The following is a 57,671-nucleotide window of genomic DNA, read 5'->3' as shown; positions in this document are numbered from 1 at the left end:
CCACTCGACCACCACCACATCGGCCCAGTCGGCGAGTTCGCGGCTCTCGGCGGCGTCGTGCCGGGCCAGCGCGGACCAGGCGTCGACGCGGACGTCCAGGCCGGGCAGGGAGCGGAAGTGGTCGAGCAGCCGGGTGAGGAACTTCAGGTCGTGGCCCGCGACACCGACGCGCAGCGGCCGGGTGCGGCGGGCGACGGCGGCCGGTGCGGGCGGCAGCGCCCGGTCGAGCTGGGCCCGCCAGCGGGCGGCGGCCCGTTCCAGGGTGTAGTGCGCGGCGGCGGCGCGACAGCGGTCGGCGGCCAGCAGCCGGGCCCCGGGATCGCGTACGGCGCTCTCCACGGCGTCGGCGGCGTCGGCGAGCCGGGCGCGTCCGGGGACGTAGAGCGGGTAGTCGGTGCCGAGCAGGGCCTCGTGCGCGGGGGTGCGGTTGAGCACGACGGGCAGGCCCAGTGCGCCGAACTCCAGCACCTTGGTGGACAGTTCGAGGCTGGCGTCGAGTGCGGGGTCGCGCCAGCCGAGGCCGAGGTCGCAGTCGGCGGCCAGCCGCATGGCCTGCTCGCGGGGCTGTCCGCCGTGGTGCACGACGCCGGGGGTGGCGCCGTGCAGGGCCTGCGTCATGGCCGCCAGGAAGTCGGGGTGCGCGGGGTCGTCGTGGATCTTGTCGCCCACGGTGTGGAGTTCGGCGCGGATGCCGCGCTCGGCGAGCAGCGCGGGCAGCCGGGTCATCGGCAGGGTGTTCCAGCGGGGTGCGAACTTGCCGGTGTAGACGAGCCGGAAGGGATCGTGCGGCCGGTCCCGCTCGGGCGGCGGGGAGCCGGGCACGGGCACCGCGGGCGGGGCGAGCACGCAGCGGCCGCACGCCTCGGGCACCCAGGTCTCCAGGAACCCGCGCAACTCCTCCGTCTGGCACAGCAGTCGGCAGCTGGTCTGGGCGATGCGGGTCAGCTCCTCGCGGGCCTCCTCGGTCATCTCGGCGGCCGACTGGGGAACATCGGTGAGATAGGCCCAGATCCGTCCGTCGAAGCCGCCGTCGGCGGCGACCCGGGTGACGAGCCTGCGGCCGCGCAGCACGATCAGGTCGCACGGCTCGTCGGCGTCGAGGCGGGCGAGCAGTGCGGACGCCTGCACCGGCGAGAGCGGACGGTCGTGCTGCCCGGGGACCAGCCGCTCCTCGGCGGGGCGGACGATCCGCACGCCGGGCAGCCGGGTCAGCGGGTCGATCAACCGGCCGGTGCGCACCGGGGACTTGAGGACGAGGCGGACCTCGCAGCCGGCCGCGGACAGCGCCTGGACCGTGGACTGCGCCCAGACGGCGGAGCCGTCGATCAGGTTGAGGTCCACGTCACCGTAGACGAGGGCCCGGCGGGTGCGGCTCATGACGTCTCCTTGGCGCGTACGGCGAACAGGCGGTGGCCGCGGGTGGACCAGGCGTCCGGCGGCAGGCCGCCCAGGTGCAGTTCGCGGCGCACGAGCAGCGGGTCGAGGGCGGGCACGAAGACGTAGTCGTCGTCGGCCGTGGTGTGTCCGAGCGCGTCGGCGTCCGACCACTCCTGAGCGCACATCAGGTCCAGGAGCAGGGTCGGCGGCCGGTCCTCGGTGAGGTCGGTCCAGTCGGCGACCCAGGGCGCGGCGGGGGCGCCGGTGCGCACCTCGACCCCGGAGGCGACGAGTTCGTCAAGACCCCGGTCGTCGGGCACGACGACCTCGGCCGGACGATGGTGCTGAGCGAGGACCTGTTGGGTCAGCCGGGCGAGCGAGGTGCGGTCGCCGGGTGCGGCGACGACGGCGACCCGGCGGGCCTCCAGCGGGTCGGGGGCGCCGACGAGCCGGGCGAGGCCGGCGAGCCGTACCCGGGTGCCCTCCCGCAGGAACGCCTCCCGCAGCCGGTCCCGGGCGTCGTCGTCGCGGGGGTCGATCCGGTCGAGCCGTACGCCGGTGTCCGCGTCGATCACGGCGTCCCAGTGCAGGGCGGTGAGGCCGGGGGCGGCGCTCGCGGGCGCGTCCCGCCACAGCACGGTGGCGCGGCCCTGGGCACGTGCCTCGGCGAGCACCTCGGCGAGGGTGCGGTCCAGGTCGGGCGCGAAGTTGGTGCCGGTGAGCGACCAGGGGCCGGGCCCGGCGCAGGCGCTCAGCTGGACCACGACCGCGTCCGGGTCGGTGCGTTCGACGAGCAGCCGCCCGTCGTGCGGCAGCAGCCGGCCCACGACGGCGTCGACGGCGAAGTCGGCGGCGGCGGTGTCGGTGAGGACGCCCGCGACGACCAGGCGGTCGCGGGGACCCGCGGACAGGGCGCGGTAGGAGAGGTGGAGCCGGTCGTCGGCGGCGGTGGGCAGGCCCCGTTCGGGTGCGGCGGGCACGGCGCGGGGACCCGCGGCAGGGGTGCCGGGCCGGGACTTCGCGCGGCGGCCGCGCCACATGCCGTACAGCTCCCCGGGCAGCCGGGTGGCGCCCTTGCGGGGCGAGCGGGCCGCCGCCACCAGGGCGCGTCCCATGCGCAGCGAGGTCGAGCCCTCCAGCATGGCCACGCGGGCCTCCAGCACGCCGACCCGGTCCCGGGCGCCGCGCAGCGCGGACGCGAGCTGCTCCTTCTCCCGTACGGCGGCGGCCAGCCGGTCGGCGAGGGTGTCCTCCCGGGCCTCGGCGCGGGCGTGTTCGGCCTCCTCGGCGATGCGCTCCAGGTCCAGGACGCGGGCGCGCAGCGAGCGGGAGACGAAGTCGGCGAGGACGTACTCGTCGGCGGTCCGCAGCTCGGTGGGGAACCCCTCGGAGGCGACGGGGTGCCCGAACCAGTCGTAGGGCGGCAGGAGTTCGTCGGTGCGTGTGAACACCGCGCCGGCGTGCAGGTGGACGTAGTCGAGGACGTCCGCGCGCAGCACCTGGCAGCGCTGGGCGACGAGGTGGTCGAGGAGGCGGTGGTAGGGCAGTTCGGTTCCGCGGTGGCCGAAGAGGACCAGGCCGCGCCCGCCGGGCCGCAGCCGTTCCAGCACGGCCCGGCAGTCGTCGTCGGTGCCGTGCAGGGCGGGGTCGGGGCCGTAGGACATGATGACCAAGTGGCCCTCACCGACCGGGCGTTCGTCGCGCACCAGCCGCACGCCGTCGGGGAGGTGGAGATAGGGCTCCAGGCGCAGGGCGCCCGGGGTCGCGTCGACGACCGTCGTGACGCCGTCGAGGTGCGGGTGGAGCAGATCGGTCAGGCGCATCAGCGGGTCCTCGTGAAGACGTGGAAGCCGACCCGGTTCTCGCGGAAGCCGTACGGCCGGAAGAGGGTGTGCCGCAGGCCGAGGGGTTCGAGTGCGGCGCGGTAGGCGGCGAGCGGCCGGTGCACGATGTAGTCGCCCCGGGGCCTGCGCCGTTCGAGGTTCTCGTCGGTGACGATCAGCCGGCCGGTCAGCCGCACCAGGGAGGCGAGGTTGCGCAGGCCCGCCGCCCACTGCCCGTCGTCGAGGACGTGGAAGAGGACGTCGACGCAGAGCACGAGGTCGTACGGCCAGGGGCTGCGCCAGTTCGCGAGCGAGGCGAGGGCGTAGCGCGGGCCGCCGCCCTCGGCGCGGGCGTGGGCGAGGGCGGCGGGGCTCGCGTCGAAGGCGTCGACGCGGTGGCCGCAGCGGGCGAGGGCGCGCGCGAAGTGGCCCTTGCCGCACCCCGCGTCCAGCGCGAACAGCGGTGCGGCGGGGCTCGCGAGGTCGCCGACGAGGGAGAGCAGGGTGCCGAGCCGGAGTGCGTAGAAGAGTTCGTTCCCGGCGCGGTCGAGGCCGATGTGGCCGCCGGACGCGAGGTCGTCGTGGTCGCGGTGGCGGGCGTCCCAGTAGGCGGCGGTGCGGGTGAGCGGGCCGGCCGTGGCCGTCGCTTCGTCAGTCATGGTGCTCCAGCCACTGGGTGACGATGTCCGCGATGCGTGGGCCCGTGCGGCCGTCCCACAGCGGGGGGCCGTCCGCCGGGAGGGTGTTCGCGCCGTCCAGGACCTTGCGCAGCGCGGGGATCAACTCCCCGTGCGTGACCAGGCGGTTGGTGCCGTGGGTGACGGTGACCGGCCGCTCGGTGGTGGTCCGCAGGGTCAGGCAGGGCACGCCGAGCACGGTGGTCTCCTCCTGCACCCCGCCCGAGTCGGTGATCACCGCCGCGGCGCCCCGCACCAGGCTCATGAACTCGATGTATCCGAGGGGTTCGAGGAGATGCACCCCCGGCGCGTCCGCGAGTCCTGCGGCCGACAGCGCCGCCCGGCCGCGCGGATGCAGCGGTACGGCGAGGTCGAGGTGGCGGGCCGCCTCGGCGAGGACACCGGCGGCGGCGCGGGCCGCTTCGGGGTCGTCGACGTTGGCGGGCCGGTGCAGGGTGACGACGGCGTAGCGCTCGGGCAGGCCGTGCGCGGCGCGGGCGGCGGCCGGGTCGAACAGGCCGACGTGGCCGAGCAGGGTGTCGATCATCGGGTTGCCGACGAAGTGCACCCTGCCGATGTCCACGCCCTCGCGGGCGAGGTGGCCGACCGCCTCCGGGCTGGTGACGAAGAGCAGGTCGGCCAGCTGGTCGACCAGGCGCCGGTTGACCTCCTCCGGCATCGCCATGTCGAAGCTGCGCAGGCCCGCCTCGACATGCGCCACCGGCACGCCGAGCTTGGCGGCCACCAGGGCGGCGGCGAGGGTGGAGTTGACGTCGCCGTAGACCACGACGAGCCGGGGTGCGCGGGCGGTCAGCTCGGCCTCCAGGGCGACCAGCAGGTCGGCGGTCTGGCGGGCGTGGCTGCCGGAGCCGACACCGAGGTCGGCGTCGGGCCTCGGCAGTCCGAGCTGCCGGAAGAACACCTCCGACATGCGTTCGTCGTAGTGCTGACCGGTGTGGACGAGGGCCTGTGCGCAGCCCGCCGCCTCCAGCGCGGCGACCACGGGGGCCGCCTTGACGAAGTTGGGCCGGGTCCCGACCACGTGCAGGACTCGCGCGTTCATGTCGTCTGCCTCTCACCCCGGCCGCCTACCGTGGCGGCATGCCGTCGCGACGTACGTTCCGTGCTCTGATCCTTGCCGCGTCCGTGGCCGTGGGCGAGTTGCGCCACGACCCCACGCGGGCCGCGCTGCTGGGTGTGCGGCTGCTTCCCGGCCGCGCCCGCCGTCCGTTCCTGCCGGTCGAGCGGCGCCTCGCCGCTCGCGCTCGCGCGGTGGGGCCGGCCGCGGTGCCCTCCGCCGTCCGGGTGACGCTGCGGCGCGCCCGCGCGGTCCGGCCGGTGCCGGGGCGGGTGCTGCACGTGGTCACCAACTCGCTGCCGTTCAAGCACGCGGGCTACACCGTGCGCACCCAGAAGCTGGCCGAGGCGCAGCGCGCGGCGGGGCTCGATCCGCACGTGGTGACGCGGATCGGGTTCCCGGTCGCGCAGGGCGTGCTGGACGCGCGTCCGCTGCAGATCGTGGGCGGGGTGCCGCAGCACCGGCTGCTGCCGCCCTGGCTGCCGTACGGGCAGGGCGCGGTGCTGGCCCGCAACGCCGAGCTGGCCGGGCGGCTGGTGGAGCGGCTGCGGCCGGCCGTGCTGCACGCGGCGACCGACCACGCGAACGGCAGGGTGGCCCTCGCCCTGCGCGCGGCCCACGGGCTGCCGGTCGTCTACGAGGTGCGCGGCTTCCTGGAGGACACCTGGCTGACCCAGCGGCCGGGGCGCGGCCCGGAGGACCCCGCCTATCTGATGCGGCGGGCGCTGGAGACGGAGTGCATGCGCGAGGCCGATCTGGTGCTGACGCTGGGCGCGGCGATGAAGGCGGAGATCGTGGCCCGCGGGGTGCCCGAGGAGCGGGTGCTGCTGGTGCCGAACGCGGTGGACGAGGCGTTCCTCGCGGAGCCCCTGGACGGGGCACCGGTCCGGGAGCGGCTCGGCATCGCGCCGGACGAGCTCGTGGTGGGCACGGTCAGCAGCCTGACCCCGCTGGAGGGGATCGGTACGTTGCTCCATGCGGGTGCAGAGCTGAGACGGCGTGGAGTTCCGCTGCGGCTGCTGATCGTCGGCGACGGTCCGGAGCGCCCGGCGCTGCTCCGGCTGGCCGCGAAGCTCGGTCTCGACGACGGCACGGCGCTGTTCACCGGCCGCGTGCCGCACTCCCAAGTCCGGGAGTTCCACGCGGTGTTGGACGTGTTCGCGGTGCCGCGAACCGATGACCGGGTGTGTCATCTGGTGACCCCTCTCAAGCCGGTCGAAGCGATGGCAAGCGGTGTCCCCGTTGCTGCAAGTGATCTCACCGCGATGAGAGAACTGGTCGAACCGGAGGTTAACGGGCAGCTAATTCCTCCCGAATCCCCTCAAGCTTGGGCAGATGCCCTCGAAATCCTGCTTTACAGTCAAAAGCGACGGGCCCAGTGGGGCGCCGCCGCTCGCGCCCTGGTCGCGCGGGACCGAACCTGGGAGAGGGTCGCCGCAACGACCCGCCGGGCGTACCGCACCCTGGGGTGCGCCTGAGCGCGGCACGGCCCCCGACCCACCGAACTCTTTCCAGCGTCAGATCCGACGCAGTCCAGTCCAGCGTTTCCGATCCAGCCTTGAGGCCGGGTGAATCCCTATGCAGGTCGAACAGACCGAACCGCTCGGGGACATGAGCGAACAGCTCGGGGAATCAGAACGGGCCGACCACGTGGAACTCGCGGTGATCGGCCTCGGCTATGTAGGACTTCCACTGGCGCGCGAAGCCGCGTCCGTCGGCCTGAGAGTCGTAGGACTCGACCGCGACCCGAAGATCGTCGCGGCACTCAACGAAGGCCGCTCCCACGTCGACGACGTGTCCGACGCCGACGTGCGCCGGATGCGGGCGGCGGGCTTCACCGCGTACACCGACGACGCGTGCCTGGCACGCGCGCAGACCGTGGTGATCTGCGTGCCCACCCCGCTCGGCGAGGACGGCGGACCCGACCTGGGCGCCGTCACCTCCGCCACCCGCACCGTCGCGGGCCGGCTCCGCCCGGGGCAACTGGTCGTCCTGGAGTCGACCACCTACCCCGGCACCACCGAGGAGATCGTCCGGCCACTGCTGGAGGAGTCCGGGCTGAGAGTGGGCGAGCACTTCGCGCTCGCCTTCTCCCCCGAGCGCATCGACCCGGGCAACACCACGCACGGGCTGCGCGAGACCCCCAAGGTGGTCGGCGGCTGCACGCCGTCGTGCTCGGTCCAGGCGGTCGCCTTCTACGGCAAGATCGTGGAGACCGTCGTCCAGGCGAAGGGCACCCGCGAGGCCGAGATGGCCAAGCTGCTGGAGAACACCTACCGGCACGTCAACATCGCCCTCGTCAACGAACTCGCCATCATCAGCCGCGAGTTGCACGTCGACGTGTGGGACGCGATCCGCTGCGCGGGCACCAAGCCGTTCGGCTTCCAGGCCTTCCGGCCGAGCCCCGGCGTGGGCGGCCACTGCATCCCCATCGACCCGAACTACCTGTCGTACAAGGTGCGTTCGTCGCTCGGCTACGAGTTCCGGTTCGTGGAACTGGCGCAGGAGATCAACCGGCGGATGCCGGAGTACGTCGTGCGCCGCGCCCAGGACCTGCTCAACACCGCGGGCGCCCCGATGAACGGCTCCCGGGTGCTGCTGCTCGGCGTCACCTACAAGCCGGACATCGCCGACCAGCGCGAGTCGCCGGCGCTGCCGGTGGCCCGGCTGCTGCGGGAGCGCAGCGCCGAGGTGTTCTTCCACGACCCGCACGTCGCGGCCTGGTCGGTCGACGGCACGTCGGTGCCACGGGTCGAGGACGCCCTCGCGGCGGCCCGGGAGCACGACCTGACGATCCTGCTCCAGGACCACTCGGCCTACGACCTGCCCACCCTCGCGGACACCGCGCGTCTGCTCTTCGACACCCGGGGGCGGATCTTCCGGCCCGGTGTCGAGGTCCTGTAGCCGCACACCGGACGCCCGCGGCCCGCGCGGGGCGGCGCACCGCGCGGGCCCGGGGCGCCGCACCCGACCCCTTGCCCGTCCCGCGCGGGCCCGGGGCGCCGCGCGGGCCCGAGGCGCCGCCCCCGACCCCTTGCCCGTCCCGCGCGGGTCCGGGGGCGCATCCCGCCCCCTCGCCGATCCCGCGCGGGCCCGCCGATCCGTTCGTGTCCGCAGCGCGCGCAGCGCGCCGTGCGGGCCCGGACTCCATGCACTCACCCGCGGGGGACGTACGGAGTCGAAAGGCTGCTGTGTGATGCGGATACTTGTCGTGACCGTCGTGCATCACCCCGAGGACGCGCGCATCCTGCACCGCGAGATCGGGGCCCTGCGCGAGCGCGGCCACCATGTCGTCTACGCCGCCCCGTTCTCCGCCCACGGGGTGGTGCCCCGGCCGGGCCTGGAGGGGGTCGACCTGCCGCGCGCCGTCGGGCGCGACCGCCGGACGGCCCTGCGCGCGGTGCGCGCCCTGCTCGCCATGCGCGGCCCCGAGGTCGACGTGGTGCTGCTGCACGACCCGGAACTGCTGCTCGCGCTGCCCGGCACGGTACGGCGCTGGAGGCGCACCGGCCGGTCCCCGGTGGCGGTGTGGGACGTGCACGAGGACACCGCGGCGGCGCTCGTCATGAAGGGCTGGCTCCCCCGCCTCCTGCGCCCGCCGCTGCGGCTGGCCGTGCGGGGCGCGGAGCACCTCGCGGAACGGCACCTGCGGCTGCTGCTGGCCGAGGACGCCTACCAGGACCGCTTCCGCCGCACCCATCCCGTCGTGCTCAACCTCGCGGGCGCGCCGCCCGAGCCGCCGGAGCCGCCCGGCTGCGACCGCGTGGTCTACCTGGGCCAGCTGTCCCGGGCCCGCGGCGCGCTCGACCTCGTCGAGACGGCGCGGCTGCTGGCGCCGGAGATCCGGGTGGAGGCGATCGGCGCGGCGAACCCGGACGTACGCGACGCGCTGGCCGCTGCCGACCGGGACGGGGTGCTGCGCTGGCACGGCTTCGTGCCCAACGACCGGGCCCTCGCGCTGCTCTCCGGCGCACTCGCGGGTGTGTCCCTGCTGCACGACCAGCCCAACTACCGCCATTCGCGGCCCACCAAGGTCATCGAGTACATGGCGCACGGCGTGCCGGTCGTCACGACGCCGACCCCGCTCGCGGCCGAACTCGTGGACCGACACGGCTGCGGCATGACGGTGCCCTACGAGAACCCGGCGGCAGCGGCGGCCGCGATCCGGCGCCTGCGCGACGACCCGGGCCTGCGGCTGCACGCCGCCCGTTCGGGCTACGAGGCCGCCGTCGCCCGGCTCAACTGGTGCGACCGGTCGGCCGAGTTCGCCACGCTGCTGGAGGCGTGGGCGAAGGAGGCGGCGTCCGGGACTACGGCCTCGGGTGGCGCGGCTCGTACAGCCCCACCTCGCCGCCGCCAGGCAGCCGGAAGCCCGTGACCCGGCCCCACCGCGCGTCCTGCGGCGGGCCGGTGAACTCCGCTCCCTTGGTGGCGAGTTCGGCGCAGGTCGCGGCCAGGTCGTCGCACATGAGCAGCAGTTCGAAGCGGGGCTCGCCGTCCGTCGGATGGCAGGCCACCTCGGCGGGCGGCGCCTGGAAGATCAGCCAGCCGGCCCCGGCGTCGACGTGGGCCCAGCCCAGCACGTCCCGCAGGAAGCGGCGGTCGGCGTCGGCGTCGCGCGTGTGGATCACCACATGTGCCCCATTGATCACGCGCGCAGGCTAGTGGCGGGCGACGCCCGGGACAAGGACCCGGGCGCCGCGCCTCACACGTCCGTCCTGCCCACGTCGGTCCTGCCCACGTCGGTCCTGCCCGCGTCGCTCCCGGCCGCGTCGATCCCGGCCGCGTCGCTCCTGGCCGCGTCGAGCAGCGGCCCGAGCTCGCGCACGACGACGGTCAGGGCCCGTACGTCCTGTTCCGCGCGGGCGACGAGGATCGCCCCCTCCAGGGCGCTGATCATGAGCGTGGCCAGCGCCCCGGCGCGCTCGGCGGGCACGCCCATGCCGGTCAGGGCCTGCGCCACCGGCCCGGCCCAGGCGGCGAAGGCGGCGGCCGCGGCCTCCCGGGTGGAGGCTCCGGCCGCCGCGCGGTCCACCGTGGCCGCGGCGACCGGACAGCCGGCGGCGAAGCCCGTCGCGGTGTACTCGTCGATCCACTGTCCGGCCATGGCGGCGAACAGCGCGCCCGGCGTCGGCTCGGCGAGCCCCTCGACGAAGCGGGCGACGCGTCGGCCCGCGTACCGGCCGCCCCAGGTCACGGCCTCGTTGACCAGCTGTTCCTTACCGCCCGGGAAGTAGTGCTGAAGGGATCCGCGCGGCGCCTCGGCGTGCGCGGCGACCTCGCGCATCCCGGCCGCGGCGAGCCCGCCGCGCCGGATGAGCTGGGCCGCGCTGAAGACCATGCGCTCCCGCGGGCCGTACCGGACCCCCTTCGACTCCGCCATGCCCAGGTCCCGCCTTCCGTTCCCGGCCCTCGTCCTCGGCCTCGCGCACCCTCCCCCTCGCTCATTATGACCGGCGTCATAACGCCTTGCTACTATGACGCCTGTCATAACGCGGTGGGCCGGGGCGGGCCCCGGCGGCGGTCGAAGGGCGGTCCCATGGATGTCGACGGACGCATCGGCTTCATCGGCCTCGGCGTGATGGGCCTGCCCATGGCGCTCCGCCTCGCGCGGGAAGGCCGCCCCCTCGTGGTGTGGAACCGCACGGCCGCCCGCGCCGAGCCGCTGCGCGAGGCCGGGGCGGAGGTGGCGGCGGATCCGGCGGAGGTGTTCGAGCGGGCCGGGACGGTACTCCTGATGCTCGCAGACGACGTCGCGGTCGACGCCGTACTGGCGCGCGGCACATCGGAGTTCACGCGGCGGGTCGCCGGACATGTCGTCGTGCACATGGGTACGACGTCCCCCGGGTACTCGGCCGCGCTGGAGAGCGATGTCCGCGCGGCGGGCGGGAGTTATGCGGAGGCGCCGGTCTCCGGCTCGCGGGTCCCGGCCGAACAGGGGCGGCTGGTGGCCATGCTGGCGGGCGGGGACGAGGCCGTGGCCGCCGTACGGCCGCTGCTCGCGCCCCTGTGCCGCGAGACGTTCGTCTGCGGCGCGGCCCCGAACGCGCTGCTCATGAAGCTCTCGGTGAACCTGTTCCTGATCACGCAGGTGACCGGGTTCACCGAGGCGTTCCACTTCGCCGAGCGGCAGGGGCTGCCCGCGCGGCTGTTCCTCGACGTCCTGGACGCGGGCCCGATGGCCAGCGGGGTGTCCCGGATGAAGGCGCCCAAGCTGCACGCCCGCGACTTCGCGGTGCAGGCGGCCGCCCTGGACGTGCTCAAGAACAACCGCCTCATCGCCGAGGCCGCCCGCACGGCCGGCCTCGCCTCTCCCCTGCTCGACGTCTGCCACACCCTCTTCGCGGAGACGGTGGCGCTGGGGCACGGGGGCGAGGACATGGTGGCGGTCCTCAAGGCCCTGGAGAACCGCTCGGCCCGCCGCGACGGCACCTAGGGCCCCCTCGCCGCCGCCCGACCTCGGCCCCCGCCGCCGCCCGACCTCGGCCCCCTCGCCGAGTCGGTCCCTAGCCCCCGTCCCCCCGCCGTGGGATGCCGTACGCCCGCTCCACCCGCAGCCGTACGACCAGGCGGCCGTCGCGGACCATGGCGGCGCGGTAGTCGTCCCAGTCGGGGTGCTCGCCGAGGATGTCGCGGTAGAGCCGGATCAGCTCCTCGACGGTCTCGTCGTGCGGGTCGCGCGCGACCGGCGTGAGGTCCGCGGTGCCCTCGGCCACCGTGTACGCCCAGCGGTCGGACGTGGTCACGTGGTACGACGCCCGCGGGTCCCGCCGCAGGTTGCGGGTCTTGGCGCGGTCGTCGGTGACCGAGATCCGCAGCAGTCCCTCGTCGGGGTAGTAGTGATGGCTGACGTTGGACAGCTGGGGCCGGCCGTCGCCCTTGAGGGTGACCAGCACCCCGCCGCGGGCCTCGGAGAGCAGTGCGAGCAGTGCGTTCTGCGTGGCGTCCTGAGTCATATCGGTGACAACCGGCGGGTGCGGCCGCCGCATTCCGTACGGTCACCCGCACGGGCGAGTAGACAGTGTCTACGGCTCCTGGTAGACACTGTCTATGAGCGAGGTCGAGGACTGGGGCGGGAGCGGCGCGTCCGGCGGCGGGACCGGAGCGTACGGCGGCGGGACCGGGCGTCCGCTGCGGGACCGGCTGGTCGACGTGGGGGTGGAGCTCGTCGCGCGGGAGGGCGCCCAGGCGCTGACCCTGCGGGAGATCGCCCGCCGCGCCGGGGTCTCCCACGGCGCGCCCCGCCGCTACTTCCCCACCCACCGCGAACTGCTGTCCGCCATCGCCCGCCGCGGGTTCGACGGCCTCGGCGCGCGGGCCGCGGCCGCGATCGGCGACGGTACGGCGCCACCGCGCGAGCAACTCGCCGAACTGGCCCGGGTCTACCTCGCGTTCGCCCGCGACAACCGCGGCATGTACGAGCTGATGTTCCGTCACGACGTGCTGGAGAGCGGCCGTCCGGGACTGCGCGAGACCAGCCTGCCGCTGTTCGGCGTGCTGGCCGCCCTGGTGGCACGGGTGCGCCCGGACGCGGACGCCCGGCTGATCGCTGGCGCGCTGTGGGCGAACCTGCACGGCATCGCCCAGCTCTGGCTCTGGGGCAGCCTGCAACTCGCCACGGGCGCCGAGGACATCGCCCCGCTGCTGCGGTCCGCGCTGGACGCGCACCTCGGACCGGAGGCGGACCGGTGAAGGCCCGTCTGACGCTGGCGAGCAGCGTGTCCGGCGCGGTGATCGTCGCACTGGACGGAACCGTGCTGACCGTCGCCCAGCCCACCCTCCGGCGCGACCTGCACGCCTCGTACGCGCAGGTGCAGTGGACCAGCACGGCCTATCTCGTCGCCGTCGCCGGGCTGTTGGTGTTCTGCGGGCGGCTCGGCGATCGCTACGGGCACCGCCGCGCGTTCGGGCTGGGGATGCTCGGCTTCGGCGCGGCCTCCGCGGCCATCGCGGCCGCGCCCGGCATCGGCTGGGTGATCGGGCTGCGCGCGGTGCAGGGCGCGTGCGGCGCGCTGCTCCAGCCGGCCACGCTCGGCATGGTGCGGGCCGCGTTCCCGCCGGAACGGCTGTCGGGCCCGATCGCCGTCCGCACGAGCGCGATCGGACTCGCGGCGGCGGCCGGTCCGGTGGCGGGCGGAGCGCTGGTCACGGCGTTCGGCTGGCGGTCCGTCTTCCTGCTGGGGGTGCTGCCCGCGGTGGGGTTCGGGGCGGCGGCGCTGTGGGGAGCCCCGGGACCGGAGCGCCCCGACGCCCCACGGGCCGCCCGCCCCACGCGAGTCGACCGCATCACCCCACTCGACCACCCCATCCCCCTCGACCTCCCCGGCGCCCTCCTGCTCGGCGTCGCGCTCGCGGGTCTGGTCCGCACCCTGGTGGCGCTGCCCTCGGCCGACCCCCTCACCCTGGTCTGCGGTGCGGCCGCGCTGCTCGCGGGCGCGGGCTTCGTCCGGCACGAGCGGCGCGCCGCACACCCGTTGGTGCCGCCCGCCCTCGTCGCGCGCTCCGCCGCGGGCCCGGCGCTCGGCGTGCTCGTCGCCGCGTCGGCCTCGCTGTTCGGCGCGCTGTTCGTCGGCAACCACCTGTTGCAGGACACCCTCGGCCTCGACCCGTTCCACAGCTCCCTGCGCGCCCTGCCGCTCGCCGTGCTGATGGTGCTCGCCGCGCCCGTGTGCCCCATGCTGCTGCGCCGGGCCGGGCCCCGCACGACGGTCACCGGGGCGATGGCGGCGCTCGCCACCGGCGTGCTGCTCCTCGCCCACCCGGCGGGCACCGCCGTCTGCGCCGCCGCGTTCGCGCTGCTGGGGGCGGGGTTCGGCACCGTCATGGTCGCGGCGACCCAGCTCGTCGTACGCCTGGCCGCCGTCGAACAGGCGGGCGTGGCGGGCGGGTTGCAGCAGACCGCGCTCAACGTCGGCCCCGCGCTGGGCGTCGCCGCGGCGGCCGCGCTCATGAACGCCGGCGCGGCCACGGACGCGGCCGCGCTGCCGGTCCTCGCCGGGGTGGCGCTCACCGGCGCGATGGCGGGGCGCGCGCTGCCGGGCCGTGCCGTCGCGTCGATCACACCTGACCCCGATGCGGGGACGGGTTCGCCCGTTCCTGCGCGACGATGAGGACTGAGGACGGCCGGGCGGGGTATCCCAGTCGCACCTCGTACGACGCGAGTGGAGGAAGAGCGATGGCACAGCTGCGGCAAGAGGTCGATCCGGGCGAGGTCGGACTGGATCCCGGGGCGCTGGAGCGCCTCGACCGGCACTTCGCGCACCACGTCGACATCGGACGGCTGCCGGGCTGTCTGATCTCCGTGGCGCGGGGCGGACAGGTCGCCCATCTGGCCACGCTCGGCCGGCGCGACGTCGCCGCCGGGCTGCCCGTCGAGGCGGACACGCTGTGGCGGATCTACTCCATGACCAAGCCGGTCACCGCGGTCGCCGTGCTGCTGCTGGTCGAGGAGGGCCGGCTGTCGCTCGACGACCCGGTCGAGCGGTATCTGCCCGCCTTCGCGAACCCCCGCGTGTACGAGAGCGGTTCCGGCGACGAGGTGCGCACCCGGCCCGCCGAGGGGCCCGTGCGCGTACGGCATCTGCTCACCCACACGGCCGGGCTGACGTTCGCGTTCTACCACTCCCACCCCGTCGACGCCCTCTACCGCGACGCGCACCTGGAGTCCTCGGTGCCGCCCGGCGCGGACCTGGCCGAGACGATCGACGTGTACGCGGGGCTGCCGCTGCAGTTCGAGCCGGGCACGCAGTGGAACTACTCCGTGGCCTCCAACGTCCTCGGCCGGATCATCGAGGTGGTGTCCGGCCGCCCGCTGGACGCGTTCTTCGCCGAACGGATCTTCCGCCCGCTGGGCATGACGGACGCGGGCTTCGAGGTGAGCAACGAACAGGCCGCGAGACTCTCCGAGTTGTACGGCGAGACCGAGGGCGGCGGCATCGAGCCGATCGCCGGTCTGCCGCTGCGGGGCCGCCCCCGCTTCCTGTCCGCGAGCGGCGGCATGGTGGCCTCCGCGCACGACTACCACCGCTTCATGGAAATGCTGCGCCGCGGCGGCGAGTTGGACGGCACCCGGCTGCTGACGGCGGCGTCGCTCGCCCTGATGTCCGCCAACCAGCTGCCCGGCGGCGCCGACCTGCGGGCCTACGGCAGCCGCCCGGCCCACGACGAACCCGGCAACGAGGGCCTCGGGTTCGGCTTCAACGTCTCCGTGGTCACCGACCCGGCCCGCACCCAGTCCCCCACGGGGCTCGGCTCGTTCGGCTGGAGCGGGGTGGCGACGACGACGTTCTGGGTCGACCCGGGCCGCGATCTGACCGTACAGTTCATGACCCAGGTGCGCCCGAAGAGCTCGCTGAAGATCTTCCCGGAGCTGCGGCAGCTGATCCACGAGGCGATCGTGGAGTAGTCCACGAGCGGTCGGCGCGGGCGGATCCGCGGGGTGGCGGGCGGGGCCTTGCGCCCCGCGGCCCCCGTGCCCGTCAGGACCAGTGCGCGACCGCGGCGTCCAGGTGCGGCAGGTGGTGGTCCAGCCGCTCCCGCTTGGTGCGCAGGTAGGTGATGTTGTTCTCGCACGGCGGGATCAGCAGCGGCACCGTCTCGGCCACCGTGACGCCGTTGTCGACCAGCGCCTCGCGCTTGCGCGGGTTGTTCGACATCAGCCGTACGGAGCGCACACCGAGGTCCTTCAGGATCTCCGCGGCGACACCGTAGTCCCGGGCGTCGACCGGCAGGCCGAGGGCGAGATTCGCCTCCACCGTGTCCAGGCCCTCCGCCTGGAGCGCCATCGCGCGCAGCTTGCCCAGCAGTCCTATGCCACGGCCCTCGTGACCCCGCAGATAGACCACGACACCCCGGCCCTCGGCGACGACCGCGCGCAGTGCCGCCGCCAGCTGGTCGCCGCACTCGCAGTGCTGGGATCCGAACGCGTCCCCGGTCAGGCACTCCGAGTGCAGCCGGGTGAGGACCTCCTCGGTGCCGATCTCGCCGTACACCAGCGCCACTTGCTCGTCACCGCGGTCGTGGTCCATGTAGCCGATCGCCTGGAACTTGCCGTAGACGGTGGGCAGCGGAGCATTCACAACGCGTTCCACGCCCGTGCGCTGTGGCGACTTCTTGCCGAGTACACCGACTTTTTCTGTCATGATCTGATTCCTAAGCAGAGACGAAAGGCCGTGAAGAAATGGTTGGTTCGGGCGCGGGTTCGGCAGCATACGGTCTGTTGCCGGCGGACACTACGGAAGACGTACGGACGCGGGGGGCGGGCGTTTCAACACAGGTCGCCGTCCTTCCGGTCGGGAGCTTCGAACAGCACGGTCCGTTTCTTCCGCTGGCGACCGACACGCTCGTCGCCTGTGCCATCGCCCGGGAGATCGCCGCTGCGCACCCGGTGCACCTCCTTCCTCCCGTGACGATCGCCTGCTCGCACGAACATGCGGCGTGGCCGGGGACCGTCAGCATCTCCTCCGTGACTCTTCACGCGGTGGTCAGGGACATCGCGGACTCGCTGCGCCGCTCGGGCGTCGACGCCCTGGTGGTGGTCAACGGGCACGGCGGCAACTACGTGCTGGGCAACGTGGTTCAGGAGTCCTCCGCGCGCGGTGAGCGGATGGCGCTGTTCCCGGCCGCGGAGGACTGGGAGACGGCGCGGGAGCGGGCGGGGGTGGTGACCTCGCTCCTCACCGACATGCACGCGGGGGAAATCGAGACCTCCATTCTGCTGCACGCTCATCCCGAACTGGTCCGGCCCGGCAACGAGTCCGCCGATTTCACCGCGGACGACCGCCGGCATCTGCTCACCGTCGGAATGTCCGCCTATACCGAATCGGGTGTCATCGGCCGTCCTTCCCTGGGTTCGGCGGAAAAGGGGAAGGCTTTGCTGGCGAGCCTCGCGGAATCCTTCGGCGCGTATGTCGAGTTGCTGACCTGAGCCGCCTCCGGGTCCGCCGCGGCGGACCCGGAGACCTCCGCCTTCGAATTCCCCGAATTCCGCGCGGTATCGGCGGGTCCGGCCGCCGCGTCCGCCGCCTCCGGCGCCTGCGCCCGCTCGCGCAGGCCGGTGTACCAGCGGGCGATCAGGACGAGGGCTCCGGGCAGGCTGGCGGCGAAGCTGAGCACGCCGTAGACCACCGCGACGGACAGCCCGTCGCCCTCGCCGAGCCCGGCGGCGGCGAACGCCCAGGCGGTGGCGCCCTCCCGGGGGCCGAAGCCGCCGATGTTCAGCGGGATGCCCATGGCCACCAGCGCGAGGATCGCGAGCGGCAGCAGCACCAGCGCGGAGGCGTCGACCCCGACGACCCGGGCGGCGACCACGAACATCGCGATGTGGCCGGCGAGGACGACGGCCGAGGACAGGGCGACACCGGGCCCGTTGCGGCGGGAGAACAGGCACTCGCGCGCCTCGGCGAGCGTCCTGCGCAGCACCCGGCCGCGGGTGGACGGAGCCCGGTTCATCCGTACGGCCGTGACCACGGCGAACGCGCCCACGGCGGCGAAGAGCGCCAGCGGGGCGACGTTGCGGGCCTCGACGAGGACCGGGGAGGGCACGGTCAGCAGGACCGTGACGCCGGTGACGGTCAGGGCGATCTGGCCGGCGGCCCGCTCCAGGACCACGGCGCGCACGCCGCGCCCGACGTCGCCCGCGCTCTGCCCGTGCCGGACCGCGCGGTGCACGTCGCCGAGGACCCCGCCGGGCAGGGCCGCGTTGAGGAACAGCGCGCGGTAGTAGTCGGCGGTGGCGGCTCCGAGGGGCAGCCGGATGTTCAGCCCGCGGGCCACCAACTGCCAGCGCCAGGCGCTGAAGACGGTGGTGACGGCGCCGACGATCAGCGCCACGGCCAGCGTCGGGCCGTCGATGCGGCGCAGCCCGTCCAGGAAGACGCCGGTGCCGAGCCGCCACAGCAGCAGGCCGAGGATGGCGACTCCGGCGACGGTGCCGAAGTGGGTGCGCAGGGCGCGGGCGGCTGCGCTGCCGCGCCGCGGGGTGGAGGCGTCGGGGGCGACGGCGGCGGCCCGGGTCTCCCTCGGGGCGGGCTGCACCTCCCGGGCGACGCTGTGCTCCGCCTCCCGGGCGACGGCTTCCCGGGCGACGGCTCCCCCGACGGCCAGATCCTTCACGCCATGCCCGACGGGCTTGACCTCACGCCCGGCGGCCTCGGCCTCCCGCGCGGCGGGCTTGGCGTCATGGCCGGCGGCCTTCGTCTCACGCCCGGCGGCCTTGGCCTCATGCCCCGCGGCCTTGGCCTCACGCCCGGCGGCTATCGCCTCGCGCCCGGTGGTCGTCTGCGCGTCGTCGCCGGCCTGCTTCTCGAGGGTGACGGTGACCCGCGCGCCCTGAGCCTTCCCGCGCGCGCCGCCGTACCCCTCGCGTATGCGGGCGAGCGGACCGGCCGCACCCACCGTCTGCACGCTCATCAGGCACCGTCCGTCGGCCGGGCCAGCGCCAGCAGGTCGTTGTGGTGCACGACGACCCGCAGCTCGCCGGCCGCGCAGGCCGCGAGGCGCTCGGCCAGATAGGCCTCGGCGCGTTCCGCGAGCTCGGGGCTCTCCTCGACGGCCGCGCCGACCCAGCCGCGCAGCCACTGCGCGGTGAGCTCGGCCTGCTCCGGGCCGAGCCGCCAGGCGCTCGGGTGCACGATGACGGTGGCGCCGCGTTCCCCGAACGCCTCGCAGGCGACGTCGACCGCGTCCGGGCCGAGCAGTCCGTCCCGCCGCTGGTGGGCGTTGAACGCCTCGACGATCTCGGTGTCCAGCGGGTGCGCCGGTTCGAGCTCGACCCGGCCCGCGACCGACAGCGTCAGCAGGGCCGGGCAGCTCGCCCCGGCACAGGCCTCGGCGAGCGCCTCGACCTCCTCGCGGGTCAGCACGTCGAGGAGGGCGGAGGCGGTCACGAGGGTGGCGCCCACGAGCGCGTCCGGGGTGAGCCGGGCGACGTCGCCGCGCCGGGTCTCCACGGTGACCCGGCTGCCGTCGGCGGCCGCGCGGGGCGAGGCCACGGCCGCGAAGTGCAGCAGGTAGGGGTCGCGGTCGTGCAGGACCCAGTGCTGGGCGCCGTCCAGCCGCGGGGCCAGCCAGCGGCCCATGGAGCCGGTGCCGCAGCCCAGGTCGTGGATGACGGTCCCGTGCGCGCGGCCGGGCAGGTTGGCGAGCCGGATGCGCAGCGGGTCGAGCAGGTCGGCGGCGCGGGCGAAGGCGTCGGCCTCCTCCCGCAGCGCGAGCCACTCGGGCGCGTAGCGGGGCGGCTCCTCGGGGTCGGTGTCGCGCAGCCGCAGGGTGGCCCGCTCGGCCGCCCGGACGGGGCCGGCCCCGGCGATGACCGCACCGTCGTCCGCGGGCCCGCCGGCCGCGCCCGAAGCCGTACCGGCTGCCGCGGCCGCCGTGGCCGATCGGGCCGTCCCGCCCGTGGTCTCGCCGGTCACGGCGCCCACCTCCCCGTCCTTCGCCTCGCGCGGCCCCGGCTGGACCGGGACCTTGCCCTGGCGGCCGCCGGCCGTGGCGCCGGGCGCCGGGGACGCCGTATCAGAAGCAGGCTTGGAAGCCGTGGTTCCGCTCATGCCGCCCTCCTGGGCTCGCTGGGGAGCCGGCCCAGGACGCCGGCCAGGCTGCGGGCCGTGGTGGCCCAGCCGTCCAGGGCGGCCCGCCGCCCGCGGGCGGCCGCCTTCAGCCGGCGCCGCACGTCGGCCTCGCCGAACCAGGCGCGCAACTCGACAGCGAGCGCGGCCGGGTCCTCCGGCGGGACGAGGATGCCGGGCACCCCGCCGTCGGGGGCGCGGCCGAGCGCCTCCGGCAGCCCGCCGACATCGGTGGCCAGCACCGGGATGCCGCGGGCCAGCGCCTCGGTCACGGCCATGCCGTAGGTCTCCGCGTACGACATCAGCACCATCAGGTCGGCGGCCGCGTAGGTGGCGTCGAGCCGGGCGCCGGCCTGCGGTCCGGCGAGGGTGATCCGGTCCCCGATGCCGTACTTGGCGATGAGGGACCGCAGATGGGCGACGTACTCCGGGTCCTGTCCGAGACCGCCGACGAGGACGCAGCTCCACGGCAGGTCGGTCGCCGTGGCGAGCGCCTCGATCAGCCGGTGCTGACCCTTGCGCGGTGTCAGCGAGGCCACGCACAGCAGCCGGGAGACACCGTCGGTGCCCACCGCGAGCGGCGCGATGTCGGCGCCGGGGGTCGCGGCGTGCACCCGCTCGGGGGCGAGTCCGTGGTGCGAGACCAGGCGGCGGACCGCCCAGTCGCTGGTCGCGATGACGGCGGGGACGGCGCGCAGCACGGCGCGTTCCCGGGCGTCGAGGTCGGCGGCGGTCGCGGGGTCGAGGCCCCGCTCGTCGCCGAGCGGCAGGTGGACCAGGACGGCGAGGCGCAGCCGTTCGGCCTCGGGGACCACGATCTCGGGGACGCCGCAGGCGACGATCCCGTCCATCAGTACGACGGCGCCGTCGGGCAACGCGCCCAGAGTGCGCGCGAGTTCGGCGCGGTCCGCCTCCTTGGGCCGGGGCCAGTCACCGGCGACGGCGAGCTTGTCGACCTGCCAGCCGAAGCCGGGCAGGTCCAGACAGACGCGCCGGTCGTAGGCGTTGCCGCCGCTCGGCGCGGACGGGTCGTCGACCCCGCCCGGCATGACGAAGTACACGGTGCGCAGGGACATGGGGAGCAGATCGCCGTTCTTGCGGGCGTTCGGTTGCGCGGGCACGTAGGTGAGCCGGGCCGGGTCCAGGGTCGTGTCCGTCACAGCGCACGCTCGTAACTCGCCCAGGCGACATGCGACTCGTGCAGGGTGACGGAGATCCCCGCGATGCCCTTGGCGCCCTCGCCGAGGGCGCCCTTGTGGATCGCCTCGGCGAGCCGGTCCGCGATCACCTTGGCGAGGAACTCGGTCGAGGTGTTGATCCCGGCGAACTCGGGCACGTCGTCGAGGTTTTGGTAGTTCAACTCGGCTGCCACGGAACCGAGTTCCTGGGTGGCGAGTCCGATGTCGACGACGATGTTGTCGTCGTCCAGCTGCTCCCGCCGGAATGTGGCGTCGACGAGGAACGTGGCTCCGTGCAGGCGCTGCGCAGGTCCGAAGACCTCGCCGCGGAAGCTGTGGGCGATCATGATGTGATCGCGGACGGTGACACTGAACAACGGACGACCCTCCAGGTGCGGCGCGTCTGGCCCACCGGTGGATTACTTCCGGTGGATGCCGTGTAGTACGGCTCTTCGCTCCCCCGCGTTCAGTCGGCTCACACTCTTTTCTCAGGTCAGGCGCGCAAGCCGTACCGGAATGAACTACCGGACCGAATCGGAGTCAACGATTCCGTCAGGCGGGGTCCGAACACGGGCCTGAACCGGCTTCCGAACCGGCGTCCGGAACGAGGTCCGGACCAGGGTCCGGATAGCGGACCAGATGACACAGCGCGGGGATCCTGCCGGAGGCCAGCTCGGGCATCACGTCGGGCAGTTCGTCGAAGGCGCTCTCCCCGGTGATCAGGGCGTCGAGCGCCGGATCGGCGAGCAGGTCGAGGGCGAGGGCGAGCCGGTCGGCGTAGGAGCGGGAGGCGCGCCGCGGGGAGACGGTGCCGACCTGGCTGCTGCGCAGGGTGAGCCGGCGGGAGTGGAACGCCTCGCCGAGCGGAAGGCTGACCGTCCGGTCGCCGTACCAGCTGAGTTCGACGACCGTACCCTCCGGGGCCAGCAGTTCGAGGGAGCGGGCGAGACCCTGCTCGGTGGCGCTGGCGTGCACGACGAGGTCGCAGTCGCCGAGCGCGTCGCCGGGCGCGGCAAAGCCGACGCCGAGGGCCTCGGCGGTCTTGGCGCGCGCGGGGTCGGCGTCGACGAGTTGCAGCCGTACGCCGGGGAAGCGGGCGAGCAGGGCGGCCACCGAGCAGCCGACCATGCCGCCGCCGACGACGGCGATCCGGTCGCCGATCATGGGGGCCGCGTCCCAGAGGGCGTTGACGGCGGTCTCCACGGTCCCGGCGAGCACGGCGCGCGCGGCAGGCACGGAGTCGGGCACCACGGTCACGGCGCTCACGGGGACGACGTACCGCGTCTGATGCGGGTACAGGCAGAACACCGTACGCCCGAGGAGGGAGTCGGGCCCTTCCTCGACCACACCGACGCTGAGGTAGCCGTACTTCACCGGTCCGGGGAAGTCGCCCTCCTGGAACGGTGCCCGCATCGCCGCGTGCTGGTTCTCCGGTACGCCGCCGCGGAACACGAGGGTCTCCGTGCCCCGCGAGACACCGGAGTACAGCGAACGCACCACGACCTCGCCCTCCTCGGGCTCGGGCAGGGCGGTGTCACGGACCTCGCCGTGGCCGGGCGAGCGGAGCCAGAAGGCACGCGCGGAGCGGTTCATCGGCATCCTCCTGAACGTTCGGGAAGTGGTGCACGTACCGAGAAGTGCACAGGCCGCGCACAGTACGCGGCGTTGATCGACTCTGTCACTCGGCCGGAGGACGTGCGGTGGTCCTGAACAACACTTACGACGCAAGGCCGGTCCAGCAGGAGACCGCTGTGGGAGCGGGCGTACAGATCCTGTTGCTGGCCCTGCTCGGCTCGGCGATCGGCATGGGCCCCGCGGGCTGGGTGACCGGCCTGGTCTTCGCCGTCGCCACCTGGGCGGTGCTCTCCCGGGCCCTGCACCGCACCCGGCCGCGCTCATTCGGCCCGGCGAACCGGGTCACCCTCGGCCGGGCGACCCTCGTGGGCGGTGTGACGGCGCTGGTCGCGGACTCCTTCGAGAGCTCGCCCCCGGTGTCGCTGCTGGTCGGCCTGACGGCCGTGGCGCTCATCCTCGACGGCGTCGACGGCAAGGTCGCCCGCGCCACCGGCACGTCCACGGCGCTCGGCGCGCGTTTCGACATGGAGGTCGACGCGTTCCTGATCCTGGTGCTCAGCGTGTACGTGTCGACGCAGCTCGGCCCGTGGGTGCTGCTGATCGGCACCATGCGCTACGTCTTCGTCGCCGCCGCCCGCGTCTGGCCGTGGCTGAACGGCGAACTCCCGCACAGCATGGCCCGCAAGACGGTCGCCGCCCTCCAGGGCATCTGCCTGCTCCTGGCCGGCGCGCAGCTGCTGCCGCAGGCGGCGAACCTGGCGGTGGTGCTGGCGGCGCTGGGGTCGCTGGTGTGGTCGTTCGGCCGGGACGTGCTGTGGCTGTGGCGGCACGGCTCGGCTCCGGTCGCCGAGGCCGAGCCCGTCCGGGAGGACAGCCGCCCCGTACGCGAGCTGGAGCTGACGCACTCCTGACCGGGTGATGGCCCGGTAGGGGCTTGTCGCGCAGTTCCCCGCGGCCCTGAGGGGCGCGGGGAACTGCGCGATCAACCACGACGGACCCGCACTGTCCGGCTGCTACGACCGCGCGGAGCGCGCCCGAACCAGCGCGAAGGCCGCGGCCGCGAGCCCGAGGACTCCCACGACCAGCCCCGCGATGCCGAGCCCGCGGGCGGTGGAGTCGCTTGCGGAGTCACCGGAGGCGGAGCTCTTGGCGGCCGACGCGGTGGCGGTGGAGGCGGCCGGGGACTGCTCGCCGCTCTCGCTGCCCCCGGCGCCCTTGGCCGTGAGCTTGACGACCGGGGCCGGGTTCTCGGGCTCGTCGTCCCCGCTCTGCGCCTGCTCGATCCAGCGGACGGTCTTGCCGTCGGAGTAGGTCTGCAGGGCCTTGAAGGTCAGCTGGTCGGTGTCGTCGGGCAGCTGCCCGAAGGCGACGTCGAAGTCCTCGTACTGCCCGGCCCCGATCTTGCCGCCGGTCCAGGTGATCTCGGATACGGCCTCGGTGATGGTGCCGTCGTCGGTCTTGACGGGCGTCTTCAGCTTGGTGGTGGTGACCTTGGGGGTCCAGCCGTCGTGCGGCGAGACGAGCACGCCGAGGACCGGGTGGTCGGTGGGCAGGAAGACCTGCACCTTGGTGGTGGCGGCGCTGTCCTCCTCGTTCGGCACGCGGAAGGTCAGCTGGCCGTCGGTGGCACCCTTGGCGTAGCTCTCGGGGTGGACGGTGACATGCGCGGAGGCGACACCGGCGGCGGCGAACAGGCCGACGGCGGCGAGAGCGGTCACGGTGCCGGCGCGGCGCAGGGGGGAACGGTGTGCGGACATGACTGAGGAGATCTCCGTACGGGAGTGGGTTCGGTCGGGTCAGATCGAGAACGCGAACCCGGCCGGAGGCCCCCTCCGGTGCACGGCGTGCCGCAGCGGCCGCAGCGGAGGCGCGTCGGGCGCGTCCGGAACCCGCGTGATGCGGGCGCCCGGCAGGACGAGGGGCGCGTCCCGCCACCAGGCCACCAGGCCGGGCACGAACCCGGCGGTCCGCCGCAGCAGGGAGAAGAGCGCGGCCTCGCCCCGCCGCAGCCACCAGGCGGCGAGCAGGGCGGCGCACAGGTGGGCGAGGGTGGCGTGCCCGGTGAGGGCGTGCGACTGCGCGCTCCCCATGTCCATGCCCGGCATGGACGCCATGGACCCCATGTCCGTCACGGAGCCACCGGCCCCGTGACCGAGCCCGAAGGCGAAGTGCAGGACCCCCTGGGTGACGAGCATGGCGCCGGTGATCCCGGTCAGCGACCGCTCGCGCCCGCCGAGCACCCACCCGAGCCCGAACACGGCGGCGAAGGCCAGGGCGTCGACCCGGGGCGACGGCATGTGCCCCATGGCCAGCCCGTGCCCGGCGGCAGCGAGCAGCACGCACACCGCGGCGAACACCACGGCCCGCAGGCTCCGTACCGCCGCCGACGCACTCATGGTGAGGGATCCTGCCACGCAGATGAGATACGCGTGCGCTCGCCCGTAGGTTCACCGCGATGTGGCCCGGGCCGAGGGTGCCGCGGTCAGCCCTTCTGTTCGACGCGGACCCAGTCCACCTCGGCCTGCACTCCCCCGGCCGCGATCTTGTCGACGCTGGACTGGGGCAGGCCCCAGTACGGGGTCGTGGCCTTGTTCCAGCCGGCGGGGTAGGCGCCGCCCAGGGCGAGGTTCAGGATGACGTACTCGTTGTGGTCGTAGACCCACTGGCCGCGGGTGGATTCGAGGACGGTGCGGGTCGTCTCCTGGACCAGGGCGTCGTCGACGTAGAAGCGGATCGAGGTCGGGGTCCACTCGACCGCGTAGGTGTGCCACCGGTCGGCCGTGCCGCCGCCCGGGTAGGTCTGGCGGGCGCCGATGTTGCCGTCGGCGGAGTAGCCGGGGCCGTGCAGGGCGGTGCTGGTCCAGTCGGGGTAGCCGATGTTCTCCATGATGTCGGTCTCGCCGGAGGCGGGCCAGGAGACGGACGGGTCGTCGACATTGCTGCCCAGCAGCCAGAAGGCGGGCCAGAAGCCGTCGCCGACCGGGAGCTTCATGCGGGCGCTGACCTTGCCGTACGTGAAGTCGAAGTGGGTGTTGGTGTCGATGCGGCCCGAGGTGAAGTCGTAGGTGCCGCCGCCGGCCTGGGTGCAGCCCTTGCAGTACTTGGCGTGGAGGATCAACTCGTTGTCGCGCACGGAGATGTTGTCCGGGGAGTCCACGTACGCCTGGGACTCGCCGTTGACGGAGCCCATCTCCGTTCCGGTGCGCACCACACGCCACTTGGAGCGGTCGAGAGAGGCGCCGGTGAAGTCGTCGAAGAACGTGGTGCGGTAGCTGCCGCTCTGGTCGGCGGGCAGCGCCGGGTAGGCCGCCGACGCGCTGCCGCCGGTGCCCCAGACCTGGAACTCGTAGAGCGAGTAGCCGAACTGGGCCGTGTAGGGCGCCGGGTTGTAGAAGCTTCGGCGCTCCTTGCCCAGCATGCGGATGTAGCGGCCGGTGGCGGGCGAGGAGAGGGTGACGGTGTCGTGCAGGCCCGTCGCGTCGCCGGGCGCCTTGACGTTCGCGCGGCGGGTGGAGATCTCGGCGGCCGAGGGCTCGTAGACCGTGCGCCAGGTGCGGTTGTCGTCGGAGACCTGGAGCTGGTAGTCGACCGCGTACGCCGACTCCCAGTACAGGTCGACCGAGGAGATGGTGGAGCTCGCGCCGAGGTCGACCGAGACCCAGCGGTCGGTGTTCCAGTCGCTGGCCCAGCGGGTGCTGCCGCCCTTGAGGTCGGCCGGCCAGCCGCCGTCGGTGACGTACGAGGGGGAACTGCCCGCGTCCTGGTAGTAGTTGCTGAACGCCGGGTGGTTCAGGGCGAGGTTGGCGCGGGTGGTGGACGCCGGGGCCGGTTCGCCGCCGTAGATCTTGAAGGAGTACAGGGAGTAGCCCCACTGCGTGGCGCGCTGGATGCCGCGCAGGCGGACGTAGCGGCCCACGACCTCCTGCGGGTAGGTGTGCGCGGTGACCGAGCCGCCGGTACCGGCCGTCTCCGTGTAGAAGGGCGTCCAGTCGGTGCCGTTCTTGGAGACCTCAAGGGCGTACTTCTTGCCGTACGCCGCCTCCCAGTCGAGGGTGACGCTGTCGACGCGGATCGTGGTGCCGAGGTCGATCGAGATCCACGCGTCGTCGGCGAAGTTGCTGGACCAGCGGGTGGAGCCGGCGCCGTCGAAGGCGAGGCCGGGGGTGGTGCCGCCGTTCTCGCTGCCGGAGGCGGTGACGGCGGCGGGGTTCGCGGCGTAGGCGCCGGCCGCCCGGTCGGTGTCCCAGGTGGCGGCCGCGGCCGCCGTCGCGGCGGAGGCGGGGGCCACCAGGGCCGGTGCGGTCAGCAGCAGGGCCGTCGTGGCTAACGCGGCGAGGACGGTGCGGGTCGGTCTCGATGACATGCGGCTCTCCCGGTCGGTGATGAGTGAATGGCAGGTGCATGACATTCATGGAGGGCCGGCGGGCGCGAGGTTCCCGCACCCGCGTCCGCCGGCCGGTCTGGCGGTTATTGCTGTACGGCGGTTTTTGCTGTCCGGCGGTCTTGGCGATCCGGCGGTTCTCGCGATCCGGCGGTTCCGCCGTCCGGCGGTGGGTCGGGGCGGCGCCGCGCGTCGCCCCGACCCGCCGGTCTCAGGCGGCGCGTCGGCGCACGCCCCGGTGCCCGCGGACGATCTCCGCGTACCGGTGGCCGCTGCCCTTGATGGTGCGGCGCTGGGTGCGGTAGTCGACGTGGACCAGGCCGAAGCGCTTGTCGTAGCCGTACGCCCACTCGAAGTTGTCCAGCAGCGACCAGGCGAAGTAGCCCGCCAGCGGGGCACCCTTGCGGGCCGCCGAGGCGCACGCGGCCAGGTGCTGGACCAGGTAGTCCTGACGCTCCGGGTCGTCGACCGTGCCGTCGGGGCGTACGACGTCGGGGTAGGCGGAGCCGTTCTCCGTGACGTACAGCTTGCGCGCGCCGTAGTCGTGGGTGAGGCGCAGCAGCAGGGTCTCGATGCCGTTCGCGTCGATCTCCCAGTCCATGCCGGTGCGCGGCACGCCGAGGCGCCGCACGGAACGGGCGCGTGGCGCGGGCCCGTTGGGGTCGTCGGCGATGGCGGCCGGGAAGTAGTAGTTCAGGCCCAGCCAGTCCAGCGGCGCCGCGATGGTCTCCAGGTCCCCGGGGCGCTCGGGGAGTTCGACGCCGTACACCTCCTGCATGTCGGCGGGGAAGCCGCGGCCGTGGACCGGGTCGAGCCACCAGCGGTTGACGTGTCCGTCGTGGCGGCGGGCGGCTGCCTCGTCCTCCGGGCGGTCGGTGGCCGCGTGCACGGTGGAGAGGTTGTTGACGATGCCGATCTCGGCGTCGGGGGCGGCGGCGCGGATCGCCTGCGCGGCAAGGCCGTGGCCGAGCAGCAGGTGGTAGGAGGCGCGCACGGCGGCCGTCAGGTCGGTGAGACCCGGCGCCATCTTGCCTTCGAGGTGCCCGATCCAGGCGGAGCAGGACGGCTCGTTGAGGGTGGTCCAGTGGCGGACCCGGTCGCCGAGGCGCTCGGCCACGATCGAGGCGTACGCGGCGAAGTGCTCGGCGGTCTCGCGCTCGGGCCAGCCGCCGCGGTCCTGGAGCACCTGCGGGAGGTCCCAGTGGTACAGGGTGACGGACGGGGTGATGCCCGCGGCCAGCAGGCCGTCGATCAACTCGTCGTAGAACGCGAGGCCCTTGGCGTTGACCGGGCCGTCGCCGCCGGGCACCACGCGCGGCCAGGCGATCGACAACCGGTAGGCGTTGGTGCCGAGTTGGCGCATGAGGTCGATGTCCTCGCGCCAGCGGTGGTAGTGGTCGCAGGCGACGTCCCCCATGTCTCCGTTGTCGATGGCCCCCGGCGTGCGCGAGAAGGTGTCCCAGATCGAGGGGGAACGGCCGTCCTCGGCGACCGCTCCCTCGATCTGGTACGCCGAGGTGGCCGTGCCCCAGAGGAAGTCCTGCGGGAGGGCGGCGAGGTCGATGGTCACGGAATTCCCTTCGGATGTGGAGGAGTCGGTCACTTGACGGCACCCGCCGTGAGCCCCGCGACGAGATAGCGCTGGAGCAGCAGGAAGCCCGCGACCACCGGGACGCTCACGACCAGCGAGGCGGCCATGATCTGGTTCCAGTACACGTCGTTGAGCGTGGAGTAGCCCTGGAGGCCGACCGCGAGGGTGCGGGTGGCGTCGTTGGTCATGACGGACGCGAACAGCACCTCGCCCCAGGCGGTCATGAAGGCGTAGACGGCGACCGCGACGATGCCGGGGATCGCGGCCGGCACGACCACCCGGAACAGCGCGCCGAGCGGCCCGCAGCCGTCCACCAGCGCCGCCTCGTCCAGGTCGCGCGGCACCGAGTCGAAGTACCCGATCAGCATCCAGATCGAGAACGGCAGCGAGAAGGTGAGGTAGGTGAGGATGAGGCCGCCGCGGGAGCCGAACAGCGCGATGCCGGTGGCCTGGCCGATGTTGACGTAGATGAGGAACAGCGGCAGCAGGAACAGGATGCCCGGGAACATCTGGGTGGACAGCACGGTGACGGTGAAGACCCGCTTGCCGCGGAAGTTGTAGCGGCTGACGGCGTACGCGGCGAACACCGCGATCACCACCGAGCTGACGGTCGCCGCGCCCGCCACGATCAGCGAGTTGCCGAAGTACCGGGCCAGCGGGACCGTGGACCAGATGTCGATGTACGGCCGGATGGTCAGGCCGCTCGGTATCCAGCGGAACTGGCCCGTGACGTCCGCGAGCGGCTTCAGCGAGCTGGAGATCATCACGTACACCGGGATCAGCACGAAGCCGGTGAGCAGCGTGAGGAAGATCCGCCGGGCCCAGAGGAAGGAAGTGGGCGGCGCCATCGGCGACTTGACGGGCCGGGCGGCGGCTCGCGCCTTCAGGGACCCGGGGGCCCGCACCGCGAGGGGGGACTCAGACATCGGACGTCCTCCGTCCACGCGAGGTGAGCACCAGGTACACGCCGGTCACGACCAGCAGGAAGAGCAGCAGGAGCACGGACATGGCGGAGCCGGTGCCGAAGTTCCAGGTGACGAAGGACGCCTGGTAGATGTGGACCGAGATGAGGTCCGCGGACTCCGGGGCGGCCTTGCCGAACAGGACGTAGGGCGTGTTGAAGTCGTTGAACGTCCACAGGAACAGCACCAGGATCAGCACCTGGTTGACCGCGCGCAGCGACGGCAGGGTGATGCGGCGGATCTGCTGGAGCATCCCCGCGCCGTCCAGCGCGGCGGCCTCGTACAGCTCCTTGGGGATGTTCTGGAGGCCCGCCATGACGATCAGGAACGCGAACGGCCAGCCCTTCCACACCGACACGGTGAGCAGCGCGTAGAAGCTGTTGTCGCCGATCAGCCAGAACGACCGCTTGTCGGTGAGGTGCAGCTGGTCGTGCAGCACGTGGTTCACCAGGCCGTTGTCGTGCTGGAACATGAACACCCAGGTGATGACGGCCGCGTAGACCGGCAGGGCGTACGGGATCAGGAACAGCGCGCGCAGCAGGCCGCGGCCGGCGAAGGTCTCCTGCATGAAGATCGCGGCGGCGGTGCCGATCAGCCAGCACAGGCCGACCGACAGCAGCGTGAAGGCGACCGTGACGTAGAACGAGTGCAGCAGGGCCTCGCCGACGGGGGCGTCGAAGTCGACCGACAGCTTGTAGTTGCCGAAGCCGGCCCAGGGCGCGGTGTTCCAGTTGCTGATGTAGATCTGCGTGAGCTCCTTGAAGCTCATCACCACACCGATGACCATCGGGATGAGATGGACCAGGAGTTCGAGCAGCAGGGCGGGCAGCAGGAGGAGATAGGGAAGCCCGATGCGGCGGATCCGCCCGGTGCGGCGGCGGGGTTCGCGCGCCGCACCGGGGGTGGCTCCTCGCACCGGCTCTTTTGTGGGAGCGGTGGTCGTGGTCATCTTGTTCAGGCCGCCGGCATCTGCTGCTGGGCCTTCTCCAGCGCGGCCTTCACCGAGTCCGTGGTGACCGCGTGGCCGGCCGCGGCGTCGGCGAACAGGTCCTTGACGGCCGTGCCGACCGCCGTCTCGAACTGCGACTCCGAGGCCACCTGCGGCAGCGCGGCCGCGCTGGTGGCGAGGGTGTTCTTCAGCACCGAGTTGGACGCGGAGTTGAACTGCGCGTCCTCCTGCGCGGCCTTGACCGGCGGGATGGAGGTGTACGCGGTGTTGAGGATCTTCTGCTCGTCGTCGCTCGTCATGAACTTCACGAACTTCGTGGCGCCGTCGAGGTTGTGACTGTTCTTGAAGACGGCGATGTTGATGCCCGCGACCATCGAGTTGGTCTGGGCGCCGGTGCCGGGGGTGCCGGACTGGACCGGGACGGGCGCGATGCCGTAGTCGCTGTCGCTCATGCCCTGCGACTTGAGGTTGGCGGCGGCGGACTGCCACAGCAGCATGGCCTGCTTGCCCTTGGCGAAGTCGCTGACCGACTGGTTCTGCGCGTACTCGGCGTCACCGGTGGGGATGACCTTGTCCTTGGCCATCAGGTCGACGTACTGCTTGACCGCGTCGACCACCTTGGGGTCGGTGAAGTTGGGCTTGCCGTCGGAGGAGAAGAAGTCCGCGCCGTGCTGCTTGGCGAAGACGAAGACGTGGTGGATGTTCTCGGAGACGTTGGCGCCCTCGGCGCCGAGCACCGACTTGCCCTTCGCCTTGATCTTCTTGCCGTCGGCGATCAACTCGTCCCAGGTGGCCGGGGGCTGGGAGATGCCGGCGTCGGCGAAGATCTTCTTGTTGTAGTAGAGGGCGTACGCCATCGAGTACAGCGGGACGGCGGCGGGGTCCTTGCCCTCGGCCCCGGTCGAGCCGAGCGCGGAGTCGACGAAGCGGTCCTTGCCGCCGATCTTCGCGAAGTTCTTGGAGTCCCACGGCAGCAGCGCGCCGGTCGCCTGGAGCGAGGCGCTCCAGGTGTTGCCTATGTTGAGCACGTCGGGGCCCTGACCCGAGGTGGTCGCGGTCAGGATGCGGTTCAGCAGGTCGGACCAGGGCACGACCTCGAGCTTCACCTTGATGCCGGTCTGCTGCTGGAACTTGTCGAGTTCGGGCTGGAGGACCTTCTTGTCGATGGCGATGCTCGCGCCCTGGTTCGAAGCCCAGTAGGTGAGCGTCTTCGGCGAGTCGTTGGACCCGCCGCTGTTCGACGAACCGCCCCCGCATGCCGTGGCGGCGAGAGCGAGAGAGAGGGTGACGGCGCCGACGGCAGCGGCTCGGATGCGTCGCATGGCTCCTGGTGTCCCTTTCCGGGAGTCGTGAACCCGGGGGCGGCTACGGCAACCGACACCTGCGTTCGGCTCCCGAAGCCCCTCACGGCTTAATTTAGGACGTGAGTTAAACCTCCGGAGCCAGCTCCGTCAAGGGATTCGGCAGGACTGGCGGCGATGGATACGGGATGGTGACCGGGCGCCGGACGCCCACCCCGGGGGCCGGGCTCGGACGGGTGCGCCCGCGGCAGGCGTCCACCGCCGGGGCCGGGTACGGGCGGGTGCGCCCGCGGCAGGCGTCCACCGCAGGGGCCGGGTACGGGCGGGTGCGCCCACGGCGGGCGTCCACCGCCGGGGCCGCGCCCCGGGCGGGTGCGCCCCACCACGACGCACCCGCCCGGGGCCTGACCCCCGCCCCGCGACCACCGGCCGTCGCGCCCCGTTCGCGCAGTTCCCCGCGCCCCCTGACGGGGCCCGACCACCACCCCCCAGGGGCGCGGGGAACTGCGCGACCAGCCACGACGCGCCCGCACGGGGGCACCACGCCGCATCCTCGACTGCACGCCGGCGGGGGCTCGGCGCGCAGTTCCCCGCACCCTCGAAAAGGGGCGCGGGGAACTGCGCGAACGGCCACGACGCGGCCGCAGCCGTCACCCGGCGAGAGCCGCCCCCGACGGCACCCGGGCGTACCCCACGGGCCGAGCCGTGAACGTGCCCCGCCCCTGCGTCCGGCTCCGCAGCCGCGTCGCGTAGCCGAACAGTTCCGCGAGCGGAACCGTCGCGGTCAGGACCGCCGAACCCGCCCGCGCCACCGAGCCGGTGACCCGGCCCCGGCGGGCGGCGAGATCGCCGAGCACCGCGCCGACCGCGTCCTCGGGCACGGTGACCGTCACCTCGGCCACCGGCTCCAGCACGACGGTGACGCACGCCCGCAGAGCCTCCCGCAGGGCAAGCCGCCCGGCCGTGCGGAACGCCATCTCGGACGAGTCCTTGGAGTGCGTCGCGCCGTCGGTCAGCGTGACCCGCAGCCCCGTCACGGGGTACCCGCCGACCGGCCCCTCGGCAAGGGCGTCCCGGCAGCCCGCCTCGACCGCGCGGACGTACTCCTGCGGCACCCGGCCACCGACCACGGTGGTCGCGAACGCGAACCCCGTGGGCGCGCCGGCACCCGTCCCGTCGTCGTCCATCGGCTGCACGTCGAGCACGACATGGGCGAACTGGCCCGCCCCGCCGTCCTGTTTGACATGCCGGTGGACCAGCCCCGACACGCCCCGCACGACGGTCTCCCGGTACGCGACGCGCGGCCGGCCGACGTTGACGTCCAGCCCGGCGTCACGGCGCACCTTCTCCACCGCGACCTCCAGGTGCAGTTCACCCATGCCGGACAGCACCGTCTGCCCGGTCTCGGGGTCGGTCCGAACGGCCAGGGAGGGGTCCTCCTCGGCCAGCCGGGCCAGCGCCGTGGCAAGGCGTCCGGTCTCCGTGGACCTGCGCGCCTCGACCGCCACCGACACGACCGGCTCGGCGGACGTGGGCGGTTCGAGGACCAGCGGGCTGCCGGGCGCGCACAGCGTGGAACCGGGCCGGGCGGACTTCAGCCCGATGACGGCGACGATGTCACCGGCGCCCGCCCGCTCCAACTCCGCGTGCCGGTCGGCCTGTACGCGCAGGATGCGTCCGACGCGCTCGCCGCGCCGCGCGACCGGGTCCCATACGTGGTCTCCCTTCTCGATGGTGCCGGAGTAGATCCGGACGTACGTCAGCCGGCCTCGGGCGGTCGCCGTCACCTTGAACGCCAGTGCCGCGAGCGGCGCTTCGGGGTCGGCGGGCCGCTCCTGCGCCGTACCGTCGTACTCACCCCGTACGGGCGGTACGTCGACGGGCGCGGGAAGCCACGAGACGACGGCGTCCAGCAGCGGCTCGATGCCGCGGTTGCGGTAGGCCGAGCCGCACAGGACGACCAGGCCGTCACCGCTGCGGGTGAGGTCGCGCAGGGCGGAGGCCAGCGTGCCGTCCGAGAGCGTCGACCGGGTGCAGTACTCGTCCATCGCCCCGGCGTGCAGACCGGCGACCGTCTCCTCCAGGGCGCGGCGCCGCCGGCCCGCCTCGTCGGCCGACTCCCGCGGCACGGGCCCCTCCTGGAACGTGCCGTCGTCCCAGAGCAGCGCCCGCATCCGCAGCAGGTCGACGACGCCGCGGAAGCCGTCCTCCGCGCCGATCGGCAACTGCACCACCAGCGGCGCCGGATGCAGCCGTCGCCGGATCGACTCGACGGCGGTGTCGAGGTCGGCTCCCGCACGGTCCATCTTGTTCACGAACGCGATTCTCGGCACGCCGTACCGGTCGGCCTGGCGCCACACGGACTCGCTCTGCGGCTCGACGCCCGCGACGGCGTCGAACACCGCGATCGCGCCGTCGAGCACCCGCAGGGAGCGCTCCACCTCGTCGGCGAAGTCGACGTGCCCGGGGGTGTCGATCAGGTTGACGCGGTGGCCGCGCCAGTCACAACTGACGGCCGCGGCGAAGATGGTGATGCCACGGTCGCGTTCCTGGCTGTCGAAGTCGGTGACGGTGGTGCCGTCATGGACCTCGCCGCGCTTGTGCGTGGTACCGGTGGCGTACAGGATCCGTTCGGTGACGGTGGTCTTGCCCGCGTCGACATGGGCGAGGATGCCCAGGTTGCGCAGACGGGTCAGGTCGGTGGTCAGGCGGCGGTCGGTCTCGGTGCGCACGGCCCTTGGCCTTTCGGCTGGTTCGGAAGAAGGCGGCGCGATTGCCCGGACGGGAGCGGACGGACTGACCCGCCACGGTCACGGGAGCGGCGAACGGAACGACGCTGTGCGTTCCTTCGCGTGCCGGACCGGCGGGGGTGCGTCAGCGGGCCGTCGCGGGCGTCCGGTGCCGGCCGCGCAGCGGGCACCGGACGGACGAGGACACCAGGATCACCTCGTACCGTGCGCGGGGAGCGGACACAGCGGTGCGGTCACGCACGGCCTCGCTCCCTCCACTCGTCACGGAACACGCCACCCGTCGGGGGCGGCGCGTCGTTCGTCCGTGGCGAGTGTAGGGAGCCCGGAGGGCGGCGGGCATCCGATTTTGTCCAAGGTCCGGCGGAGCACGTGATGTGACGGAACCTCAGCCCGGTCGTCGGCGGGAGAGGACGTACTGCCGTACGAGCGGGGACAGGCGCCAGCTGTCCGGTGTCGTGCCGCCCGCCTCGATCAGGTGGAGCAGACCCGTGAGGCGCTCACGGACGGTGTTCTCCGGCTCCCCGGCCAGCGCGGCCAGCGTCCGCGTGGCCGTCTCCGGCTCCTCGCGCAGCGCCAGCAGCCACAACAGGCCGGCACCGGAGGGGTCGAGACGCGTGTGGCAGGCGTCGAGCCGGGCGCGCAGATCGTGGTCGGGGTGGGTGAGTTCGGCCAGCCGGGTCCGGGGATCGGCGAGATCCTCGACGAGCGCCGCGAGCGGCCGGCGCGGGCTTTCGGCGAGCAGCGCGGCGGCGGTGCGCAGGGCGAGCGGCAGGCCGTCGCAGAGGGCGGCGAGCCGGACGGCCGCGTCCGGCCCGTCGGTGATCCGCGTGTCGTCCGGGCTGGACACGGCCAGGGCGCGGCGCAGCAGAAGGGTCGCGTCGGCCGTGGGCAGCGCGCCCACGGTCAGGCGGTGCGGTGCGCGGACGGCGAGCCGAACGGGCGTGGTGACCAAGGTCGTTGCGGAGGAGAACGCGGGCAGCACGTCGATGAGCTGGCCGGGATCGGCGACGTCGTCGAGGACGATCAGCAGCGGACGGCCGTTGTCGGCCAGCGAGGAGAGGACGGTCGCGCACAGCGCGGACCGCTCGGCCCACCCCGCGGGTACACGGGCGGCGGGTACGCCCATGGCCCGCAGGAATCCGCCGACCAGGGCGGTGCCGTGCACCCGGGACACGTCGGCGCAGAGGACCCCGCCGGGGAACCCGCCCCGGGCGAGGGCCTGGTGGGCGGCCTTCAGGACCAGTTCGGTCTTGCCGCTGCCGACCGGTCCTTCGACCACGATCGGTGAGCGGGGCCCCGACTGCTCGGTGAACAGGGCGGTCAGACATGCCAGTTCGGCGTCGCGTCCGGCGAACGCCGGTGTGGGGAAAGGCAGTCCGGCCAGGGCGGGTGGGACCGTGTACGGCAGCCGGACCCGCAGGTCGCGGCCCTGCACGACCGGGGACAGGAACAGTCCGCCGGATATGGCGTTGCGCACCGGCCCGTCGGACGTCACCGGACGGACCCGGCGCGATGGGCGATCCGCCACTGGTCGGCGACCAGTTCGTCCAGTCCGGTCGAGGCCGGGGCCCAGCCCAGCTCCGCGGTGATCGCGGAGGTGTCCGCGACCAGGAACCGCGCCTCGTCCGCGACCGCGGGACCGTGGCTGCGCGGCACCGGGCGCCCGGTGAGCCGTTCGACCGCTTCGACGACATCGCGGACGGCGGCCGGGTGCGCGCCGAGGTTGTACACGGCGTGGGCCCCGGGCGAGGTCGCGCCCAGGGCCAGTGCGAAGGCCGTCGCCACGTCCTTGACGTGCACGAAGTCGCGTACGGCGGTGCCGTCGCCGTTGATGCGCAGCGGGGCCGCGTCGCCGGCCGCCGCGGCGACCGTGTGCGGGACGATCCGCGTCGGGTCGCGGTCGGCGCGGCCCGCCGTGCCCCCGGCCGCGTTGAAGATGCGCAGGATGGTGGCGCCGAGCAGGCCGGTGGCCGCCTGCCAGCCGATCAGGTCCTCGCAGGCGGCTTTCGAGGCGGCGTACGCGTGGATCAGGTCGCGCGGCGCCGTCTCCGGAACGGGCGCGCCGTCCGGGCGGCCGTAGACCGTACTCGTCGAGGCGAACACGAGGCGGCCGGGGCGCCCGGTGCGGTCGGTCTCGGCGGCCATCGCGTCGAGCAGGTGGACGGTGCCGGTGACGTTGACGGCGTAGTAGCGCGTGGGCTGCCCGGAGCCCGTCCGGGCGCGTGCGAGGCCCGCCAGATGGCATACGCCGTCGGTGCCGCGCACCGCCTCGGACACGGCGGCCCGGTCCGTCAGGTCGGCGTGCCGGACCTCCACGCCGTCGGGGAAGACGGGCGCCTGGTCGTGCACGAGCGCCACGACCTGCTCGCCGCGGGCCAGGAGTTCGTGGACGACGGCCCAGCCGACGTAGCCGGCCGCGCCGGTGACGAGTACGCTCACGCGCCCATCCAAACACCGGTCGGTGTGCGGTGGGAGTCTGACAGGTCGTCATGTGCGACGTCAGAGGCTTCCGTCGCCTCCGCCCTCAGCGTCGCCTGCGCCTCCACCCTCACCGCCGCCTGAGCCTCCGTCTCCGCCTCCGCCTCCGCCTCCGCCTCCGCTTCCGCCCCGACCCTCGCCTGCGCCCTCAGCGTCGCCTTGGCCTTCGTCCTCACTGTCGTCGCCGTCCCCCGCGTCGTCCTCGCGATCCGCGATCCCGTCGGGCTCCGCCCGCGGTGCGGGCACCGCGGTGAGCCCGGTGGCCGCAGCGTCCGGAGGAAGCCCGGTGGCCCCAGGGCCCGGGTTCAGCCCGGAGGCCCCCGGATCCGGCGGCAGCGCCGCCAGTTCCCGGGTCAGCGCCTCGACCGCCGCCGTGTCGCCGAGTTCCTCGAACAGGTCCGCCGCCCGGCGCCAGCAGGCGCGCGCGGCCTCCGGGTCGCCCGTGGTCAGGTGCAGGCCGCCCAGGGTGCGCAGGACGTCGGCCTCGTCCCAGGTGTCGTGGATGCGTTCGAACACCTCCCGGGCCGCCAGGCAGTCGGCGATCGCCCGCCGGTGGTCGCCCTTCCGCCGGGCCACCTCGGCGTGGATGGTGCGGCACCGGGCCCAGGCGCGGTCGTCGCGGCTGCCGTCGAGGTCCTCCCAGATGACGAGCGCACGGGACGCGGCGTCCGCGGCCTCCTCCAGCCGGTCCAGATGGATCAGGGAGACGGCGATGGTGTCGAGGGCCGAGGCCGTGCCGGAGCGGTCCGGCACGGTGAGCCGGGCCATCACGTCCAGCGCCTCGTACGACAGCCGGAGCGCCTCCTCCCAGTCCTCCCACACCCGCGCGGCCATGGCCATGTCCTTGAGCGAGTCGGCCTGGCCGTGCAGGTCGCCGAGCCCGCGGCGGACGTCGAGTCCGGCGGCGAACGCCGCGCGCGAGCGGTCCACGCTGCCGACGGCCCGGTAGCCGGTGGCGAGGTTGTTGAGCAGCCAGCCCTGGCCCGAGTGCGCACCGCACTCGGCCGCGGCCTCGGCGGCCACGTGGTGCGCGTCGATCCACTGGTCCCAGGAGAGGGTCTGGGTGAGGTAGCCCCACATGCTCAGCGGGATGGACCACACCAGCCGGCCGAGGTCCTCGGCGGCGCCCCGGTGCACGGCCCCGAGCAGGTTGGGCTGTTCGGCCTCGCACCAGGCGAGGGCCTCGTTGCGGTCGGGGAAGACCGCCGGCCGCGGGCCGAGCCAGGCGCCGATGTCGGGGCGGATACGGCCGGGCCGCATGACCGTGTCGGCGACGTTCACGGAGTGCGCGTACCAGCCGAACAGGTTCGTCAGCACCGGTCGCCGTTCGGTGTCGTCGGCGGCGAGGCGGTCGCTGAAGGTCCGTACGAGGTCGTGCATCCGCCAGCGCCCGTACGGCGTTCCGGCCTCGACCAAGTGGGCGCGTTCCAGAGCCTGGAGGTCCCGGCGGGCGGCGCCCTGGTCGGTGCCGGCGAGCACGGAGACGGCGGCGGTGGACACGTCCGGGCCAGGGTTCAGCGACAACAGCCGGAACAAACGGGCCTGGGTGGACGGGAGTTGGCGGTACGACAGTTCGAACGCGGCCCCCACCGCGGTGTCCTCGTACCGCAGTGCGTCCAGCCGGGCCCGCTCGTCGGCCAGTTCGGCGGCCATGCGGGACAGCGGCCGGGTGGGATGGCTGATCAGTACGGCCGCGGTGATGCGCAGGGCGAGCGGCAGCCCCGCGCACAGTTCGGCGATCCGTGCGGCGTCCTCGGGCGCGTCGGTGACGCGGCTGTCCTCCGGGCGGGCGAGGCGCAGGGCGCTGTCGAGCAGTCGGACGGCGTCATTCACGAGAAGGGTGTCCAGATCGAGTAGTCGGGCGTCGAGCATGCCCAGGGTGTGCCGGGACGTCACGATGGCCGCGGTGGCGCCGTCGGTGGGCAGCAGGGCCCTGGCCTGGTCGTGGGTGGCGGCGTTGTCGATCACCACGAGGATGCGACGGCCGCTGCGGGCGTACGACGCGAGGATCGAGGTGTAGAGCCGCTTGCGGTCCTGGAGGTCGTGCGGGATGTGCTCGCCGGGGATGCCCAGCGCCCGCAGGAACCCCTCCAGCGCCTGCGCGGGAGCGACGCGGCGGGCGTCGTCGTAGCCGAACATGTCGACGAACAGGACACCGCCGGGGAACCACCCTCTGGCGCGGGCGGACCGCGCCGCCTGGAGCGCCAGTTCGGTCTTGCCGACGCCGGCCAGTCCCCCGACCGCGGTGACGACCACGACGGGTCCGCCCGCGCCCTCGCGAGGTCTTCGGGGCTCGGGGTCGAGCCGGCCCAGGAGGACATCGCGCGGGGCGTCCCGGCCGACGAACACCGGGGAGGCGGACGGCAGTCCGTGCAGGGCGGGCGAGATCTCGGGGGGTAACTCGACGGTGATGTGGCGGCCTTGGAGGACGGCGGAGAAGAACACACCGCCGGATATCGCGTTCGGCGAGGCGCCCGGCTGCGCTCCGGGAACGCCTCCGTCGCTCATCCCCGTTGTCGCCACGCCAGGTTGTCCACCCGGCGTGCCGTCGGACGTCTCGTCGCCCGTACCGGTCAGGGTCATCGCGCCCGCTCCCCCGTGAGTCGCGCGTCTCCCCTTGGACGCGTCACGCACAGACCGAGGATGCCCCCCGCGACGCGCCGGGAACCACCCCGGCGCGCACCCCGGGCCCGCGAATCGCCGTACGCCCGTTGCGGTGACGGGAATCGACGCGCGGGCCCTGGGCCGGTCGTGCGGATCAGCCGGGGCCCTGGCGGAGCACCCCCGCCGCGCGAGCCGCCGTCAGCCAGGTGGGGAACTCCTTCATGAGGAGGTCGTAGAGGGCGGCGTCGCCGCGCTTGGCGGGGCTCTGGCCGGCGGCGAAGAAGCCGGCGTTGTCGACGGTCCGGCCGGTGAGGTCGTCGAGGGTGCGCAGGAAGCGCAGGGCCCAGTTCGACCCGAAGCCGACGAACTGCCAGAAGATCGGCAGCGAACTGCACTGCCGCAGCAGCTCCCGGGTCTCCTTGCGGTCGAACGGCTCCCCGTCCGTCTGGAAGATCACGAAGGCGGGGTCGGCCGTACCGGCGGCCCGGTAGTGGTCGATGACGGCGTGCATGGCGGGCGCGAAACGGGTGCCGCCCCAGCCCAGCGACCGGTGCAGGGCGTCGACGCGGCCCTGGTGGTTGTCGAGGCCGATGTCGGCCACCCGGTCGACGCCCCCGGAGAAGAAGACGAGGGGTACGACGCCGTCGTCGTCCAGGTTCGCGGAGAGCCCGAGCGCCTGCTCCGCGAGATGCTGCATCGTGCCGTCGCGGTAGAACCGTCTCATGCTGGCGGAGTGGTCGAGCACGAGGTAGACCGCCGCCCGCTGGCCGGTGATCCGGTTCTTGGCCAGCGAGACCTGGGCCGCCTTGTACAGGTCGACGAGCCCGGGGGCGGCTTCCTGGACCTTGTCGAGACTGATGGCGGGGACGGGGGCGGGGGTGGGGGTGGGCGGGAGAGTCGGAGGCGGAGGCGCGACGGGAGCGGGTACAGGTGCGGGTGCCGGGGCGGGGTCCGCCGTGGTGCCGGTCCCCGGCCGGGCCGTCGCCGCGGCCCCCGCGCCGGTGCCGTCGTCGTCGACCACCACGCCGAAGTCCGTGGCCAGGCCCGCCAGTCCGGTGGCCCAGCCCTGCCCGACCGCGCGGACCTTCCACGCGCCGGCGCGACGGTAGACCTCGACCACGACGGCGGCCGTCTCCCCGTTCACGAACGGCGGTGGCACGAAGCCGGCTTCGACGGTCTCGCAGTGAACGGACGCCTGCGGAGTGCTCGTCGCGTCGAAGTGGGCGGCGGGCGACCCGGGGTCGAGGCCCGCGACGACCGCGACGCGGTGGACCGCCGCGGGCACGGCCGCCAGATCGACGCGCACCTCGTGGCCGGTCAGCGCGACCCCGTCCTGCGCGGGATGGTTGTAGAAGACGAAGTCCTCGTCGCCGCGCACCTTGCCCTCCGGCGTCAGCAGGACCGCGCAGACCTCCAGGTGCGGGCTCGCGGACGCGATCGTGATGCGGCAGAGAGCGGTGGGCAGCGGCGCGTTGCCGCCCTTGGTGAGCGTGATGGTCATGGATGTCCCCCTCCAGAGGGGCACCGTAGAACGCCCGGAGCGCGGGAGCCAGGCCCCGCACCGGAAGGGCCGGTGCCGGCAGGGTCCCTGCGGGACGGGCCCGCACCGGAAGGACCCGCACCCCACCGACCTGCGCCGGGCGCCTCGCGCAGGCCATCGGATGTGCGGGCGATATTCGCTCGGGAGTGTCAGTGGCTCGCTCTACAGTTCTTTTCGAGTCCAGAACGGGGAGCGTGCGTGAACCAAACCTTCCGGGTCGACCTGCGCGGGATCGTCGACCTGCTGAGCCATCACCTGTACACCAGCCCGCAGGTATACCTGCGCGAGCTGCTGCAGAACGCGGTGGACGCGATCACCGCGGCACGGGGTGCCGACGCGACGACGGGGCGGATAGTCCTCGTGTCGAGCGACGGCACCGGAGACGGCTCGCTGACCATCAGCGACAACGGCGTCGGGCTCGACGAGGCGCAGGTGCACGAGCTGCTGGCCACGATCGGCCGCAGCTCCAAGCGGGACGAACTCGGCTTCGCCCGCCACGAGTTCCTGGGCCAGTTCGGCATCGGCCTGCTGTCGTGCTTCATGGTGTCGGACGCCATCGAGGTGACCACGCGGCGCGCGGGCGAACCCACCGTGCTGTGGCACGGCCGTTCCGACGGCAGTTACTCCGTCAGTACGGCGCCGGAGGGCGAGGAGCGGGCCGAGCCGGGCACCACCGTCACCCTGCGCCCCCGCGCGGGCTGCGAACACCTCCTCACCCGGGAGGCGGTCACGGATCTGGCCACCCATTTCGGGGCCCATCTGCCGCACACCGTGAGCGTGGACGGGGCGGAGATCGGCGCGGGGCCCGCGCCCTGGGACAGTCCCGAGGGCGAGGACCGGGGCGAGCGGCGCAGACGGCTGGAGATCTACTGCGAGCGGGTCTTCGGGTTCACCCCGTTCGACGTGGTGGACCTGGCCGCCGCCGAGGCGGGCCTGCGCGGCGTGGCGTTCGTCCTGCCGATGCCGGCCAACCCCGCGGTGCCCGCCGCGCACCGCGTCTACCTCAAGCAGATGCTGCTGTCCGAGGGCGCCGAACGGCTGCTGCCGGAGTGGGCGTTCTTCGTGCGCTGCGTCGCGGACACCGCCGAACTGCGCCCCACCGCCAGCCGGGAGGCGCTCTACGAGGACACGCTGCTGGAGAGCACCCGTGACACCCTCGGCGACGCGCTGCGCTCCTGGCTGGTGCGGCTCGCCCGGCAGGACCCGGGGCGGCTGCGCGCGTTCCTGCGCGTCCACCACCTCGGCGTGAAGGCGCTCGCGCTGCACGACGACGAGATGCTCCGCCTGGTCGCCGAGTACTGGCCGATGGAGACCAACGTCGGCCCGCTGACCCTCGTCGAGTTCCGCGAGCGGTACGGCGTGCTGCGCTTCACCCCGCTGCTCGACGAGTTCCGCCAGCTCGCACCGGTCGCCGCGGCCCAGGGCATCGCCGTGGTCAACGCCGGTTACGTGTACGACTGCGAGATCATCGACCGGCTGGTCACGGTGGACCGGGAGCTTGCGGCCGAGACGCTGCGCGCGGCCGACCTGACCACGCACCTGGAGCGACTGACCGCCGCCGAGGAGCAGGCGATCGCGCCCGCCGTCGCCGCCGCGGACCAGGTCCTCGACCGGCTCGGCTGCGACCTCCTCGTGCGGACCTTCGAGCCCGCCGGGCTGCCCGCGCTCTATCTCCTTGACGACGACACGGCGTTCCAGGTCGACCTGCGCGAGGCGAAGGAGCAGGTCGACGACTTGTGGGCGTCGATCCTCGGCACCTTCCAGAGCCCCGCGGAGCCCCGCCCCCGGCTCGTGCTCAACCACCGCAACGCGCTGGCCCGTCAGGTGCTGACGCTGGCCGACGCCGACCTGCGGGCGACCTGCCTGGAGGGTCTGTACGTGCAGGCGCTGCTGCTCGGCCACCATCCGCTGCGGCCCGCCGACACGGCCGTCCTGAACCAGTCCTTCCTCGGCCTGATCGGCCGCGCCGTCGCCGGAGACGCCCGATGAGCCACACCGAGCAGGAGCTGCGCACCCTCTACCAGCAGGCCCTCGCCATGCCGCGCGGAAGCGCACAGTTCGCGGCGCTGGAGCAGGTGATGCGACACGCCGACGCCCGCGGGCTGGTGGAGTTCGCCTTCGAGGTGCGGATGCAGGCGACGAGGGTGTTCCAGCTCAGCTGGGTCCCGGCGAAGGCGCTGCTGGCGTACTCGTGGTGCCGGGCGGCGTACGACCGCGAGCCCGAGCGGTTCGGGGCGCGCGCCGAGCACCGGCTGCTGTGGAACATCAAGTGGATGATCTACAGCGTCCACCAGTTCCCGGAGATCCCGCTGCGGAGCGCGTACGACCTGCTCGACGACATGGAGCGCCGCTACCGGCGCGGCGGCCACAGCATGCACGCGGTGCTCCAGCACCGGGGCCTGATCGCGGGCAGCGTCGGTGAACTGGACCGGGCGCAGGACTACTACGAGCAGATGGACCGAAGCCGCCGCGACCCGCTGTCGGACTGCGCGGGCTGCGTCCCCAGCAGCCATGTGCGCACGCTGGTCGCGCTCGGCCGCGACGAGGACGCGATACGGGTCGGGGAGCCGGCCCGCACCTCGTCGTGCAGCGACCAGCCGCAGTGGATCAACTCCGAACTGCTGCTGCCGTACGTGCGCACCGGGCAGGTGGACAAGGCGCTCGACGCGCACCGCAGCGCCTACCGCCGGATCCGCGACAACCCGTACCACCTTCCCGAGTTGGCGCTGAACCTGCTGTTCTGCACGCACACCGGGAACACGGCCCGCGGCCTCGATCTCGTCGAGCGCCATCTGCCCTGGCTGGACAACGCCCGCACGCCGCTGGCGGAGATGGAGTTCGCGGCCGCGGCCGTGGCCGTGCTGAACGTGCCGGTGGGCCGGGGCGAGGGCGGACTGACCCTGCGCTTCCCGGCCACGGAGGGCAGGCGCCGCCCGGACAGCACCGTCGCGGACCTCGCGGCCGAACTGCGGCGGCGCGCGGAGGACATCGCCGCCCGCTTCGACGCCCGCAACGGCAACGGCCACCAGGGCGACCGCATCCGTGACTGGATGGCGTCCGGGCCGATCGGCGCGCCCGTGGCGCTGTCGGTGTTCGCCCCGTCCACCGGCGCCGTGGGCGGCGCCCCGCGCGACCTGCACATCCGGGGGCTGATCGAGCGGGTCGCCGCCGCGACGGCGGCCGGCGACCCGACGGGCGCGGCCCGCGCGCGACTGGCCGCCGCCCAGGCGCTGCTGGAGACCGAGCGGACGGCCGAGGCGGTGGAGGCGGCCGAGGAGGCGATCCGCGAACTGGACAGGCTCGGGCTGGCCGAGGAGTCCGCCCGGTGCGAACTGCTGCTCGCCCACGCGTATCACCGCGACGGACAGCGCGGCGAGGCCGTCAAGCGGTTGCGTGGGCTGCTGGAGCGGCCGGACGGCATCGAGCCGGCCGGGGAGTCCGACCGTGCCCGGTTTGCCGCGCTGCTCGGCGAGTGGCTGGTGCACGGCCCGGAGGCGTCGCGGTGGTACGCCGTCGCGGCCCGCTCGTACGCCGCATCCGGCCGTACGGCGGAGCGGCTGGCGGCGCTGACCCGGGCGCTGCGGCACGGGCCGGCCCCCGAGGCGACGGCGGGACTTCTCGCCGATGCGGAGGCGGCGCTGACGGAGCCCGACCTGCCCGCCGAGGAGCGGGCCCACCTGCTGTCCGTCTGCGCGCGGGTCCTGCTGCGCGCCGGTCGGACCACGGAGGCCGCGAAGCACCTGTCGGCCGCCCGCGACCTGCTCTCCGGCCCGTCCGTGACGCCCTCCGCGGAGTGCGTGGAACTGCTCGGCGAGGTCCTGTCCACCCTCGCGGCCATCCACCTGCACCTCGGCGACCCGGGCGCGGCGCGGGCGACGGCCCGCGCGGCGATCGACGTGCTGGACCCGGACGACCCCTGGGACGAGACGCACTGGAACGCGGCCGTGCTGCTGGTCCGCAGCCTGCGCGAGCTCGGGGAACTCGCGGAGGCGGAACGGCTGACGGCGGAGTACGAGGTGGAGGAGGACGACCTGGAGACGGTGCTGCAGAACGTCCTGGAGGACTGAGGGGGCTGCCTGCGGCAGGTGCGCCCCCGAAGGGGCGCGGGGAACTGCGCGACAAGCCACGCAACGCACCCGCACGCGCCCTCCGCCCCATGCCCTCTGCCGCCCGACGGCTGAGGGCTGAGGGCTGCCGCCCGACGGCTGACGGCTGACGGCTGACGGCTGACGGCTGACGGTCAGTCCGTCGCTGGCCGGTCGTCGGCGGAGCCGCCCGTACTCTCCCGTACGGCCAGCCGATGGCCGACGATGCGGTCGATGGCCTCGTCCGCGCCGCCCGACCCGTCGGTGCGCTCGCTGCCGTCCGCCCGGTCGACGCGGTCGATCAGCAGGGAGACCGCGATGTCCGCGATGGCCTCCTTGTCGGGGGCGACGGTCGTCAGGCTCGGCACGCTGAAGCTCGACGCCTCGATGTCGTCGAAGCCGACCACGTCCATGTCGTCCGGTGCGCGCAGGCCCGCCTCGTGCAGGGCGCGCAGGGCGCCCAGGGCGAGGTGGTCGTTCAGGCACAGCAGCGCGTCCGGCCGGGGACGCCGTTCGAGTACGGCGGTGGCCGCGCGGGCTCCGTCGCGCCAGTGGTAGTGCTCGACGGGCAGCACCAGGTCCGGCGCGAAGGGGACCTTGGCGGCGCGCAGGGCCGCCTGGTAGCCCTGGGTCCGCAGCCGGTCCGTGCCCTGCCGGCCCCGCACCGCGCCGCCGAGCACGGCGATGGTGCGCCGGCCCCGGGCGAGCAGGTGTTCCGTGGCCTCGCGCGCGGCCGCGACGTTGTCGATGCCCACGTGGTCCAGGGCGCCCGGGGCCTGGCGCTCTCCCAGCAGGACGAGCGGCAGCCGGGCGTCACGGGTGGCGAGGTCGCGGGGCGTCAGCGACAGCGGGCTGAGGATGATCCCGTCGGTGAACTGGGCGTCGAACCCGTGCAGGACGGACAGCTCGCGTTCGCGCACGCCACCGGTCTGGTGCAGCAGCACCGTGCGCCCCTGCCGGTCCGCCGCGGACATGACGTGCTTGGCCAGCTCGGAGAAGTAGGCGACGTCCAGTTCCGGGACGGCCAGCGTGATCATTCCGGTACGGCCCTGGCGCAGCTGCCGGCCGGCGAGGTTGACCCGGTAGCCGAGGGCCTCGATGGCCTCCTGGACCGCGGTCCGGGTGCGCTCCGACACGTGCTCGAAGTTGTTGATCACGTTGGAGACGGTCTTGGGGGAGACGCCGGCGTACTCCGCGACGTCCTTGATCCTCGGCCTGGCCGCCACGTCCACTTCCTTCCGTTCGCGGGATCCTACCGGCCGCCGCCGGGTGGTTCCGAGCGGCCCGGACCGCGCTGCGCCGGACGGGACGGCGCCGCCCGCCACCCGTGGCCCCGCCCGCTCCCCATAGACGCGCCCGTCACCGCGCCCGCCGCCCGGGGGCACGATCGGCGCCCGCCGACCCGGCCCCCGGGGGGCGGCGACGCTCACACGCCCTCCGGCCGCCCCGGCTTCTCGTCGGACCGGTCCGGCTCACCCGTGACGATGCGGCGGATCGTCTCCAGCGGCAGCTTCGGCGTGCCGTCCGCGTGGACCAGGCCGTTGGTCTCCTGCGCGGTGTCCATGAACTGCGTGTAGCAGAAGCCCGCGACGACCTCGCTCGCGTGCAGCGCGCCGAAGAGGTCGCGCAGCAGCGCCGCGTACTGCGCGTCGGACGCGGTGCGGGTGTAGGAGAAGTCGTCGTCGTCGGCGCGCACCGAGAGGCCGCCGAACTCGGTGATCATCAGGGGTGCGGCCCCGGCCGCGTACCGTTCGGCCTGGCGCGTGCCGACCGTCAGCACGCGACCCTGCGGTCCGGGACCGGCGAGCAGCCGCTCGACCGCGGCCGCGTCGCCGTAGCGCCTGGTCAGTTCCTCGGGGTCGGCGCTGTAGTCGTGCACGCCGAGGATGTCGCTGTCGGTGTGCTCCCAGCCCTCGTTGGACATCACGGGCCGGGTGGGGTCGAGCGCCCGGGTGAGGTGGGCGAGGGCGATGGACCAGTGCGCCTGCGCGGGGTCGCGCGGGATGTCGGAGGCGCCCCAGCTCTCGTTGACCGGGACCCAGGTGACGAGGGACGGGTGGCTGCGGTCCCGGCGCACCATGTCCAGCCACTCGCGGGTGAGCAGTTCGACCGCCTCGGTGCCGAACTCGTACGCCGCCCCGGTCTCACCCCACACCAGCAGGCCGAGCCGGTCGGCCCAGTACAGGAAGCGCGGGTCCTCGGCCTTCTGGTGGACGCGGACCGCGTTGAAGCCCATGTCCTTGATCAGCTCCACCTCTCGGCGGAGTTCCGCGGTCCCCGCGTTGGCGATCAGGGTGTCCGGCCGGTAGCCCTGGTTGAGCACCGAACGGACGTAGTAGGGGCGGTCGTTCAGCAGGAACGCGCCGCGGCCGACGCCCGCGCTGCGCAGGCCCACATAGCTGTCCACGGTGTCGAGCACCTCGGCCGTGGCGGCGTCGCGCACGGTGACTCGGGCGTCGATCAGGGTCGGCCGTTCGGGGCTCCACAGCAGTCGCTCGCGGTCGATGCCGTTGCGCAGGGCGGGGACGACGAGGTCGATGGTGCTGCGCGGGGTGCGCACCGTGCTGGTGCTCGTGGCCAGCACCTGGCCGTCGTGGCCGAGTTCGATCTCCACGGTCAGCGGGGCGGCCGGCGCCGAGGCCAGGGTGATCTCGGCCCGGACGCCGCGCGCGGGGTCGGGGAGCCAGGCGAGATCGGTGAGGTGCTGGTCGGCGACCGTCTCGGTCCACACCGTCTGCCAGATGCCGGTGGTGCGTTCGTACCAGACCTCGTGCGGCCGGTCCTGCCAGTCCTGCTTGCCGCGCGGCTGCGCGAGGTCGGCGGGCTGGTCCTCGGCCCGTACGACGAGCAGGTGCGGGTCGGCGCCGGGGCGCAGCGCGTGGGTGACGTCCGCGGTGAACGGCGTCTGCCCGCCCACGTGTTCGGCCACCAGTCGGCCGTCCAGCCAGACCTTGGCCCGGTGGTCGACGGCCCCGAAGTGCACGAGGGTGCGCCGTCCGGCACCGGGGGCGAGGAGGTCGTGGGGGATGCTGCGGCGGTACCAGACCACGGCGTGCGGCGCGGTCTCGCCGATGCCGGAGGCGGGGGCCTCGGGCGGGAACGGGACGGTGATCTCCCGGTCGAAGGCGCCGCTGCCCCCGGCCGCCGCTCCCCCGGCCGCCGCTCCCTCTGCCGCCGTGCCGAGCCCGAACCACCCGTCGCGCTCGCCCTCGTCGGCGTCGTCGTATCCGAACTCCCATACGCCGTCGAGGCTGTGCCAGCACTCCCGCCGCAGGATCGGCCTCGGATACGTCCCGTCCAGCTCGTTGGCCTTCACGGATCCTCCCTCTGCCGTCCGGGAGGGCCCGGCGCCGGCGTGTCCACGGTCGAAGCCCTGTCATCATGGGTGATCGTTTACATCGATGCAAGGCCAACCTCGAGAGCCCCGGGGCTTCACCACGGTGGACTCCGTCTTCATGTCGCACGGTCTATTGCATCGTTGTAAATCGTGTGTCAGGGTCTGCGCCATCGAGGACACACCGAATTCACTCGAGGACACACCGAATCAACGAGGTGCTTACCCCTATGAGCGGAGCAACGCGCCGGAGGTTTCTGGCCCTCGGCGGTGGACTCGCCCTGACCGGAGGGCTCGCGGCATGCTCCTCCCCGCTCGCCTCCGGCCTCACGGGCTCCCAGCCGAACACCGCGGACGTCATCTTCTGGAACCTGTTCACCGGCGGCGACGGCGCCAACATGGTGCTGATGGAGGACGCGTTCAAAAAGACCCACCCGGGGGTCTCGGTCGATGCGACCGTCCTCGCCTGGGGCAACCCCTACTACACGAAGCTGGCCCTGGCCACCGCGAGCGGCACGCCCCCGGACGTGGGCATCGTCCACCTCTCCCGGCTCCCGCTGCTGGCCGCCGCCGACCTGCTGGAGCCGATCGAGAACACCGGCGTCCGCGAACTGGGCGTCACCGAGGACAAGTTCACCCCGGCGGCCTGGAAGAAGGCCACCCAGGGCGGGACGGTCTACGCGGTGCCGCTCGACACCCATCCCTTCGTCCTCTACTACAACGTCGATCTGGCCCGCAGGGCAGGGCTGTTGAACGCGGCCGGCACCGGCCTGACCGCGCTGAAGGGCAAGGACGACTTCCTCGCCGCGGTGAAGGCGATGAAGTCGGCGGGCGGCGCGCGGTACGGGGCGGTCATGTCGATCACCGCCGACCCGTCCACCGCCTGGCGCTACTTCAGCATGATCTACTCCGGGCTGGCCGGCCCGATCGTCACGGACTCCGGCACCAGGGTCGACCTCGACAGCGAGGCGGTGCAGGAGACGGTCGCCTTCATGCAGAGCCTGACCGCGGGTGACCTGATGCCGCCCAACCTCAACGGGTCGGGCGCGAACGCCCTGTTCAGCACCGGCAAGGCCGGGTTCCTCTTCGACGGCGAGTGGCAGATCCCGTCGTACCGGCAGGTCAAGGACCTCCGCTTCGACGTCGTGCCGTTCCCCGCGCTGCTCGGCCCGAAGGCGGTGGCGTACGCCGACTCGCACGCCCTGGTGGTGCCGCGCGACGCCAAGCGCTCACCGGCCCGCACCCGCAACGCGGCACGCTTCGTCAAGAGCCTGCTCGACGACAGCGCGGTGTGGGCCGAGGGCGGCCACATCCCGGCCTGGCTGCCGACCCAGCGCAGCAAGGCGTTTCTCGACCAGTCGCCGCAACGCAACTACGTGCAGGCCGCGTTCGACGCGCAGTACGACCCGCCCGCCTGGTACACCGGCGCGGGCTCGGACTTCCAGAGCGTCGTCGGCGGCACGGTCATCGAGGCCATCGCCGGCCGTCTCACCCCCAAGGGCACGGTGTCCGGGCTGCGTTCCGGTCTCAAGCGGTTCACCACGGCCCGACCGCCGGTCACGATGAAGTAGGAGGCAGCCACCATGACCACCGCCGTCCCGACCCGGCCGGCGCCCACGGCGCCCGTGCCGAACCCGCCGGCCGACCGGCCGCCCCGCGACGAACGCCGGGCCGGTGCCCTGCTCACCGCCCCCTTCCTCGTGATCTACCTGCTGTTCCTGGTCGGCCCGCTGCTGGTGGGCGTGGCCTTGAGCTTCTTCAACACCACCACCGTGAAGAGCGGGCTGGGCGACTGGGTGGGCTGGTCGAACTACTCCGAGGTGGTCACCGACGCGCAGTTCTGGCAGGCGATGTGGCACTCGGTGCTCTTCACCCTGCTGACCACTCCCCCGCTCGTCGTCCTCGCGCTGGCCGCCGCGGTCCTCGCCTCCCGGGTGCGGCGCGGGCGGGTCCTGTACCGCGTGGCGTTCTTCGCGCCGTACGTCGTGCCGTCGTCGGTGGTCGCGCTGATCTTCCTGTGGATGTACACCCCCGAGATCGGGCTGCTGCCGAAGGTGTTCGGGGCCGTGGGGCTGCCGGTGCCCGACTTCATCGGCTCCACCTCGGGCGGCTGGACCGCCGTGACACTGATGACGCTGTGGTGGACCTTCGGCTTCAACTTCGTGCTGTACACCGCCGCCCTCCAGGACATCCCGCCGGACGTCCACGAGGCCGCGTCCATCGACGGGGCCGGCCCCTGGCAGCAGATCCGCCTCATCACGGTGCCGCTGCTCGGCCGGACCACCAGCCTGGTGCTGATCCTCCAGATCCTCGCCTCGCTGAAGGTCTTCGACCAGATCTACCTGCTGCTCGGCGGTGGCCCCGACCAGTCCACCCGCCCGGTCATCGAGTACATCTACGACACCGGCTTCACGTCCTACCGGGGTGGCTACGGCGCCGCCGCCACCCTCGTCTACTTCGTCATCATCGTCGCGATCTCGGCGGCCTGGTACGGGCTGCGGCGCCGAACCGCGGCCGGCTCCGCGGCCCGAGCGGAGGACTCATGAGCACCATCACCCGGCCGCGGTCCGCCGCGCCGAAGGCCGTACCCGCCGTCGACGGGGCGAAGCTCTTCGACCGGCTCTGCGCCGTGTGCGTCACCCTGTTCGCGCTCATCTGGCTCGTGCCGTTCGCCTGGGCGCTCGCCACCTCCCTGCGCTCCGACGGTTCGATCACCGAGAACCCGACGTCGCTGTTCGCCGGCGGCTGGTCCCTGCACGCGTACTCCTACGCCTGGGACAACCACCCGATCGGCACCTGGTACCTCAACAGCCTGGTCATCTCGGCTCTCGCCGTGCTCTTCACCGTCGGCTTCGGCTCGATGGCGGGCTTCGCGCTGGCGTTCCTGCGCTACCGCGGCCGGGCCGTCGTGCTGGCCCTGGTGGCGGCCGGGCTGATGCTGCCGAGCGAGGCGCTCGTGCTGCCGCAGTTCATCGAGTACCGGTCCTTCCATCTGCTGGGCACCTTCTGGGCGTTGGTGCTGCCGTCGGTCGCCGCGCCGATCTCGGTCTTCGTCTTCCAGGCGTTCTTCCGCGGCATCCCCCGCGCGCTGATCGAGGCCGCCCGCATCGACGGGGCGAGCTGGTGGCGGGTCTACGCCCGGATCTGCATGCCGATCTCCCGCCCCGCCCTGTCCACGGTGGCGATCCTGACCTTCATCTCCACGTGGAACTCCTTCCTGTGGCCGCTGCTCGTGCTGAACCAGACCACGTCCCAGACCATCCCGGTGGGTCTGGCCTCCCTGGTGAGCAACAGCAACATCCAGTACGCCGAGGTGATGGCCTCCTCGGTCCTCGGCTTCCTCCCGCTGATCGCGGTGTTCCTCGTCTTCCAGCGTCAGATCGTGCAGGGCGTCGCGACGACCGGCATCAAGTGACGGCAGCCGGAAGGCCCCGGCGTTCGGGCCCGGCGCCCTGCTCCAGGGCGTGAGCCCGATTCCGGGGTGTCAGCCCGATTCCGGGACGTCAGCCCGGCTCCGGGGTGTCAGCCGGCTCCGGGGTGTCGCGCAGGCGGCCGTGGGCCTCGTGGACGGCGGTGCGTCCGGCCTCCAGCGCGGCGAGGAGGAGGTCGCCGTCGCGGGCGAGCCGGCCGACCCTCGGGGAGTCCGGGGCCGGGCGGACCGACGCGATCACCGGGTCGGCGGCCAACCGGGCGTCGTCCTCGGCCAGTCGTGTCTCGCGCTCCAGGAACACCCGCCGCAGCGGCTCGGGTTCGCGCCGCAGCACCGTCCTGGCCAGCAGCGGGGCGGAGCGCGACGGCCGCGCGACGTCGATCGCACGGCGGGTCCGCAGCACCAGGACGTGGGTCGCGCCCTGGGCCAGGGCGGTGCGGTACGGCACGGCTTCGGAGACCCCGGCGTCGTAGAACCGGTGTCCGCCGAGCCGTACCGGTTCGCCCGCGAGGAGCGGCAGGGCGGCGCTGGCCCGCAGGGCCGTGCGGAGTTGGGCGGCGTCACCGATGAAGGGCCGCAGGTCGGTCGAGCGGCCGGTGGCGGCGTCGGTGGCCAGCGGGTGGTACTCGATCCCGCCGGCCAGGACCGAGTCGAAGTCCATCGGCGCGAAGTCCCCGTCGCCGTAGCGGTAGAGGACCTCGTAGAAGGCGTGCAGATCCACAAGTGGCCGCCCCCGCAGCGGATTCGAGCGCCGGATGACCGTCCTGGCGTACTTGGGGGACGCCCAGAAGCGCAGCGACTGCGGGCTGCTGCTGAGCAGCCACGCGCCGGACGCGGCGCCGGCGGAGGAGCCGTAGACCGCGTCGAAGCCGTCGGTGAGGCCGAGTTCGTGCAGCGCGAGGGCCATGCCGCCGGCGATGATGCCGCGCATCCCGCCGCCCTCGACGGCGAGGGCGACGCGATGCCCGTCGGAACGGGCGCCGGGCCGGCTGCCGGTCCGGGCCCGTTCGGCGAGCAGGCGCCACACCGGGTGCGGCTCTTCGGGCCCGGACATCGCGGCGGAGGCCGGGGAGGTCGTCGTCACGGCGGTCAGGATCCCACGGGACCGGCCGGGACGGTCGCCTGTACGGCCTCCTCGCCCGCCGGAGCGGTCGGCTGTACGGCGTCCTCGCCCGCCGGAGCGGTCGGTTGTACGGCGTCCTCGTCCGTCGGCTCGGCCGCGCCGCGGTCTTCGGCGGCCGGGAGGGACGTCGCGACCGGAGCGGAGGCCGCGGCCGGGACGGACGTCGCGATCGGGGCGCTGCGGCCGCGTTCCTTGGTGAGACCGGCGACGGCGACGGCCGCCGTCAGCACCATGACGGCGAGCGCGATCGCGAAGCTGAGCGTGAACTGGGACTCCTGCGGAAGCTCGATGCCCGCGGGCAGCCCGGAGATCGTCCTGGACGCCAGCAGCGAGGTGACCACGGCGGAGGCGATCGCCGAACCCAGCGACCGGGAGATGGAGTTGATGCCGTTGGCGATGCCGGTCTGCTGCACCGGCACGCTCGCCGCGATCAGCGCGGGCATCGCCGCGTAGCCGAAGGCGATCGCGGCGCCCGTGAACAGTCCGGCGCAGATGACGCTCGCGCTGCTGCCGTGCCCGAAGGCCAGCCAGGCGAATCCGGCCGCGCCGAGCAGCCCGCTGATCGCCAGCGTCGTACGGGCACTGATCCGGCGCACCAGGATGCCGCCCACCGGGGCCGCGACCAGGGCGATCAGCGAACCGGGCAGCAGGTACTCGACGCTCGCCCGCAGCACCGACGCCGTGAAGCCGTAGCCGGCCAGCCGCTCCGGCATCTGGACGAGGTACGAGATGCCGATGAACTGCGCGAAGGAGGCGAACCCCACGAAGAGGCCGGCCAGATTGGTCATGGCCACCTGCCGGTGGGCGAACATCCGCATGTCCACCAGCGGGGCGGCGACCTTCAGTTCCACGGGCACCCACACCGCCGCCATGAGTACGGCTCCGGCGAAGCACCCGATCACCTTGGCGGAGCCCCAGCCCCAGGTGTGGCCCTGCGAGATGCCCAGCAGCAGGAGGACCAGGAACGCGGCGAGGACGAGCGTGCCGGGCACGTCGACACGGCCGCCGACGCGGTGGCCGCCGTCCGGGACGAGCAGGAGGACCGCGACCAGGGCGAGCAGGCTGACGCCGGTGGAGAACCAGAAGACGGAGTGGTAGTCGGGGTCGCCGCCCTGGGTGAGCAGGCCGGTGACGACCAGCGACAGGCCGGAGCCGAACGCGAGCGTGGAGCTGACCAGCGCCATCGCGCCGTGCAGCTTCTCGTGCGGGACCTGGTCGCGGACGATCGACAGCGCCAGCGGGAAGATCGCGGTCGCCGAGCCCTGCATCACGCGGCCGACCAGCAGCAGCCCCAGCGAGGTCGTCGTCGACGCCAGGAGCGAGCCCAGCACCATCACCACGAGCACGGCGACGAGCGTGTGCTTCTTGCCGTAGAGATCGCCGACACGGCCGAGGAGTGGGGTGAAGACGGCGGCGGAGAGCAGCGTCGCGGTGGTGACCCAGCTGACTCCGGCGGCGTCGGTGTGCATCGTGGTGCCCAGCAGCGTCAGGATCGGCACGACCTGGGTCTGGGCCATGGCCACGACCATGGCGGCCAGCCCGAGGGCCAGGACCAGGGCGGTGCTGCTCTGCTTGGCAGCGCCGCTCTGGCCGGCCGGGGAGGAGCTCATCACAGGGGTTCCCGTCAGGGGTGAAAGGGGCGGTGATCTTGTGAAGCCGACCTTCACTTTATCCGACACTTGCCACTCACTAGCCGCTGGCTAGTGAGTGGTGTGCCACAGCGGGATCACCGGAGAAGCAACCGGACCGGGCGAGAAGCCGGAGGTCAGCGACGCGCGCCGGGCTGGTCCGGCAGCGCGAGCAGGCCCCGGGCCGTCAGCAGCAGCGTGGCCCGCAGGTCCTCGTCGGCGAGGTCGGTCAGCTCGCCGAGCCCCTCCAGCATCCACACGCACATCACGTACGCCATGCGTTCGGTCGGCGTGGGCGAGTCGCCGAAGAGCACCCGCAGGACCCGGCGCCTGCGCCCGTCGTTCTCGGCGTAGATGCTGGCGGCCCGGATCTCGGGATCGTGCAGGAGCATGGTTCCCAGCTCGCGGTGGCGTACCAGGAAGTCCACCCAGCCGACGGCGTAGGCGTCCAGCCTCTCCTGACGTGACGTCATGCCCGCCACCTCGTCCAGGAGGACCGTCATCTCCTCCACCGCGAAGTCGAGCGAGGCGTGGAGGAGCTGCGCCTTGGTGCGGAAGTGGTAGTAGACCGCGGCCTTGGTGAGGCCCATCTCGTCGGCGATGGCCTGCAACGACGTCGCCTGAAAGCCCCGGGCGGCGAAGAGCCGCTGTGCCGTCTCGATGATCTGCTGCCGGGTCGCCGCGGCCTGGGCGGCCCGGCCGACCACCGGGGCGTCCGGCTCTCGCTCGCTGAGCACGTTCGCTCCCGCTTGGATCATGCCGCTTCAGGGCCCTGTCGACCAACCACCGTCCGCCCACCCTACCCGCGCCGGGCGGCTCGCCGCCTCGGCGACGGTCAGCCCGCACAACCCTGCGGGGCGCCCGGCTCGATCAGCCCGCGGAACCGTGCGGGGCGCCCGGCCCGGTCAGCGCGCGGAACCCCGCGGGCCCGCCCGGCCCGGTCAGCCCGCGGAACCCCGTGGGCCGCCCGGCTCGGTCAGGAGCCGGGCGCCGAGACGGTCCGCGCTCGGCCAGCGCACGTCGTGGACCCAGCGCAGCCGCTCGAACACCCGGATGAGCCGGGCCGAGGGGTCGAGCTGCCCCGGCAGCACGCCGTGGCGCGCGCCCGTGGGATCGGCGTGATGGGAGTTGTGCCAGCTCTCGCCGAAGGACAGCAGCGCGAGCGGCCAGAAGTTGGTGGCCCGGTCCCGGCTCGCGAACGGCCGCCGGCCTGCGACGTGGCAGACCGAGTTCACCGACCAGGTGACATGGTGCAGCAGCGCCATGCGGATCACGCCGGCCCAGAAGAACCCGGTCAGCGCACCGGTCCAGGTGCCGGTGACCAGCCCGCCGACCAGCGCCGGCGCGACCAGCGAGAGGGCGGCCAGCGGCCCGAAGAGCCGCCCGACGAGCCGCAGATCGGGATCGGCGTCGATGTCGGGCGCGAACCTGGCCCGGTTGCTCAGTTCCCGCTTGAGCATCCACCCGACGTGGGCGTGCAGCAGACCCTTGAGCAGCGCACGGGTGTCGGTCCCGTAGCGCCAGGGCGAGTGCGGGTCGCCCTCGCGGTCGGCGAAGGCGTGGTGGCGTCGGTGGTTCGCCACCCACTGCGCCGGCGAGCCCTCGATCCCCAGGGAACCCGCGACGGCCAGCGCGATCCGCAGGCCCCGCCGCGCCTTGAACGAGCGGTGCGTGAAGAGCCGGTGATAGCCCACCGTGAGACCGAAGCCGGACACGAGGTAGGCGACCGCGGCCATGCCGACGTCGAGGGCGGACAGCCCCCACCCCCAGGCGAACGGGACCACGGCGACGAGGGCGAGGGGCGGTCCGACGACGAAGACCCACATCGCCGCCCCCGCCGCGGCCGTCTGCGGTGCGTCGAGCAACGGCCTGGGCCCTGGCCCGGCCTGGGCGGCGTCCTGCCCCGACCCCGTTGCCAGGGGGGTCTGTTCACTGCGGTCGACGTCGCTCGGGTTCATCGGGTCCTCGCCCTCGCTCAGGCCTCTTCAAAGGCGGCGCCGGGCCGGCCGGATCACGCGTCCGCGTGCTGCCGTACGCGCTCGGCGGCCCTGGCCCCACGATCGCACCGGGCTGCATCCGCGCAGGTCGTCGCGGATGTCCAGGGCGTGAACGGCACGGGACCGAATCCGCGCGGCCGGCGGCGGACGGCACCTGGACCCGGGCCGCTGCCCGGAGCCGCCCCGTCGGCTCCGGCGGTCGTATGGTTCATGGTGATTTATGGTGACTCAAGGAGGATGTTCCGACCGGAGGTGCAATGGTGCGCGCCGCGGCAGCGATCGTCCCTCTGGCTGTCTGCGTGGCACTCACCGTCACGGCGTCGGCCTGTGACGGGGGCGGGTCGAAGTCGTCGACCGCCCACTACGGGGACTGCGAGGTCACGGGGCACCGCGGGGAGTTCCACCTGTCGCCGAGGACGGCGGGCGAGCTCACGGTCAAGACGACCCTGCCCGCCCCCGGCTGGTGGAACGGCGACACGCCGGCCTCCGTCAAGAGCGGCTACGAGTTCTGCATGGCCGCCAACATCGCCTACCGGTCCGGGCTCGACCGGGTGAAGGTGGAGAACGCCCCGTTCCCGGAGGTCGTGTCCGGCCGGACCAGCGACTTCGACCTGGCCCTCGCGCAGATCACGATCACCCCGGAACGGAGCAAGGTCGCCGAGTTCTCCCCGCCCTATCTCGATTCGACCCTGGGGGTGCTGATCAGGGACGGCGAGAAGATCGACGAGAACAACCTCCGCGACGTCCGCATCGGCGTGGCCGAGGGCACCACGGGCCAGAAGTTCGTGATGAACCGCCTCAAGCCGACCAAGCCCGTCACCTCCTACGCCAACGACCCGGCCATGGTCACGGCGCTGGAGAAGGGCAAGATCGACGCGGTCGTCCACGACACGACGATCCTGCTGGCCTATCCCCAGAAGCGGGAGGGCAAGGTGCGCATCGTGGGGCAGTACCGGACCGACCAGGGCTACGGCGCCCTGTACCCGAAGGGGTCGCCCAACAAGGACGAGCTGGACCGGATCATCAGGCAGCTGATCGACGACGGGACACTCGCCAAGCTGTCGGTCGTCTATCTCGGTACCGCCTTCGGGCAGGACCCGAACAAGATCCCGTACTTCACGGTGAAGTCCGGCTCCTGAACGAAAGCGGCCCGCCGCCCCTCCCACGGCGCAAGGCCGGTCCACCCCCTCCCACGACGCAAGGCTGGTCCACCCCCCTCCCCTCACCGCCCCTCCCCCTCCAC

The 57,671-nt window shown here is 73.3% G+C and carries 46 protein-coding genes (1 of these 46 running past the window's edge); 15 read left to right on the top strand and 31 right to left on the bottom strand.

All coding sequences use genetic code 11. The features are described 5' to 3' along the window. The 4 genes in view from WN71_RS27185 to wecB are tightly spaced (each overlapping or abutting the next) and all read right to left on the bottom strand, a layout consistent with a single transcriptional unit that may run on beyond the window. On the bottom strand, positions 1-1,377 hold the 5' portion of the coding sequence (locus tag WN71_RS27185; RefSeq protein WP_046590745.1) for a glycosyltransferase. The gene continues 813 nt to the left of window position 1, outside the view; the window shows 1,377 of its 2,190 coding nt (coding positions 1-1,377); it begins with the start codon at positions 1,375-1,377; its stop codon lies beyond the left edge, outside the window. Then, positions 1,374-3,200, bottom strand: coding sequence for a hypothetical protein (locus tag WN71_RS27180; RefSeq protein WP_046590748.1), 1,827 nt, complete (start codon positions 3,198-3,200; stop codon positions 1,374-1,376). Before WN71_RS27180 ends, WN71_RS27185 begins: the two co-directional genes overlap by 4 nt. Continuing rightward, positions 3,200-3,859 (bottom strand): class I SAM-dependent methyltransferase, encoded by a 660-nt coding sequence (locus WN71_RS27175; RefSeq protein WP_046590750.1) that lies wholly within the window; start codon positions 3,857-3,859, stop codon positions 3,200-3,202. The genes WN71_RS27180 and WN71_RS27175 overlap by 1 nt, the downstream gene beginning before the upstream one ends. After that, positions 3,852-4,940: a non-hydrolyzing UDP-N-acetylglucosamine 2-epimerase gene (wecB, locus tag WN71_RS27170; RefSeq protein ID WP_046590751.1), complete on the bottom strand. Its 1,089-nt coding sequence runs from the start codon at positions 4,938-4,940 to the stop codon at positions 3,852-3,854. The genes WN71_RS27175 and wecB overlap by 8 nt, the downstream gene beginning before the upstream one ends. 38 nt (positions 4,941-4,978) lie before the next feature. Between wecB and WN71_RS27165 the strand changes: the two genes are divergently transcribed. The 3 genes from WN71_RS27165 (at position 4,979) to WN71_RS27155 (ending at position 9,333) form a co-directional block, all read left to right on the top strand. Next, a complete protein-coding gene (locus WN71_RS27165; RefSeq protein WP_107469779.1) occupies positions 4,979-6,433 on the top strand; it encodes a glycosyltransferase family 4 protein in 1,455 nt (484 codons plus the stop codon). A 133-nt stretch (positions 6,434-6,566) separates the two neighbouring features. After that, positions 6,567-7,859 carry a nucleotide sugar dehydrogenase gene (locus tag WN71_RS27160; protein ID WP_046590799.1) on the top strand — a complete coding sequence of 431 codons (1,293 nt, stop codon included), beginning with the start codon at positions 6,567-6,569 and terminating at the stop codon, positions 7,857-7,859. A gap of 307 nt (positions 7,860-8,166) precedes the next feature. After that, positions 8,167-9,333 (top strand): glycosyltransferase, encoded by a 1,167-nt coding sequence (locus WN71_RS27155; protein ID WP_240529783.1) that lies wholly within the window; start codon positions 8,167-8,169, stop codon positions 9,331-9,333. Here the strand turns inward: WN71_RS27155 and WN71_RS27150 are convergent. Continuing rightward, positions 9,266-9,607 carry a VOC family protein gene (locus tag WN71_RS27150; protein ID WP_046590758.1) on the bottom strand — a complete coding sequence of 114 codons (342 nt, stop codon included), beginning with the start codon at positions 9,605-9,607 and terminating at the stop codon, positions 9,266-9,268. The two genes, WN71_RS27155 and WN71_RS27150, sit on opposite strands and share 68 nt — an antisense overlap. Positions 9,608-9,660: 53 nt before the next feature. Further along, positions 9,661-10,338: a TetR/AcrR family transcriptional regulator gene (locus WN71_RS27145; protein ID WP_079178146.1), complete on the bottom strand. Its 678-nt coding sequence runs from the start codon at positions 10,336-10,338 to the stop codon at positions 9,661-9,663. A gap of 156 nt (positions 10,339-10,494) precedes the next feature. Between WN71_RS27145 and WN71_RS27140 the strand changes: the two genes are divergently transcribed. Then, positions 10,495-11,391: an NAD(P)-dependent oxidoreductase gene (locus tag WN71_RS27140; RefSeq protein WP_046590760.1), complete on the top strand. Its 897-nt coding sequence runs from the start codon at positions 10,495-10,497 to the stop codon at positions 11,389-11,391. Positions 11,392-11,461: 70 nt separating this feature from the next. Here the strand turns inward: WN71_RS27140 and WN71_RS27135 are convergent, their stop codons facing one another. Then, positions 11,462-11,911, bottom strand: a complete 450-nt coding sequence (locus WN71_RS27135) for a PPOX class F420-dependent oxidoreductase (protein WP_046590763.1) — start codon at positions 11,909-11,911, stop codon at positions 11,462-11,464. 94 nt (positions 11,912-12,005) lie between these two features. Here WN71_RS27135 and WN71_RS27130 point away from each other — a divergent pair, with 94 nt between their 5' ends. The 3 genes from WN71_RS27130 to WN71_RS27120 all read left to right on the top strand — a co-directional run bounded on the left by WN71_RS27130 (position 12,006) and on the right by WN71_RS27120 (position 15,360). Then, positions 12,006-12,647 (top strand): TetR/AcrR family transcriptional regulator, encoded by a 642-nt coding sequence (locus WN71_RS27130; RefSeq protein WP_079178145.1) that lies wholly within the window; start codon positions 12,006-12,008, stop codon positions 12,645-12,647. Then, complete coding sequence (locus WN71_RS27125; RefSeq protein WP_046590765.1) at positions 12,644-14,065, top strand: MFS transporter; 1,422 nt, start codon at positions 12,644-12,646, stop codon at positions 14,063-14,065. Before WN71_RS27130 ends, WN71_RS27125 begins: the two co-directional genes overlap by 4 nt. Positions 14,066-14,130: 65 nt before the next feature. Continuing rightward, positions 14,131-15,360 (top strand): serine hydrolase domain-containing protein, encoded by a 1,230-nt coding sequence (locus tag WN71_RS27120; protein ID WP_046590767.1) that lies wholly within the window; start codon positions 14,131-14,133, stop codon positions 15,358-15,360. Positions 15,361-15,433: 73 nt separating this feature from the next. On the opposite strand, the gene ribA is transcribed toward WN71_RS27120, so the two are convergent. Beyond that, positions 15,434-16,096, bottom strand: a complete 663-nt coding sequence (gene ribA / locus WN71_RS27115; RefSeq protein WP_046590770.1) for a GTP cyclohydrolase II — start codon at positions 16,094-16,096, stop codon at positions 15,434-15,436. A gap of 38 nt (positions 16,097-16,134) precedes the next feature. Between ribA and WN71_RS40200 the strand changes: the two genes are divergently transcribed. Next, complete coding sequence (locus tag WN71_RS40200) at positions 16,135-16,881, top strand: creatininase family protein (RefSeq protein WP_046590772.1); 747 nt, start codon at positions 16,135-16,137, stop codon at positions 16,879-16,881. Here WN71_RS40200 and WN71_RS27110 read toward each other — a convergent pair. The 5 genes from WN71_RS27110 to WN71_RS27090 all read right to left on the bottom strand — a co-directional run bounded on the left by WN71_RS27110 (position 16,767) and on the right by WN71_RS27090 (position 22,293). Further along, the gene (locus tag WN71_RS27110) at positions 16,767-18,365 is read right to left on the bottom strand and encodes a lysylphosphatidylglycerol synthase transmembrane domain-containing protein (protein ID WP_079178144.1); all 1,599 of its coding nucleotides are present in this window, start codon (positions 18,363-18,365) and stop codon (positions 16,767-16,769) included. The genes WN71_RS40200 and WN71_RS27110 overlap by 115 nt on opposite strands. Next, positions 18,365-19,504, bottom strand: a complete 1,140-nt coding sequence (locus tag WN71_RS27105) for a methyltransferase domain-containing protein (RefSeq protein ID WP_240529782.1) — start codon at positions 19,502-19,504, stop codon at positions 18,365-18,367. Before WN71_RS27105 ends, WN71_RS27110 begins: the two co-directional genes overlap by 1 nt. Then, positions 19,501-20,682, bottom strand: a complete 1,182-nt coding sequence (locus WN71_RS27100; protein WP_046590775.1) for a glycosyltransferase family 4 protein — start codon at positions 20,680-20,682, stop codon at positions 19,501-19,503. The genes WN71_RS27105 and WN71_RS27100 overlap by 4 nt, the downstream gene beginning before the upstream one ends. Next, complete coding sequence (locus WN71_RS27095; RefSeq protein ID WP_046590778.1) at positions 20,679-21,077, bottom strand: 6-pyruvoyl trahydropterin synthase family protein; 399 nt, start codon at positions 21,075-21,077, stop codon at positions 20,679-20,681. Before WN71_RS27095 ends, WN71_RS27100 begins: the two co-directional genes overlap by 4 nt. A gap of 175 nt (positions 21,078-21,252) precedes the next feature. Then, the gene (locus WN71_RS27090) at positions 21,253-22,293 is read right to left on the bottom strand and encodes a zinc-dependent alcohol dehydrogenase (protein WP_240529781.1); all 1,041 of its coding nucleotides are present in this window, start codon (positions 22,291-22,293) and stop codon (positions 21,253-21,255) included. A gap of 107 nt (positions 22,294-22,400) precedes the next feature. Here WN71_RS27090 and WN71_RS27085 point away from each other — a divergent pair, with 107 nt between their 5' ends. Next, positions 22,401-23,186 (top strand): CDP-alcohol phosphatidyltransferase family protein, encoded by a 786-nt coding sequence (locus WN71_RS27085; RefSeq protein ID WP_046590780.1) that lies wholly within the window; start codon positions 22,401-22,403, stop codon positions 23,184-23,186. Between the two features lie 102 nt (positions 23,187-23,288). Here the strand turns inward: WN71_RS27085 and WN71_RS27080 are convergent, their stop codons facing one another. The 12 genes from WN71_RS27080 to WN71_RS40195 all read right to left on the bottom strand — a co-directional run bounded on the left by WN71_RS27080 (position 23,289) and on the right by WN71_RS40195 (position 40,792). Further along, positions 23,289-24,032 carry a YcnI family copper-binding membrane protein gene (locus WN71_RS27080; protein WP_046590783.1) on the bottom strand — a complete coding sequence of 248 codons (744 nt, stop codon included), beginning with the start codon at positions 24,030-24,032 and terminating at the stop codon, positions 23,289-23,291. Between the two features lie 39 nt (positions 24,033-24,071). After that, positions 24,072-24,671, bottom strand: a complete 600-nt coding sequence (locus WN71_RS27075; protein ID WP_046590785.1) for a hypothetical protein — start codon at positions 24,669-24,671, stop codon at positions 24,072-24,074. Between the two features lie 86 nt (positions 24,672-24,757). Next, the gene (locus WN71_RS27070) at positions 24,758-26,638 is read right to left on the bottom strand and encodes a discoidin domain-containing protein (protein ID WP_046590787.1); all 1,881 of its coding nucleotides are present in this window, start codon (positions 26,636-26,638) and stop codon (positions 24,758-24,760) included. A 229-nt stretch (positions 26,639-26,867) separates the two neighbouring features. After that, positions 26,868-28,226, bottom strand: coding sequence for a GH1 family beta-glucosidase (locus tag WN71_RS27065; protein ID WP_046590790.1), 1,359 nt, complete (start codon positions 28,224-28,226; stop codon positions 26,868-26,870). A gap of 29 nt (positions 28,227-28,255) precedes the next feature. Further along, positions 28,256-29,095 (bottom strand): carbohydrate ABC transporter permease, encoded by an 840-nt coding sequence (locus WN71_RS27060; protein ID WP_046590812.1) that lies wholly within the window; start codon positions 29,093-29,095, stop codon positions 28,256-28,258. A gap of 70 nt (positions 29,096-29,165) precedes the next feature. Beyond that, positions 29,166-30,158, bottom strand: coding sequence for a carbohydrate ABC transporter permease (locus tag WN71_RS27055; RefSeq protein WP_046590792.1), 993 nt, complete (start codon positions 30,156-30,158; stop codon positions 29,166-29,168). Positions 30,159-30,163: 5 nt separating this feature from the next. Then, positions 30,164-31,480 (bottom strand): ABC transporter substrate-binding protein, encoded by a 1,317-nt coding sequence (locus WN71_RS27050; protein ID WP_046590794.1) that lies wholly within the window; start codon positions 31,478-31,480, stop codon positions 30,164-30,166. Between the two features lie 629 nt (positions 31,481-32,109). After that, positions 32,110-34,191, bottom strand: a complete 2,082-nt coding sequence (fusA, locus tag WN71_RS27045) for an elongation factor G (RefSeq protein ID WP_046592806.1) — start codon at positions 34,189-34,191, stop codon at positions 32,110-32,112. Positions 34,192-34,594: 403 nt separating this feature from the next. Next, the gene (locus tag WN71_RS27040) at positions 34,595-35,704 is read right to left on the bottom strand and encodes an ATP-binding protein (RefSeq protein ID WP_046592805.1); all 1,110 of its coding nucleotides are present in this window, start codon (positions 35,702-35,704) and stop codon (positions 34,595-34,597) included. Beyond that, positions 35,701-36,648 carry an NAD-dependent epimerase/dehydratase family protein gene (locus tag WN71_RS27035; RefSeq protein WP_046592804.1) on the bottom strand — a complete coding sequence of 316 codons (948 nt, stop codon included), beginning with the start codon at positions 36,646-36,648 and terminating at the stop codon, positions 35,701-35,703. Before WN71_RS27035 ends, WN71_RS27040 begins: the two co-directional genes overlap by 4 nt. A 60-nt stretch (positions 36,649-36,708) precedes the next feature. Beyond that, positions 36,709-39,270: a tetratricopeptide repeat protein gene (locus WN71_RS27030; RefSeq protein ID WP_079178143.1), complete on the bottom strand. Its 2,562-nt coding sequence runs from the start codon at positions 39,268-39,270 to the stop codon at positions 36,709-36,711. Positions 39,271-39,445: 175 nt separating this feature from the next. Continuing rightward, positions 39,446-40,792, bottom strand: a complete 1,347-nt coding sequence (locus tag WN71_RS40195; protein ID WP_079178142.1) for a VWA domain-containing protein — start codon at positions 40,790-40,792, stop codon at positions 39,446-39,448. 237 nt (positions 40,793-41,029) lie between these two features. Between WN71_RS40195 and WN71_RS27020 the strand changes: the two genes are divergently transcribed. Together WN71_RS27020 and WN71_RS27015 are read left to right on the top strand one after the other, a co-directional pair. Further along, the gene (locus WN71_RS27020) at positions 41,030-42,820 is read left to right on the top strand and encodes an HSP90 family protein (protein ID WP_046592514.1); all 1,791 of its coding nucleotides are present in this window, start codon (positions 41,030-41,032) and stop codon (positions 42,818-42,820) included. After that, positions 42,817-44,898: a hypothetical protein gene (locus WN71_RS27015; protein ID WP_046592513.1), complete on the top strand. Its 2,082-nt coding sequence runs from the start codon at positions 42,817-42,819 to the stop codon at positions 44,896-44,898. Before WN71_RS27020 ends, WN71_RS27015 begins: the two co-directional genes overlap by 4 nt. A 173-nt stretch (positions 44,899-45,071) precedes the next feature. On the opposite strand, the gene WN71_RS27010 is transcribed toward WN71_RS27015, so the two are convergent. Further along, positions 45,072-46,142: a LacI family DNA-binding transcriptional regulator gene (locus tag WN71_RS27010; protein ID WP_046592520.1), complete on the bottom strand. Its 1,071-nt coding sequence runs from the start codon at positions 46,140-46,142 to the stop codon at positions 45,072-45,074. Positions 46,143-46,342: 200 nt separating this feature from the next. Then, the gene (locus tag WN71_RS27005) at positions 46,343-48,232 is read right to left on the bottom strand and encodes a glycoside hydrolase family 2 protein (RefSeq protein WP_046592512.1); all 1,890 of its coding nucleotides are present in this window, start codon (positions 48,230-48,232) and stop codon (positions 46,343-46,345) included. Positions 48,233-48,480: 248 nt separating this feature from the next. Between WN71_RS27005 and WN71_RS27000 the strand changes: the two genes are divergently transcribed. The 3 genes from WN71_RS27000 to WN71_RS26990 are packed head-to-tail and all read left to right on the top strand — an operon-like array spanning position 48,481 to position 51,665. Then, on the top strand, positions 48,481-49,821 hold the full coding sequence (locus tag WN71_RS27000) for an extracellular solute-binding protein (protein WP_046592511.1): 1,341 nt from the start codon (positions 48,481-48,483) through the stop codon (positions 49,819-49,821). 12 nt (positions 49,822-49,833) lie between these two features. Further along, positions 49,834-50,796, top strand: a complete 963-nt coding sequence (locus WN71_RS26995) for a carbohydrate ABC transporter permease (RefSeq protein ID WP_046592510.1) — start codon at positions 49,834-49,836, stop codon at positions 50,794-50,796. After that, the gene (locus WN71_RS26990) at positions 50,793-51,665 is read left to right on the top strand and encodes a carbohydrate ABC transporter permease (RefSeq protein WP_046592509.1); all 873 of its coding nucleotides are present in this window, start codon (positions 50,793-50,795) and stop codon (positions 51,663-51,665) included. Before WN71_RS26995 ends, WN71_RS26990 begins: the two co-directional genes overlap by 4 nt. Before the next feature lie 88 nt (positions 51,666-51,753). Here the strand turns inward: WN71_RS26990 and WN71_RS26985 are convergent, their stop codons facing one another. The 4 genes from WN71_RS26985 to WN71_RS26970 all read right to left on the bottom strand — a co-directional run bounded on the left by WN71_RS26985 (position 51,754) and on the right by WN71_RS26970 (position 56,389). Further along, the gene (locus tag WN71_RS26985; protein ID WP_240529780.1) at positions 51,754-52,764 is read right to left on the bottom strand and encodes a patatin-like phospholipase family protein; all 1,011 of its coding nucleotides are present in this window, start codon (positions 52,762-52,764) and stop codon (positions 51,754-51,756) included. Positions 52,765-52,769: 5 nt separating this feature from the next. Continuing rightward, on the bottom strand, positions 52,770-54,413 hold the full coding sequence (locus tag WN71_RS26980; protein WP_063777747.1) for an MFS transporter: 1,644 nt from the start codon (positions 54,411-54,413) through the stop codon (positions 52,770-52,772). A 155-nt stretch (positions 54,414-54,568) separates the two neighbouring features. Next, a complete protein-coding gene (locus WN71_RS26975) occupies positions 54,569-55,168 on the bottom strand; it encodes a TetR/AcrR family transcriptional regulator (RefSeq protein WP_167382962.1) in 600 nt (199 codons plus the stop codon). 204 nt (positions 55,169-55,372) lie between these two features. Beyond that, positions 55,373-56,389 carry an acyl-CoA desaturase gene (locus tag WN71_RS26970; RefSeq protein WP_107469777.1) on the bottom strand — a complete coding sequence of 339 codons (1,017 nt, stop codon included), beginning with the start codon at positions 56,387-56,389 and terminating at the stop codon, positions 55,373-55,375. Positions 56,390-56,727: 338 nt separating this feature from the next. Here WN71_RS26970 and WN71_RS26965 point away from each other — a divergent pair, with 338 nt between their 5' ends. Then, complete coding sequence (locus WN71_RS26965) at positions 56,728-57,567, top strand: ABC transporter substrate-binding protein (protein ID WP_240529779.1); 840 nt, start codon at positions 56,728-56,730, stop codon at positions 57,565-57,567. The last annotated feature ends 104 nt before the right edge of the window (positions 57,568-57,671 follow it).

The sequence above is a fragment of the Streptomyces mangrovisoli genome (assembly GCF_000974985.2).
GTDB classification, from domain to species: domain Bacteria; phylum Actinomycetota; class Actinomycetes; order Streptomycetales; family Streptomycetaceae; genus Streptomyces; species Streptomyces mangrovisoli.
This window is presented reverse-complemented; position numbering and strand designations above follow the sequence as displayed.

Excerpts from the sequence above, each read along its gene's own strand:
- WN71_RS27140 (WP_046590760.1), top strand. The coding sequence starts at position 10,495 with ATGGATGTCGACGGACGCATCGGCTTCATCGGCCTCGGCGTGATGGGC.
- WN71_RS27165 (WP_107469779.1), top strand. The coding sequence starts at position 4,979 with ATGCCGTCGCGACGTACGTTCCGTGCTCTGATCCTTGCCGCGTCCGTG.
- WN71_RS27060 (WP_046590812.1), bottom strand. The coding sequence starts at position 29,095 with ATGGCGCCGCCCACTTCCTTCCTCTGGGCCCGGCGGATCTTCCTCACG.
- WN71_RS27030 (WP_079178143.1), bottom strand. The coding sequence starts at position 39,270 with ATGACCCTGACCGGTACGGGCGACGAGACGTCCGACGGCACGCCGGGT.
- WN71_RS40195 (WP_079178142.1), bottom strand. The coding sequence starts at position 40,792 with ATGACCATCACGCTCACCAAGGGCGGCAACGCGCCGCTGCCCACCGCT.
- WN71_RS27090 (WP_240529781.1), bottom strand. The coding sequence starts at position 22,293 with ATGAACCGCTCCGCGCGTGCCTTCTGGCTCCGCTCGCCCGGCCACGGC.
- WN71_RS26995 (WP_046592510.1), top strand. The coding sequence starts at position 49,834 with ATGACCACCGCCGTCCCGACCCGGCCGGCGCCCACGGCGCCCGTGCCG.
- WN71_RS27145 (WP_079178146.1), bottom strand. The coding sequence starts at position 10,338 with ATGGCGGAGTCGAAGGGGGTCCGGTACGGCCCGCGGGAGCGCATGGTC.
- WN71_RS27075 (WP_046590785.1), bottom strand. The coding sequence starts at position 24,671 with ATGAGTGCGTCGGCGGCGGTACGGAGCCTGCGGGCCGTGGTGTTCGCC.
- WN71_RS27110 (WP_079178144.1), bottom strand. The coding sequence starts at position 18,365 with ATGAGCGTGCAGACGGTGGGTGCGGCCGGTCCGCTCGCCCGCATACGC.
- WN71_RS27080 (WP_046590783.1), bottom strand. The coding sequence starts at position 24,032 with ATGTCCGCACACCGTTCCCCCCTGCGCCGCGCCGGCACCGTGACCGCT.
- WN71_RS27015 (WP_046592513.1), top strand. The coding sequence starts at position 42,817 with ATGAGCCACACCGAGCAGGAGCTGCGCACCCTCTACCAGCAGGCCCTC.
- WN71_RS26990 (WP_046592509.1), top strand. The coding sequence starts at position 50,793 with ATGAGCACCATCACCCGGCCGCGGTCCGCCGCGCCGAAGGCCGTACCC.
- WN71_RS27180 (WP_046590748.1), bottom strand. The coding sequence starts at position 3,200 with ATGCGCCTGACCGATCTGCTCCACCCGCACCTCGACGGCGTCACGACG.
- WN71_RS27055 (WP_046590792.1), bottom strand. The coding sequence starts at position 30,158 with ATGACCACGACCACCGCTCCCACAAAAGAGCCGGTGCGAGGAGCCACC.
- WN71_RS27070 (WP_046590787.1), bottom strand. The coding sequence starts at position 26,638 with ATGTCATCGAGACCGACCCGCACCGTCCTCGCCGCGTTAGCCACGACG.
- WN71_RS27130 (WP_079178145.1), top strand. The coding sequence starts at position 12,006 with ATGAGCGAGGTCGAGGACTGGGGCGGGAGCGGCGCGTCCGGCGGCGGG.
- WN71_RS27135 (WP_046590763.1), bottom strand. The coding sequence starts at position 11,911 with ATGACTCAGGACGCCACGCAGAACGCACTGCTCGCACTGCTCTCCGAG.
- WN71_RS27160 (WP_046590799.1), top strand. The coding sequence starts at position 6,567 with ATGAGCGAACAGCTCGGGGAATCAGAACGGGCCGACCACGTGGAACTC.
- WN71_RS40200 (WP_046590772.1), top strand. The coding sequence starts at position 16,135 with ATGGTTGGTTCGGGCGCGGGTTCGGCAGCATACGGTCTGTTGCCGGCG.
- WN71_RS27120 (WP_046590767.1), top strand. The coding sequence starts at position 14,131 with ATGGCACAGCTGCGGCAAGAGGTCGATCCGGGCGAGGTCGGACTGGAT.
- wecB (WP_046590751.1), bottom strand. The coding sequence starts at position 4,940 with ATGAACGCGCGAGTCCTGCACGTGGTCGGGACCCGGCCCAACTTCGTC.
- WN71_RS27175 (WP_046590750.1), bottom strand. The coding sequence starts at position 3,859 with ATGACTGACGAAGCGACGGCCACGGCCGGCCCGCTCACCCGCACCGCC.
- WN71_RS27105 (WP_240529782.1), bottom strand. The coding sequence starts at position 19,504 with ATGAGCGGAACCACGGCTTCCAAGCCTGCTTCTGATACGGCGTCCCCG.
- WN71_RS27000 (WP_046592511.1), top strand. The coding sequence starts at position 48,481 with ATGAGCGGAGCAACGCGCCGGAGGTTTCTGGCCCTCGGCGGTGGACTC.
- ribA (WP_046590770.1), bottom strand. The coding sequence starts at position 16,096 with ATGACAGAAAAAGTCGGTGTACTCGGCAAGAAGTCGCCACAGCGCACG.
- WN71_RS26980 (WP_063777747.1), bottom strand. The coding sequence starts at position 54,413 with ATGAGCTCCTCCCCGGCCGGCCAGAGCGGCGCTGCCAAGCAGAGCAGC.
- WN71_RS26970 (WP_107469777.1), bottom strand. The coding sequence starts at position 56,389 with ATGAACCCGAGCGACGTCGACCGCAGTGAACAGACCCCCCTGGCAACG.
- WN71_RS27050 (WP_046590794.1), bottom strand. The coding sequence starts at position 31,480 with ATGCGACGCATCCGAGCCGCTGCCGTCGGCGCCGTCACCCTCTCTCTC.